The organism is Promicromonospora sp. NPDC050262 (assembly GCF_040655935.1).
GTDB lineage: Bacteria > Actinomycetota > Actinomycetes > Actinomycetales > Cellulomonadaceae > Promicromonospora.
Genome location: NZ_JBFAKX010000024.1, coordinates 1 through 55252 on the forward strand (window position 1 = coordinate 1; position 55252 = coordinate 55252).

55 protein-coding genes, 1 tRNA gene and 1 pseudogene (1 of these 57 cut by a window edge) are annotated in these 55252 nt (G+C 70.3%); 29 read left to right on the top strand and 28 right to left on the bottom strand.

Annotated elements, in window-relative coordinates; translation table 11 throughout:
- Positions 1 to 110: 110 nt before the first annotated feature.
- The 8 genes from AB0I29_RS24765 to kduI all read right to left on the bottom strand — a co-directional run bounded on the left by AB0I29_RS24765 (position 111) and on the right by kduI (position 13983).
- Positions 111 to 5867, bottom strand: a complete 5757-nt coding sequence (locus AB0I29_RS24765) for a LamG-like jellyroll fold domain-containing protein (RefSeq protein ID WP_357486631.1) — start codon at positions 5865 to 5867, stop codon at positions 111 to 113.
- Positions 5868 to 6078: 211 nt separating this feature from the next.
- Complete coding sequence (locus AB0I29_RS24770) at positions 6079 to 7569, bottom strand: aldehyde dehydrogenase family protein (RefSeq protein ID WP_285105577.1); 1491 nt, start codon at positions 7567 to 7569, stop codon at positions 6079 to 6081.
- A gap of 59 nt (positions 7570 to 7628) precedes the next feature.
- Positions 7629 to 8633: an ABC transporter permease gene (locus tag AB0I29_RS24775; protein ID WP_357486633.1), complete on the bottom strand. Its 1005-nt coding sequence runs from the start codon at positions 8631 to 8633 to the stop codon at positions 7629 to 7631.
- A 2-nt stretch (positions 8634 to 8635) separates the two neighbouring features.
- Positions 8636 to 10198 (bottom strand): sugar ABC transporter ATP-binding protein, encoded by a 1563-nt coding sequence (locus tag AB0I29_RS24780; protein ID WP_285105574.1) that lies wholly within the window; start codon positions 10196 to 10198, stop codon positions 8636 to 8638.
- The gene (locus AB0I29_RS24785; RefSeq protein WP_285105913.1) at positions 10195 to 11208 is read right to left on the bottom strand and encodes an ABC transporter permease; all 1014 of its coding nucleotides are present in this window, start codon (positions 11206 to 11208) and stop codon (positions 10195 to 10197) included. Before AB0I29_RS24785 ends, AB0I29_RS24780 begins: the two co-directional genes overlap by 4 nt.
- A 2-nt stretch (positions 11209 to 11210) precedes the next feature.
- Positions 11211 to 12311, bottom strand: coding sequence for a sugar ABC transporter substrate-binding protein (locus AB0I29_RS24790; RefSeq protein ID WP_357486635.1), 1101 nt, complete (start codon positions 12309 to 12311; stop codon positions 11211 to 11213).
- A gap of 65 nt (positions 12312 to 12376) precedes the next feature.
- A complete protein-coding gene (gene kduD / locus AB0I29_RS24795) occupies positions 12377 to 13168 on the bottom strand; it encodes a 2-dehydro-3-deoxy-D-gluconate 5-dehydrogenase KduD (protein ID WP_285105570.1) in 792 nt (263 codons plus the stop codon).
- A complete protein-coding gene (gene kduI, locus AB0I29_RS24800) occupies positions 13165 to 13983 on the bottom strand; it encodes a 5-dehydro-4-deoxy-D-glucuronate isomerase (RefSeq protein ID WP_357486637.1) in 819 nt (272 codons plus the stop codon). Before kduI ends, kduD begins: the two co-directional genes overlap by 4 nt.
- A 197-nt stretch (positions 13984 to 14180) precedes the next feature.
- Here kduI and AB0I29_RS24805 point away from each other — a divergent pair, with 197 nt between their 5' ends.
- Positions 14181 to 14984 (top strand): IclR family transcriptional regulator, encoded by an 804-nt coding sequence (locus tag AB0I29_RS24805; RefSeq protein ID WP_285105566.1) that lies wholly within the window; start codon positions 14181 to 14183, stop codon positions 14982 to 14984.
- A 76-nt stretch (positions 14985 to 15060) separates the two neighbouring features.
- Here AB0I29_RS24805 and AB0I29_RS24810 read toward each other — a convergent pair whose 3' ends face one another.
- Positions 15061 to 15999, bottom strand: a complete 939-nt coding sequence (locus tag AB0I29_RS24810; protein ID WP_357486640.1) for an NADP-dependent oxidoreductase — start codon at positions 15997 to 15999, stop codon at positions 15061 to 15063.
- A gap of 124 nt (positions 16000 to 16123) precedes the next feature.
- Here AB0I29_RS24810 and AB0I29_RS24815 point away from each other — a divergent pair, with 124 nt between their 5' ends.
- Positions 16124 to 16636 carry a MarR family transcriptional regulator gene (locus AB0I29_RS24815; protein WP_285105562.1) on the top strand — a complete coding sequence of 171 codons (513 nt, stop codon included), beginning with the start codon at positions 16124 to 16126 and terminating at the stop codon, positions 16634 to 16636.
- Between the two features lie 33 nt (positions 16637 to 16669).
- On the opposite strand, the gene AB0I29_RS24820 is transcribed toward AB0I29_RS24815, so the two are convergent.
- The 3 genes from AB0I29_RS24820 to AB0I29_RS24830 all read right to left on the bottom strand — a co-directional run bounded on the left by AB0I29_RS24820 (position 16670) and on the right by AB0I29_RS24830 (position 18933).
- On the bottom strand, positions 16670 to 17479 hold the full coding sequence (locus AB0I29_RS24820; protein WP_285105560.1) for a M15 family metallopeptidase: 810 nt from the start codon (positions 17477 to 17479) through the stop codon (positions 16670 to 16672).
- 82 nt (positions 17480 to 17561) lie between these two features.
- Positions 17562 to 18392 (bottom strand): C40 family peptidase, encoded by an 831-nt coding sequence (locus AB0I29_RS24825; protein WP_285105558.1) that lies wholly within the window; start codon positions 18390 to 18392, stop codon positions 17562 to 17564.
- Positions 18393 to 18501: 109 nt separating this feature from the next.
- Complete coding sequence (locus tag AB0I29_RS24830; protein ID WP_357486643.1) at positions 18502 to 18933, bottom strand: hypothetical protein; 432 nt, start codon at positions 18931 to 18933, stop codon at positions 18502 to 18504.
- Positions 18934 to 19017: 84 nt separating this feature from the next.
- On the opposite strand from AB0I29_RS24830, the gene AB0I29_RS24835 reads away from it, so the two are divergent.
- The 3 genes from AB0I29_RS24835 to AB0I29_RS24845 all read left to right on the top strand — a co-directional run bounded on the left by AB0I29_RS24835 (position 19018) and on the right by AB0I29_RS24845 (position 21127).
- On the top strand, positions 19018 to 19392 hold the full coding sequence (locus AB0I29_RS24835) for a hypothetical protein (protein ID WP_357486645.1): 375 nt from the start codon (positions 19018 to 19020) through the stop codon (positions 19390 to 19392).
- A 376-nt stretch (positions 19393 to 19768) separates the two neighbouring features.
- Positions 19769 to 20239: a VOC family protein gene (locus tag AB0I29_RS24840; RefSeq protein WP_285105554.1), complete on the top strand. Its 471-nt coding sequence runs from the start codon at positions 19769 to 19771 to the stop codon at positions 20237 to 20239.
- Positions 20240 to 20254: 15 nt separating this feature from the next.
- Positions 20255 to 21127 carry an oxidoreductase gene (locus AB0I29_RS24845; protein WP_357486647.1) on the top strand — a complete coding sequence of 291 codons (873 nt, stop codon included), beginning with the start codon at positions 20255 to 20257 and terminating at the stop codon, positions 21125 to 21127.
- Between the two features lie 64 nt (positions 21128 to 21191).
- Here AB0I29_RS24845 and AB0I29_RS24850 read toward each other — a convergent pair whose 3' ends face one another.
- From AB0I29_RS24850 to AB0I29_RS24875, 6 genes are all read right to left on the bottom strand, one after another.
- Positions 21192 to 22058, bottom strand: coding sequence for a helix-turn-helix transcriptional regulator (locus AB0I29_RS24850; protein ID WP_357486649.1), 867 nt, complete (start codon positions 22056 to 22058; stop codon positions 21192 to 21194).
- Positions 22059 to 22134: 76 nt separating this feature from the next.
- Positions 22135 to 22836 carry a hypothetical protein gene (locus tag AB0I29_RS24855; RefSeq protein WP_285105549.1) on the bottom strand — a complete coding sequence of 234 codons (702 nt, stop codon included), beginning with the start codon at positions 22834 to 22836 and terminating at the stop codon, positions 22135 to 22137.
- Positions 22833 to 23426, bottom strand: a complete 594-nt coding sequence (locus AB0I29_RS24860) for a SigE family RNA polymerase sigma factor (protein WP_357486652.1) — start codon at positions 23424 to 23426, stop codon at positions 22833 to 22835. Before AB0I29_RS24860 ends, AB0I29_RS24855 begins: the two co-directional genes overlap by 4 nt.
- Positions 23423 to 24529, bottom strand: coding sequence for an amidoligase family protein (locus tag AB0I29_RS24865; RefSeq protein ID WP_357486654.1), 1107 nt, complete (start codon positions 24527 to 24529; stop codon positions 23423 to 23425). The genes AB0I29_RS24860 and AB0I29_RS24865 overlap by 4 nt, the downstream gene beginning before the upstream one ends.
- Positions 24530 to 24532: 3 nt before the next feature.
- The gene (locus AB0I29_RS24870; RefSeq protein ID WP_357486656.1) at positions 24533 to 25078 is read right to left on the bottom strand and encodes a hypothetical protein; all 546 of its coding nucleotides are present in this window, start codon (positions 25076 to 25078) and stop codon (positions 24533 to 24535) included.
- 119 nt (positions 25079 to 25197) lie between these two features.
- A complete protein-coding gene (locus tag AB0I29_RS24875) occupies positions 25198 to 25848 on the bottom strand; it encodes a TetR/AcrR family transcriptional regulator (protein WP_357486658.1) in 651 nt (216 codons plus the stop codon).
- 116 nt (positions 25849 to 25964) lie between these two features.
- Here AB0I29_RS24875 and AB0I29_RS24880 point away from each other — a divergent pair, with 116 nt between their 5' ends.
- Together AB0I29_RS24880 and AB0I29_RS24885 are read left to right on the top strand one after the other, a co-directional pair.
- Positions 25965 to 26942, top strand: a complete 978-nt coding sequence (locus tag AB0I29_RS24880) for a chlorophyllase (RefSeq protein WP_357486660.1) — start codon at positions 25965 to 25967, stop codon at positions 26940 to 26942.
- A 119-nt stretch (positions 26943 to 27061) separates the two neighbouring features.
- Positions 27062 to 28009 carry a helix-turn-helix domain-containing protein gene (locus AB0I29_RS24885; protein ID WP_357486661.1) on the top strand — a complete coding sequence of 316 codons (948 nt, stop codon included), beginning with the start codon at positions 27062 to 27064 and terminating at the stop codon, positions 28007 to 28009.
- Between the two features lie 33 nt (positions 28010 to 28042).
- Here the strand turns inward: AB0I29_RS24885 and AB0I29_RS24890 are convergent, their stop codons facing one another.
- Complete coding sequence (locus AB0I29_RS24890) at positions 28043 to 29050, bottom strand: zinc-dependent alcohol dehydrogenase family protein (RefSeq protein ID WP_357486662.1); 1008 nt, start codon at positions 29048 to 29050, stop codon at positions 28043 to 28045.
- 484 nt (positions 29051 to 29534) lie between these two features.
- Here AB0I29_RS24890 and AB0I29_RS24895 point away from each other — a divergent pair, with 484 nt between their 5' ends.
- From AB0I29_RS24895 to AB0I29_RS24930, 8 genes are all read left to right on the top strand, one after another.
- On the top strand, positions 29535 to 29753 hold the full coding sequence (locus tag AB0I29_RS24895; protein ID WP_357486663.1) for a hypothetical protein: 219 nt from the start codon (positions 29535 to 29537) through the stop codon (positions 29751 to 29753).
- 297 nt (positions 29754 to 30050) lie between these two features.
- Positions 30051 to 31064 carry a type II CAAX endopeptidase family protein gene (locus AB0I29_RS24900; RefSeq protein WP_357486664.1) on the top strand — a complete coding sequence of 338 codons (1014 nt, stop codon included), beginning with the start codon at positions 30051 to 30053 and terminating at the stop codon, positions 31062 to 31064.
- 258 nt (positions 31065 to 31322) lie between these two features.
- Entirely contained in the window at positions 31323 to 32192 is an 870-nt protein-coding gene (locus tag AB0I29_RS24905) for a type II CAAX endopeptidase family protein (RefSeq protein WP_285105531.1), read from the top strand.
- Positions 32193 to 32245: 53 nt separating this feature from the next.
- Complete coding sequence (locus AB0I29_RS24910) at positions 32246 to 32962, top strand: nuclear transport factor 2 family protein (RefSeq protein WP_357486665.1); 717 nt, start codon at positions 32246 to 32248, stop codon at positions 32960 to 32962.
- A gap of 40 nt (positions 32963 to 33002) precedes the next feature.
- Positions 33003 to 33335 (top strand): GNAT family N-acetyltransferase, encoded by a 333-nt coding sequence (locus AB0I29_RS24915; RefSeq protein ID WP_357486666.1) that lies wholly within the window; start codon positions 33003 to 33005, stop codon positions 33333 to 33335.
- A gap of 103 nt (positions 33336 to 33438) precedes the next feature.
- Positions 33439 to 34662, top strand: a complete 1224-nt coding sequence (locus AB0I29_RS24920) for a low temperature requirement protein A (protein WP_357486668.1) — start codon at positions 33439 to 33441, stop codon at positions 34660 to 34662.
- Between the two features lie 205 nt (positions 34663 to 34867).
- Entirely contained in the window at positions 34868 to 35536 is a 669-nt protein-coding gene (locus AB0I29_RS24925; protein WP_357486670.1) for a hypothetical protein, read from the top strand.
- 72 nt (positions 35537 to 35608) lie between these two features.
- Positions 35609 to 35830, top strand: coding sequence for an NmrA family NAD(P)-binding protein (locus tag AB0I29_RS24930; protein ID WP_357486727.1), 222 nt, complete (start codon positions 35609 to 35611; stop codon positions 35828 to 35830).
- Here the strand turns inward: AB0I29_RS24930 and AB0I29_RS24935 are convergent.
- A pseudogene (locus AB0I29_RS24935) lies at positions 35791 to 36075 on the bottom strand (NmrA family NAD(P)-binding protein); the annotation flags it as partial. The gene AB0I29_RS24930 and the pseudogene AB0I29_RS24935 overlap by 40 nt on opposite strands.
- On the opposite strand from AB0I29_RS24935, the gene AB0I29_RS24940 reads away from it, so the two are divergent.
- Entirely contained in the window at positions 36037 to 36180 is a 144-nt protein-coding gene (locus AB0I29_RS24940) for a TetR family transcriptional regulator (RefSeq protein ID WP_357486672.1), read from the top strand. The pseudogene AB0I29_RS24935 and the gene AB0I29_RS24940 overlap by 39 nt on opposite strands.
- Positions 36181 to 37464: 1284 nt before the next feature.
- Here AB0I29_RS24940 and AB0I29_RS24945 read toward each other — a convergent pair.
- The 4 genes from AB0I29_RS24945 to AB0I29_RS24960 all read right to left on the bottom strand — a co-directional run bounded on the left by AB0I29_RS24945 (position 37465) and on the right by AB0I29_RS24960 (position 40634).
- Positions 37465 to 38454, bottom strand: a complete 990-nt coding sequence (locus tag AB0I29_RS24945) for a caspase family protein (protein WP_357486674.1) — start codon at positions 38452 to 38454, stop codon at positions 37465 to 37467.
- A 2-nt stretch (positions 38455 to 38456) separates the two neighbouring features.
- On the bottom strand, positions 38457 to 38828 hold the full coding sequence (locus AB0I29_RS24950; protein ID WP_357486676.1) for a TIR domain-containing protein: 372 nt from the start codon (positions 38826 to 38828) through the stop codon (positions 38457 to 38459).
- 283 nt (positions 38829 to 39111) lie between these two features.
- On the bottom strand, positions 39112 to 39792 hold the full coding sequence (locus tag AB0I29_RS24955; protein WP_357486678.1) for an HAD family hydrolase: 681 nt from the start codon (positions 39790 to 39792) through the stop codon (positions 39112 to 39114).
- The gene (locus AB0I29_RS24960; protein ID WP_357486680.1) at positions 39789 to 40634 is read right to left on the bottom strand and encodes a winged helix-turn-helix domain-containing protein; all 846 of its coding nucleotides are present in this window, start codon (positions 40632 to 40634) and stop codon (positions 39789 to 39791) included. The genes AB0I29_RS24955 and AB0I29_RS24960 overlap by 4 nt, the downstream gene beginning before the upstream one ends.
- A 139-nt stretch (positions 40635 to 40773) precedes the next feature.
- On the opposite strand from AB0I29_RS24960, the gene AB0I29_RS24965 reads away from it, so the two are divergent.
- From AB0I29_RS24965 to AB0I29_RS25005, 9 genes are all read left to right on the top strand, one after another.
- Positions 40774 to 41211 (top strand): plasmid replication, integration and excision activator, encoded by a 438-nt coding sequence (locus AB0I29_RS24965; RefSeq protein WP_357486682.1) that lies wholly within the window; start codon positions 40774 to 40776, stop codon positions 41209 to 41211.
- A gap of 108 nt (positions 41212 to 41319) precedes the next feature.
- Positions 41320 to 41574, top strand: a complete 255-nt coding sequence (locus tag AB0I29_RS24970) for a hypothetical protein (protein ID WP_357486684.1) — start codon at positions 41320 to 41322, stop codon at positions 41572 to 41574.
- On the top strand, positions 41571 to 43220 hold the full coding sequence (locus AB0I29_RS24975) for an FtsK/SpoIIIE domain-containing protein (protein WP_357486686.1): 1650 nt from the start codon (positions 41571 to 41573) through the stop codon (positions 43218 to 43220). The genes AB0I29_RS24970 and AB0I29_RS24975 overlap by 4 nt, the downstream gene beginning before the upstream one ends.
- Entirely contained in the window at positions 43217 to 43897 is a 681-nt protein-coding gene (locus AB0I29_RS24980; protein WP_357486688.1) for a DUF2637 domain-containing protein, read from the top strand. Before AB0I29_RS24975 ends, AB0I29_RS24980 begins: the two co-directional genes overlap by 4 nt.
- Positions 43894 to 44178 carry a WhiB family transcriptional regulator gene (locus AB0I29_RS24985; protein WP_357486690.1) on the top strand — a complete coding sequence of 95 codons (285 nt, stop codon included), beginning with the start codon at positions 43894 to 43896 and terminating at the stop codon, positions 44176 to 44178. The genes AB0I29_RS24980 and AB0I29_RS24985 overlap by 4 nt, the downstream gene beginning before the upstream one ends.
- Positions 44175 to 44840: a hypothetical protein gene (locus AB0I29_RS24990; RefSeq protein ID WP_357486692.1), complete on the top strand. Its 666-nt coding sequence runs from the start codon at positions 44175 to 44177 to the stop codon at positions 44838 to 44840. Before AB0I29_RS24985 ends, AB0I29_RS24990 begins: the two co-directional genes overlap by 4 nt.
- Entirely contained in the window at positions 44837 to 46408 is a 1572-nt protein-coding gene (locus AB0I29_RS24995) for a replication initiator (RefSeq protein ID WP_357486694.1), read from the top strand. The genes AB0I29_RS24990 and AB0I29_RS24995 overlap by 4 nt, the downstream gene beginning before the upstream one ends.
- A gap of 30 nt (positions 46409 to 46438) precedes the next feature.
- A complete protein-coding gene (locus AB0I29_RS25000) occupies positions 46439 to 46612 on the top strand; it encodes a helix-turn-helix domain-containing protein (RefSeq protein ID WP_357486696.1) in 174 nt (57 codons plus the stop codon).
- A complete protein-coding gene (locus tag AB0I29_RS25005) occupies positions 46609 to 47691 on the top strand; it encodes a tyrosine-type recombinase/integrase (RefSeq protein WP_357486697.1) in 1083 nt (360 codons plus the stop codon). Before AB0I29_RS25000 ends, AB0I29_RS25005 begins: the two co-directional genes overlap by 4 nt.
- 60 nt (positions 47692 to 47751) lie before the next feature.
- On the opposite strand, the gene AB0I29_RS25010 is transcribed toward AB0I29_RS25005, so the two are convergent.
- From AB0I29_RS25010 to AB0I29_RS25020, 3 genes are all read right to left on the bottom strand, one after another.
- Positions 47752 to 47824: transfer RNA gene (locus AB0I29_RS25010), tRNA-Ala, on the bottom strand.
- Positions 47825 to 47950: 126 nt separating this feature from the next.
- Entirely contained in the window at positions 47951 to 49099 is a 1149-nt protein-coding gene (locus tag AB0I29_RS25015) for a hypothetical protein (RefSeq protein WP_357486699.1), read from the bottom strand.
- Between the two features lie 60 nt (positions 49100 to 49159).
- Positions 49160 to 49717: a GNAT family protein gene (locus tag AB0I29_RS25020; protein ID WP_285105911.1), complete on the bottom strand. Its 558-nt coding sequence runs from the start codon at positions 49715 to 49717 to the stop codon at positions 49160 to 49162.
- A gap of 281 nt (positions 49718 to 49998) precedes the next feature.
- On the opposite strand from AB0I29_RS25020, the gene AB0I29_RS25025 reads away from it, so the two are divergent.
- Positions 49999 to 50643 (top strand): 5-formyltetrahydrofolate cyclo-ligase, encoded by a 645-nt coding sequence (locus AB0I29_RS25025; protein ID WP_285105520.1) that lies wholly within the window; start codon positions 49999 to 50001, stop codon positions 50641 to 50643.
- Between the two features lie 68 nt (positions 50644 to 50711).
- Here AB0I29_RS25025 and AB0I29_RS25030 read toward each other — a convergent pair whose 3' ends face one another.
- Entirely contained in the window at positions 50712 to 53246 is a 2535-nt protein-coding gene (locus AB0I29_RS25030) for a penicillin acylase family protein (protein WP_357486730.1), read from the bottom strand.
- A 320-nt stretch (positions 53247 to 53566) separates the two neighbouring features.
- Between AB0I29_RS25030 and AB0I29_RS25035 the strand changes: the two genes are divergently transcribed.
- The 3 genes from AB0I29_RS25035 to mscL all read left to right on the top strand — a co-directional run.
- Positions 53567 to 53917: an FmdB family zinc ribbon protein gene (locus AB0I29_RS25035; protein ID WP_357486701.1), complete on the top strand. Its 351-nt coding sequence runs from the start codon at positions 53567 to 53569 to the stop codon at positions 53915 to 53917.
- A gap of 132 nt (positions 53918 to 54049) precedes the next feature.
- Positions 54050 to 54808 (top strand): RcpC/CpaB family pilus assembly protein, encoded by a 759-nt coding sequence (locus AB0I29_RS25040; protein ID WP_285105516.1) that lies wholly within the window; start codon positions 54050 to 54052, stop codon positions 54806 to 54808.
- A gap of 161 nt (positions 54809 to 54969) precedes the next feature.
- Positions 54970 to 55252, top strand: partial view of a large conductance mechanosensitive channel protein MscL gene (mscL, locus tag AB0I29_RS25045; protein ID WP_285105515.1) — the 5' portion only. Its footprint extends 158 nt past the window's final position; the window shows 283 of its 441 coding nt (coding positions 1-283); the start codon lies at positions 54970 to 54972; its stop codon lies beyond the right edge, outside the window.

The following is a 55252-nucleotide window of genomic DNA, read 5'->3' on the forward strand; positions in this document are numbered from 1 at the left end:
GTCCCTGATCCGGATCACGGACCGAGGTTAGACATCCGAAGCGATCAGAGTGGTATTTCAACAATGACTCCACCCGAGCTGGCGCCCGAGCCTCCGGGCCCGGCCCTCTTCTACCTCACTCTGACGGTCACCCTGGTCTCCGCCGCGAGCGCCAGCTCGCTGCCGAGGTAGGACGCCGTGAGCGTCAGGTCCTTCCCCTTGGGCTGGGCCACCTCGAAGCGGGCGAGCCCGTTCTGGATGGTCCCGAGGAGCGTCTGGCCGTCCTTCACCGCGATGCGCACCTGCCCCGTCACCGGGACCTCGTTCGCGGCGGTGAAGGAGACCTCGACGGCCACCTTCTTGCCCGACTTCTTCGCGGTGATCTCCATGGTGGGCACCACCTTGTCGACCACGACCCGGACCTTCGACGTCGCGGCCTTGTGGTCGGCGTCGCCCGCATAGCGCAGGGTCAGGTCGTACACCCCTGGCTTCAGCGAGGTGGCCGGCAGGACGAGGGTTCCTCGCCCGTCCGCGATCGTGGTCGTCGCGAGGGTGGTGTCACCGTCGCGCAGCTCGACCGCACCCGTGGCCGTGTCCGGTGAGACCGCCACCGAGACCGTGCCCGCCGTGCCGTAGGTGATGGGCAGGGCCACGCCGGCCACCGCCGTCACCGTCGGCGACTTCACCGTGACGGTCACCGTGGCCGCGGCGGACAGGTCTTCCCCGTCGTCGGCCTTGTAGGTGAACACGTCCTTGCCGGAGAACCCGTCGTCGGAGGTGTAGGTGAAGGACCCGTCCGCCTCCAGCGTGACCCGGCCGTTGGCCGGCTGGGTCACCGCGGTCGCGGTCAGGACGTTGCCGTCGGCGTCGGTGTCGTTGGCCAGCACACCCGGCGCCGGGAGGGTCAGCGGCTGACCGCCCACGGCCGAGTAGGCGTCGTTGCCCGCCACCGGAGCCGTGTTGACGGGCGGCTGCTCGCCCTCCTCCACCGTGATGGTCACCGTCGTCGCCGCGGACGTCGCCGCGCCGTCGGAGGCCTTGTAGGTGAACGTGTCCGTCCCGAAGTACCCGCTTTCGGGCGTGTACGTGAAGGACCCGTCCGCCTGCAGGGCGACGTCGCCGTGCGCCGGCTGGGTGAGCCCGGTCGCGGTCAGGTCGTCGCCGTCGATGTCGGTGTCGTTCGCCAGGAGCCCCGGCGCCGCCACCTCCAGCGGCTCGTCCTCGACGGTGCCGTAGGCGTCGGCGGCACCCACCGGGGCCGTGTTCGACGCCGTCCCGGCGTGGAGGTCGCCCACCTGCTCGGCGGTCAGCTCGTAACCGAACATCCGGAAGTCGTCGACCAGGCCGTCCCAGCGGCCGTCGGGCCAGCTGGTCCCGCCGATGAGGTTGGTCGTCGTCTGGCCGCCCACCCCGACGTCACCGATGGTGACGGTGAAGTCGTCGCGCGTGGCCTGGAGCTCGCCGTCGAAGTAGATCTTCCCGACCGAGCCGCTCTGGGTGAACACCACGTGCGTCCACTCGTTGAGCGGCAGGTCATTGCCCTGGCCCAGGACCAGACGCTCCTGGGCGCTGCCCGGGGTGCCCGGCGCCTTGAACGTCGCCGCGAAGCCGGTGGCCCCGCTGGTCTGGGTGTTGGACTGCAGCAGGAAGAACGTGTCGGTGCTGCTGCCGATCTGCAGCAGCGGCACCCACGTGGGCAGGGCGTCGGGGCGAGCCCAGATCGAGACGCTGAACTCGTCCTCCATCCCGGCCTCGATGTTGTCCGGCAGCTCGACCTGGTTGCCCGTGCCCGACGCACCGCCGGGCAGGTTGACCGCCCCGCCGAACTTCCCGGCACCGGACCAGCCGGTCGACCCGGTGAGCGTCGCCGCCCCGACCGAGCTGTCCAGCCCGGTGTTGGCCGCCGTCGATCCCTGACCCTCGTCGAAGGTGTAGTGGATCGGCGTGCCCTCGCCGGGCGGTGGCCGCTCGACCGTGTGCTCCACGGTCTGCGCGGAGTCGCGCCACCCGTCGTCGGCGAGGAAGCGGATCTGCACCTCGTGGTCGCCCGGCGAGAGCGCCACGTCCGTGAACCGCACCGCGCCGGCGGCGACGTCGACCTGCCCGCCCACGCGGGACCCGTCGACCCACAGCTCGGCGACGCCCGTGGGGGCCCCGCCGCTCGCGGCCGCGACGGCACCCGAGACGGTGACCGGCTCGCCGAACGGCGACGGGGAGCCCGGCTCGACCGTGACCGTGGTGGTCGTGGCGAGCGCGCTGCCGTCGGCGTACAGGGCCGCCACGGCGTCGTCACCGAGCGCCGAGGTGTAGACCCGGACGTCGTCCATGAGGCCGTCGTAGGCAGGGTCCGGGAAACCGTTGCGCCCCAGCCAGTTGTTGGCCGTCGGCCCGACGTCGGACATGTCGATCGTCAGGTCGTCGCGGGACGCGATGGGCTCGCCGTCCAGGTAGAGCGTGCCGGTCGCACCCTGGCGGGTGAACGCGACGTGGTTCCACTCGCCGGCCACGACGTCACGGGTCGGCGTCGCGTAGACCCGTTCCTGCAGCGCGTTCCCCTTGGCCTTGAACGTGGCCGCGAGACCGGTGGCACCGGCGGCGTTGGTCTGCATCTGGACCTGGAAGAAGCTGCCGGCTCCCTCGAGCCCGTCCCCGATGTGGAACAGGCCGGTCCAGCCCGTCTTCGTGTCGGGCCGCACCCAGAACGAGGTGGTGAAGCTCTCCTCGCCCTGGAGCAGGTTGTCCGGCAGGTCCACCGCGTTGGCGTTGCTGCCGCCGCTGAGGTCGAGGGCGTCGCCGAACACGCCGTCCTCGCTCCAACCGGTGGTCCCCGTGAGCGTGGCAGCGCCAACGGACCCGTCCGTGCCGGTGTTGGCGGCCCGGGTGCCGGATCCCTCCTCGAAGGCGTAGTGCACGGGGACGTCGGAGGCGCCCGCGTCGGAGCCCACGATCACCAGGTCGTCGATCATGACGCCCGCGCCCGAGTCCCCGGCGGAGATGGTCAGGTCCTGCGACCGTGCCCCGGCCACGAAGGTCCCGACGTACGTGCCGAACGCCGTCTGCGACGACAGGTTGGCCCCCGCCGACAGGGTCGTCGACAGGTCACCGACCGAGAGGTCGGCGGTGCCGGGTGCCGTGCCGGCGGACCGGCTGTCGCGGGCGTAGCGCAGCGAGACCCGGTACTCACGGCCCGGGTCGAGACCCTTGACCGTGCGGGTCAGGCTGCCCTCGCTGCCCACGGCGAGGTGATAGCCGGTCAGGCCGAGGCCGCCCTGGCTGGGCGCCGCGGCACGGACGAGCTGGACCTCGCTGTCGACCTCCCACGGGGACATCCGGCCGTTGCCCGGCGCGACGTCGACGACGGCCGGCGGGTTGGCGGAACGCCACTCCGCGGGCAGGCGGGGGTACTCGATCTGGTCGACCAGGTGCGGGGCCGGGGCGTCCATCTCGACCTCGGGGTCGATCTGGAAGATGTCGGCCACCGACGGCGTGCCGTCCTCGTCGAAGACGAAGAGCATGTACGCACCGGGCGGGGCGTACGTGCCGTCGACCGGGCTCTCGACGGTGAGGGTGTCACCGTTCTGGGCGAACGCCAGGTCCTGGAAGTTCTGGTCGTTGTTGAACCCGTGCGTCACCGAGCCGTTGCGGACCAGGGTGACCCGGGAGACGTCGACGTCGGCCTGCACGTCGAACGTGCCGTCGTAACCGACCTTCTCCGGCACGCCCGTGACCTCCGGACGCACCGCCGGCTCGTCGCCGTCGAAGAGGTACGACGGGGAGTAGAACTCGACGTCCGTGTAGTTGCGCGGGCCCGGCGTACCGCCGCCGCCCACCATCAGACGGCCGTCGGGCAGGAGCAGCGCGGTCGAGTGGTACAGGCGGGCGTGCTCGTAGGGCACGTCCACCGTGGTCCACTCGCCGGTGTCGGGGTCCCAGATCTCGGCGCTGGTGACGTAGCCGCCGTTGCCGTTGTTGTCGCGCGAGCCGCCGGTGACGATCACGTCGCCGTCGGGCAGCACCGTGGACGTGGCCCAGTGCCGGGCGTACTGCATCGGCTCGGTCGCCTCGACCACGGGCGCGTCGGTGCCGCCGGTGATGTCGACGGTGAAGCCGGCGCGGGCGCCGTCCGGACCGCCGCCGTTGGCCCACCAGCCGCCGCCGACCTGCAGGATCTTGCCGGGGCGGTACATCGTGGCGGTGGACGTGGCGCCGACCGGGTTGCCGAGGCCGCCCTGGTTCGCGACGTCCGCGGGCAGGGTGCCCCGGAGCGTCACCTCACCGTCGCCCGAGGGGTCGAGCTCGTACATCTGGGTGCCGGTGATGTTGAAGATGTTGCCGTTGCCCGGCGCGACGAACGCACGCGGGTACCACCAGCGGTTCTCGTCGGGCCCGTTGCCGCCTCCGCCGTCGCCGTACGCGGCCGCGCTGGTGGCGCCCTCCAGCAGCTTCCAGGAGCTGCCCTCGTCCGGCGTGTAGATCTCCGGCGTCAGCACGCCGGGACCGCCCGGGCCGCCCTTGAGGCTGCCGCCCTGCACCACGACGGAGCCGTCGGGCAGGGTGGTGCCCGTGGGGTACCAGCGCGGGTAGTTCATCGGGGCCTCGTTGCGCAGGCCCTGGTTGGTCGTGTAGCTGGTGACGCCGATGGCGGCGTCGTTGGGCGCGTTGCCGCCCAGGCCGTCGTCACCGCCGACCGTCATGGTGGCCCGCCGGTGCGGCATCTGGACCTGCATCGAGCAGAACAGGTCGGTGTACGTGGAGTTCGTGACGATGCCGTCGTTCACGTTGGCGGTCGTGCGCTCCTCGTCCGGGTCCCAGACGTCGATCTCCATCTGGCCGCCCTGCGTGACGCACGAGTTGCCGTAGAAGTCGTAGGGCGTGTTGTCGGTGCAGCCCGACGAGACGCTGCCGAACGACTGGACCTTGCCGTCGGACGTCAGCGCCGCGTTGATCGGCACCAGCGGCCAGGGCGTGACGCCGCTCCAGGCGCCCTGCTCGGCCTTGTTCGGCGCCGAGCAGTCGGCCGGGAGCAGGCCCGCGGTGTAGGCCAGGCCGTTCTTGATCTGCGTGCGGATCGGGGCCTCGGCGTACGCCGTGCCCTCGTGCCCCATCCCCGAGTACCACGACCGGCCGGAGTCGATCTCCTGGCACCACGTGATCGGGTGGTTCGTGCCGTTGTTGCCCCCGCCGTAGGACGACTCGTCGGCGTTCAGGAGGGTGCGCACGTTGGGCGCCGGGTTGACCAGCCAGTCGTACCACTCGTCGCTGCGGGTGAACTCGGCCGGCAGGCCCTGGGTCAGCGGGTGCGAGGTGTCCTTGACCACCACGCGGCCCGGGCGCACCGCGGGGTTCTCGGGGTGGCCCTCGGACGCCGCGCCCACGAGCCGGGCGTAGAACGGGTTCACGTCGTGCTCGCTCTGGCCGACCGACCAGCCCGCGTAGTGCAGGCCCAGGTAGCCGCCGCCACCGCGGATGTAGGCCTCCAGCGCGGCGCGCTGGTCCACGTTGAACAGCACGCCACCGGTCTGGGCGAACGCGATCGTGTCCTTGGTCGCGAGGTTCGCCGTGGTGAAGGCGGCGGGGTCGTCGGTCTCCTGGATCTCGACCGGCTGGCCGTACTCGACGCCCAGGTCCGCGACCAGGTCACGGATGGCCTGGCGGGCCTGGACGTGCGAGGCGTGGAAGTTGGACTTGTAGAACAGCAGCACGCGCAGCACGCCGTCGTCGACGGACCCGGGCGCGGCCTGCGCGGAGGCCGCTGCTGCGGGTGCGGCCTGGGCGACGCCGCCCAGGAAGGGTACGACCGCCAGGGAGGCGGCGAGCACGGCCGCCAGGCGTGCCCGGCGGGAGCGACGCGCGTGGTGGCGCCGGTCAGGTCTGCGTAACAGGTTCATCGTTGATCCCTTTTCGCACGGTTCTCATGGACATGAAGGCAGCCCGGACGGCCGATCCCCCGCCCCGGGGTCGGCCGCCCAGACCTGTCACTGGGTGTTGCTGTGTTCCTGTGTGGTTCCTGCTGGTTGTCGGGTGGGTGGGTTCGGTCCTCGTGGGACGTTCCCGGTGGTGCTGCTCGGTCCGCGCGGCGTCAGCGCCCGCGGCGCGGGCTCACCGGAGCTCGGCGATGACGGTCTTGAGCTCCGTGTAGTCGTCCAGCCCGAACGAGCCCAGCTCGCGACCCCAGCCGGACTGCTTGAAGCCGCCCCGCGGGAGGGTGACGTCGTCCGCGTGCCAGGTGTTGAGCCAGACCGTGCCGGCCCGGAGCTTGCTGCCGACCCGGTGGGCCGTGCTCAGGTCGCGCGACCACACGCCCGCGGCCAGGCCGTAGACCGTGTTGTTGGCCGCCGCGACCACCTCGTCCTCGCTGTCGAACGGGATGGCGGTGATGACGGGCCCGAAGATCTCGTCGGTCTGGACCGCCATCTGCTCGGTGACGTCGGTGATGAGGGTCGGGGAGAAGAAGTAGCCGCGGTCGGCGGCCGGACCGGCGCTGCCCGCGGCGATCGTGGCGCCGTCGGCGACCGCGCCCCGCACGTAGCCCATGACCTTCTCGTGCTGCTCCTGCGAGACCAGCGGCCCCATCGTGGTCGCCGGGTCGAACGCGTCGCCGACCCGGATGGCCTTGGCCGCCGCGGCCACACCCTCGATGACCTGGTCGAACACCTCGCGCTGCACGTAGAGGCGCGAGCCGTTGACGCAGCACTGGCCCTCGTTGAAGTAGCCCGCCAGGGCGGCGCCGGCGATCGCGGCGTCGAGGTCGGCGTCGGCGAAGATGATGTTGGGCGCCTTGCCGCCCAGCTCCAGCGAGACCTTCTTGAGGTTCTTCGAGGCACCCGCGGCGATCTTCTTGCCCACCTCGGTGCTGCCGGTGAAGGCGACCTTGTCGACGCCGGCGTGGTCCACCAGGGCGGCGCCCGCGTCGCCGAACCCGGGCAGCACGTTGACCACACCGGCCGGGAGGCCGGCCTCCAGCAGCAGCTCGCCGAGCCGGAGCGCGGTGAGCGGGGTCTGCTCGGCCGGCTTGAGCACCACGGTGTTGCCCGCCGTGATGGACGGGATGATCTTGAAGGCGGCCATCGTGAGCGGGAAGTTCCAGGGCACGATGCCGGCGACGACGCCGATGGCCTCACGCCGGGTGTAGGCGTGGAAGTCCCGGCCGGGCACCGACATGGGGATCGTCGTGCCCTCCAGCTTGGTGGCCCAGCCGGCGAAGTAGCGGAACAGCTCGGCGGCCACGCCGACGTCGCCCCGGGCGGACGCGAGGCTCTTTCCGTTGTCGAGCGACTCCAGCTGGGCGAACTCCTCGGTGCGCTCGTCGATCATGTCGCCGATGCGCCACAACAGGTGCGAGCGGTCGCGCGGGGTCATCTTCGACCACGGTGAGCCCGACTCGAACGCGTTGCGGGCGGCGGTGACCGCCCGGTCGGCGTCGACCGCGGACGCCTGGGCCACCTGGACCAGGACCTCCTCGGTCGCCGGATTCACCGTCGCGAAGGTCTTGCCGTCCTTGGAGTCCACCCACTCGCCGTCGATCAGCAGCTGCTTGGGCGAGGACAGGAACGAGGAGACGGCGGGCAGGAGAAGGGAGTTCTCGGACATGGGGAGCCTTCCGGGGTGTCGGGGTTCTCAGGAGTGGTTCGGGGCGAGGTGGGCCGCGGCTACTTGATGATCAGCACCTTCGACCGGTCGAGGGTGAGCGCGACGGCGACGACGATGATCGCGCCGTAGAGGATCTGCTCGTACGCCGACGGCACGCCGACGATCGGCAGCCCCACGCGCAGCAGGGTCACCACGAGCGCCCCCGCGAGGCTGCGCCACAGCGAGCCGTGGCCGCCGGTGATGGCGGTACCGCCCACCACGATGGCAGCCACCGCGGGCAGCAGCAGGTTGTCGGCCATGGTCGGGCTGCCGCTGAAATTGCGGGACACCAGCATGACGGCGGCCAGCCCGGCGCAGGCGCCGGAGACGGTGAACGCGGCGACCTTGACCAGGTCGACCGGGGCGCCGCCCAGGCGGGCCGCCGACTCGGAGTAGCCGGTGGCGCGGATCCAGGCGTCGAGCGGGGTGAACCGGACCACCAGGGAGACCGCCACCACGACGAGCAGGGCGACGAAGAACGACATCGGCACCACGCCGGCCACGTAGAGCGTGAGCCAGTGGGTGGCGTCGCGGTCGACCACCCGGATCGGCCCGGCGTCGGAGATCACCAGCGCGATCGCGGTGAAGATGCTCATGCCGCCGAGCGTGACGATGAACGACGGGATGCGCAGCAGCACGTGGGCGACGCCCTGCAGCGCCCCGATCGCGCCGGTGGCCGCGATGATCGCCAGGGTGGTGAGCCCCCCGAGGTCGGGCAGCCACAGCGCGAAGAACACCGTCGCCAGGGAGCACAGCGCGGCGATCGACAGGTCGATGCCGCCGCACAGGACCACCAGGGTGGCGCCGGCCGCGAGCACGACGAGCGGCGCCGACGTGCGGACCGCGGCCGTGAGGCTGCTGGCGGTCAGGAAGCTCGGGTCTGCGATGGTGAGCGCCGCCAGCAGCACGACGAGCGCGATGACCGGCATGAACGACGTCAGCCGCTGGGCCGTGGTCGGCCGGCCCTTGACGGCGGGCTCGGAGGCAGGCCCGGGGGCCGGCTGGGTGAGGACGGGCGTGGACATGCTCAGACCATCTCCTTGACGAGGTCGAGCGGAGTCGGCTTGCTCCCCGTGGGAGCGGCGACCTCCGTGGTCGCGCGGCCATCGCTCATCACGATGATCCGGTCGGACATGCCGATCGCCTCCTCGAGGCTGTCGGCCAGCAGCACCGTGGCCACGCCGCTGTTGGCGAGCTCACGCATGAGCCGGTACACCTCCGAGCGCGCCCCGACGTCGAGGCCGCGGGTGGGGTGGTCGAGCAGCAGCAGCCGGACGTCGCCGGCCACCAGCCAGCGGGCCAGCACCACCTTCTGCTGGTTGCCGCCCGACAGTCGCTGGATCGCGGTGCCCCGGTGCGGGGTGCGGATCGAGAGCCGGTCGATCCACGTGTCCACCAGCGTCGCCTGCTTGCGCGGCCGGACCACGGGTCCGGTGCAGCGGGCCTGCTGCTTGGTGAGCGTCATGTTGTCGGCCACCGACATGGGGCCCACCATGCCCTCGGTCTTGCGCTCGGCCGGGACGTACCCGATGCCCGCGGCGCAGGCCGCGCGGGTGCCGGACAGGTCGAGCCGCTTGCCGTCGAGCTCCACCTCGCCTGCCGTGGTGGGCTCGGCGCCGAAGAGCGCCCGGCACACGTCCTCGCGGCCGGAGCCGTGCACGCCGACGATGCCGACGATCTCGCCGGCGTGGACGTCCAGGTCGACGCCCTGGAACGTCCTGCCGGACAGGCCGCGCACCACGAGGCGGGGCCTGCGGGGCTCGTCGGACCGCTCGGCGGCGCCGTCGTGGTAGTGGTCGTCGGACCCGGTCGAGCCGATCATCATGCGGTGCAGCTCGGCCGGTGCCGCGCCCTCGGCGGGCACCTCGCCCACCGACTGGCCGCCGCGCAGCACGGCGACCCGGTCGCAGACGTCGAGCACCTCGTCGAGCCGGTGCGAGACGAAGACGACGGACGCGAACTCGCGCAGCCGCCGCACCTGGGTGAAGAGGGTCTCGATCTCCTTGGACTCCAGCACGGAGGTGGGCTCGTCGAGGATGATCACCGGCGGGTGCGAGGTGCGCTCCTCGATGCGGAGCACCTTGGCGATCTCGACCATCTGCCGGTCGGCGAAGCTCAGGGTGTCGGTGCGCGCGAGGGGGTCGATGTGCGACCCGATCTTGTCCAGCTGCTCCTGCGCGAGCCGGCGCATCGTGCCCCAGCGGTAGATGCCGCGGCGCACGCCCGGCCCCTCGCTGCCGAGCACGATGTTCTCGGCGGCGGTGAGGTTGGGCACGAGCGACTGCTCCTGGAACACCATGCCGATGCCGTGGTCGGCGGCGTCGACGACGCTCCGCAGCCGCACCTTCTCGCCGCGCACCCAGATCTCGCCGGCGTCCGGCCGCACGAGCCCGACCAGCGCCTTGAGCAGCGTGGACTTGCCGGCGCCGTTCTCGCCGGCCAGGCCCAGCACCTCGTTCCGGCGCACCACGAGGTCCACGCCGTCGAGCGCCTTGACGCCCGGGTAGTGCTTGACGAGTCCGCGCACCTCGAGGGCGTGCCGGGGTTCCGGCACGCGGGGTGCGGTCTCTGTCCGCAGGTTCGTTGTCACTTGGTCACCTGGTTCCTACGACGCTGTGGGATGACGGCGGCCGCGACGGCCGCGACGACGATGAGGCCCTGTACACCGCCCTGCCAGTACGGGCTCACCCCGACCTGGACGAGGCCGTTGGTCAGGACGGTCACCAGCAGCACGCCGACCGTGGAGTGGAGGATGCCTCCGCGGCCGCCGGTGAGCAGGGTTCCGCCGACGACGGCGGCCGTGATGGCCGAGAAGTCGTAGCCCTTGCCGGCCTGGACCAGACCCGCGCTGAGCTGGCTGGTGACCAGCACGCCGGCCAGGCCGTAGAACGCGCCCGCCATGGTGAAGACCGCCACCTTGAAGGGCGCGACCCGCACGCCGGAGAGCGACAGCACCTCCTCGGCGCCGCCGATCGCGAAGGCGTACCGGCCCAGGCGCGAGTAGCGCTGGACCAGGGCGCCCAGGACCACGCAGGCCAGCGCGATCCAGGTCAGGTGGGCCAGGCCGAGGAACCGGTCCACGGCCCAGCCCTCCAGCATCGGGTCGGAGACGTTGGGCTGGACGCCCGCGAACAGGAGAGTGGCCACACCCAGGCCCACGGCGGAGACACCGAGGGTGGCCATGAACGACGGCACCTTGAGCACGACCAGGGCGAGCCCGCTGAGGCAGCCGAGCGCGGCGGCCAGCAGGACCGCCACGGCGACCCCGAGCAGACCCCAGTCGTTGTCGTTGCGGTTGTTGGCGACCAGGAGGGCGACCGTGATGGCGGACGCACCCATGATCCCGGGGGCGGACAGGTCGATCGAACCCATCATCAGCACGAAGCTGATGCCGATGGTCACGACGGCGAGGACCGCCGCTGCGTCCAGTACGTTCTGCACGTTGGAGAGCGTGCGGAACCCGGGGCTGAGGATCGCGAAGATCCCGAAGATGACGACGAGCGCGATCGGCGGTCCCGCGTCCCGCAGGGACACCCCCCGCCGAGGCCGGGGGCGTTGCGCGTGCACGACGTCGGTGTCGGCTTCGGCGGGGGGTGCCATGGTCACGAGATCGCGCCCTGCGAACGGCTGAAGAGGTTGTCGCAGGCGAAGTCGGCCTCGTCGGTCTGCGGGGAGACGAAGTCGGCGACGTTGTCCTGCTCGATGAGGAACTGCTCGGCGAACCAGGCGCGGTCCTCGTCGGCGATGTCCTCGACGGCGAGCTCGCCGGTGGCCACGCAGTAGCCGATGGCCAGGCCGATGCCGCCCTGCCAGGGGCCGTCGCTGGAGACGGTCGCCGTCATGGTGCCGTCCTCGATCGCCGTCAGCGCGTCCGGCACGGCGTCGATGCCGACCACGGCCACGTCGTCCCGGCCGGCCTGCTGCAGCGCCTCGAGCGCGCCGAGCGCCATGTCGTCGTTGGCGGCCCAGATGCCCTTGACGTCCTCGCCGTGCTTGGTGAGGAGCGTCTTGGTGACCTCCAGCGCCTCGGCGCGGGAGAAGTTGGCGGTCTGGTCGTCGAGCAGCTCGACGTCCGGGTTGGCCGCCAGCGACTCCTCGAGCCCGGCGAACCGGTCCTTGGCGGCACCGGTGTCCAGGATGCCCTGGAGGGCGACGATGCCCCCCGAGCCGCCGATGGCCTCGGCCAGCGCGTCGCCGATCTGCTTGCCGGACTCCACGCCGTTGTAGGTGATGTGCGAGAGCCAGTGGTCGTAGTCGGTGACGTTCAGGTCGGCCGGCTTGTTCCACTGGGTGACCAGGTAGGCGCCGGCCTCCTCGGCACCCTCGACGATGGGCGGGGTGTCGGAGTCGCCGTTGGGCAGGATGTTCATGACGAGGCACTCGGTGTCGCCGGCGAGGAGCTGGCTGATCTGCTCCTGCTGACGCGTCGAGTCGCCGTCGTAGGTGAGCCGCTCCTGGGTGAGGCCGACCTGCTCGGCGAAGGCGTCGCCGCCGTCGAGCCACGAGGCCTCGTACGGGTTGGACTCGTTGCGCACCTGGCCCACCAGGGTGACGTCGGCGGGGTCGCAGGCGGCGCCGCCCTCGGCGCTGCCACCGCCCCCGGCGGCCGTCTCGGTGCAGCCCGTGAGTGCGGCGGCCGCCAGCGCGACGCCGAGGACGGCGGCCGTGCCTCGAGCGGCAGTGTGTCGAGAGGTGAACTTCATTGTCGTTTCCTCGATTTCGTTCGGTGCCGGTGTCCGGCGGTGGAACTGATGTGGGAGGGACGGGCTCAGCGGGCCAGCCAGCCTCCGTCGACGGCCAGGACGTGACCGTTGACGTAGTCGGCGGCAGGTGAGCTGAGGAAGACGGCCGCTCCGGCGACGTCCTCGGCGGTGCCCCAGCGGCCGGCCGGGATGCGTTCGAGGATGGAGCGTGAGCGGTCCGCGTCGTCGCGGAGCGCGGTGGTGTTGTCGGTGACCATGTAGCCCGGGGCGATCGCGTTGACCTGGACGCCGTGCGGCCCCCACTCGTTGGCCAGCGCCTTGGTCACCCCGGCCACCCCGTGCTTGCTCGCGGCGTACGACACCACCCGCAGGCCGCCCTGGAAGGACAGCAGGCTGGCGATGCTGACGACCTTGCCGTGGCCGCGTTCGACCATCGGCCGGCCGAGCTGCTGGGTGAGGAAGAAGAGCCCGTTGAGGTTGACGTCGAGCACGCGCTGCCAGGAGTCGCGGCTGACGTCGACGGAGTCCTCGCGGTCGATGATCCCGGCGTTGTTGACCACGATGTCGATCTGCCGCGAGCCGGTCAGCTCGGCGCAGACCCGCTCGACCGCGTCGAGGTCGCTCACGTCGAGGTCCACGACGTCGGCCTTCGCACCGAGCGCGACGACCTGGTCGCGGGTCTCGTCCTGGTTGCCCGGGCGGCCCAGCAGCACGACGTCGGCCCCCGCGCGGGCGAGGCCGAGCGCGACCGCCCGGCCGAGGCCGCGCCCCGCACCGGTCACCGCGGCGCACCTGCCGTGCAGGTCGAAGGGTGAGCGCGCCTCGCCGGCGGGTGTGGCGGCCGGGTCGGTGGTCACAGGTCCTCCAGCGCCACGGGGCTCAGGTCCGTGTAGACGTTGTTCTCGCCGGCCATCGCCCAGATGAAGGCGTACGACCCGGTGCCGGCCCCGGCGTGGACCGACCAGGGCGGGGAGATGACGGCCTCGCGGTTGCGGAGCACGAGGTGGCGGGTGGCGCCGGGCTGGCCCATGAAGTGGAAGACGCGGTCCTGCTCGTCGAGGTCCACGTAGCAGTAGATCTCCGTGCGGCGGTCGTGCAGGTGCGGCGGGAACGTGTTCCAGACCGAGCCGCTGGCGATCACGGTCACCCCGAACTGGAGCACGGAGGTCTTGAGCTCCTGGCCCCAGGCGTAGCGGAAGAGGTTGCGCTCGTTGGCCGCCTCGGCCGTGCCCAGCGGGACCGGCTCGATCTCGCTGTGGCTGAGCGCCTGGGTCGGGTAGGTCGCGTGCGCCGGGGCGGACACGAAGTAGAAGGCGGCGTCGGCGCCGCCGAAGGACACCTCGCTCCCCCGCCCCACGAAGAGGCCGTCGAGGTGCTCCAGCTCGTACTTCTCGTCGTCGACCACGACGTGCCCGGCGGCCCCGACGTTGATGATGCCGAGCTCGCGGCCCTCGAGGTGGGACTCGGTGCCCAGCACGTCGGACCAGGCCGGCAGGGCGACCTCGGTGGTGTCGGGAACCGCCCCGCCGATCACCATCCGGTCGTCGTGGGTGTAGGTGCCCCGGACCTCGCCGCTCTCGAAGAGGTCTGCGACGAGGAAGCTCTCTCGCAGGTCCGCAGTGGTGGCCGTCTCCGCGCTGGACGGAGATGTCGAGTATCGAACCTGGATCACGTAGCTGCCCCTCGGTCGGTCTGCGAATCGCGTTCGTCTGTGAACTGCGTTCGTCTATGTGAACTGGTCTGAAGATAGACGTGATCCGGCTCACGGGTCAAGGGGCGGAAACCTGTCCATGTATGCGAACTCGCGGTAGTGTCGTATTCACCCCCGGGGAGGGCCCGGTGCACCGTGGTAGGACCAGAGGAGAGTTCATGCAGCTTCAGAAGGAGTTCAAGAGGGAGACGAACGGCGCCGCCGACGCGGGGCCGGTCAAGTCCGCCGCCCGCGCCCTGGACCTGCTGGACGACATCGCCGCCCGCGGCCCCGGAACTCAGCTGCAGCTCTCGAACCGGCTCAACATCCCCAAGAGCAGCCTCCACGCGCTGCTGCGGACCATGACCGAGCGCGGCTGGCTGCAGACGGACCCCACGGGCAGCGTCTACCAGCTCGGCATCCACTCCCTGGTGGTGAGCTCGGCCTACCTCGACGGCGACCCCGTGCTGGCCCGCGCCCAGTCCGTGCTGGACGAGGTGGCCGCCGCCACCCAGGAGACGGTCCACCTGGGCCGGCTCGACGGCGCCGACGTCATCTACACCGCCAAGCGCGAGTCGGTGCACCCGCTGCGCATGCACTCCGCCGTCGGGCGCCGGCTCCCGGCGTACGCGACCTCGCTGGGGCGCGCCCTGCTCGCCGAGATGCCGGCCGAGTCCCGCCGCGACCTGGTGCCCGAGTCGATCGCCGCGATCACCCCGCACACGACCACAGAGAAGGAGGCCGTGCTCGAGATCATCGACCAGGCGGCCTACCAGGGGTACGCCACCGAGAGCGAGGAGTCGTGCATGGGCGTGCGCTGCTTCGGTGTGGCGCTCCCCTTCGGCCACCACGCGGTGGACGCGATGAGCGTCGCGGTGCCGATCAGCCGGCTCGGCGACGGGCGCGAGGACCTCATCATCGAGACCCTGCTCAGCGTGCGGTCGCGGCTGGCGGCCGTGCACGACAACAGCATGGTGCGCTGAGGACCCGTCCACAGGCACGCACGGACCCCGCCGGGCCCGGAGCTTCCGCTCCGGGCCCGGCGGGGTCCCCGTTCTCTCAGACGGCGGGCGGGACCACCACGACCTTGCCGTGGACCTGCCCCGCGTCGGCCTGCCGGTGGATCGCGGGCAGCTCGCTCAGCGGCACGCGCCGCGCGATCTCCACGTGCAGGTCACCGCTGTCGACGAGGGTGACCAGGCCCGAGAGCACGTCGGCGTCGGGGTGCAGGAAGACGGTGACCGCGCGCACGCCGCGCGCCTCGTCACCGGGTGTGGTCACGGTCGGCGTCGTGGAGACGACGACGCCGCCGTCGCGGACCCGGGCGACCAGGGCCGCGAAGCCCTCGGCGGTGATCGGAGCCAGGTTGAGCAGCACGTCGACCGGCTCGGTCACCGCGTCGAGCACCGAGGTGGTCGTGTGGTCGATCACCTCGTCCGCGCCGGCCGCCTTGACGGCCTGCTCGCTGCGCGGGCTCGCGGTGGCGACGACGTACGCGCCGGCGCGCCTGGCGAGCTGCACGGCGTACCCGCCCACCGGGCCGCCGGCACCGTTGATCAGCACCCGCTGACCGGCCTGGAGCCCGCCGGCCTCGAACAGCGCCTGCGAGGCGGTGAGGCCCACGGACGGGAGCCCGGCGGCGTCGGCCAGCGGGATGCGCGTCGGGGCCGCCACCAGGTCGGCCGCCGGGGCGACGACGTACTGCGCCGCCGAGCCGTCGGCGATCATCGGGATGAAGCCGACGACGTCCTGGCCCACGGCGAGGCCCTCCACGCCGTCACCGAGCGCGTCGACCGTGCCGGAGACGTCGTAGCCCGGCACGTGCGGCAGCGCGACGGGGAACGGCAGGAACCCGCCGCGGATGCCGCCGTCGGCCGGGTTGAACGCCGACCCGGCGACCCGGAGGCGCACCTCGCCGGCGCCGGGGACCGGCTGGTCGGCGTCCTCGTAGCGCAGAACCTCGGCGGTGCCCGTCTCGTGGAACCGAACTGCCTTCATGATGTCGTTCCCTTCGGTCAAATGCTTCGGATTCGAAGCAACTGATGAGCACGCTAGCACCGCTTCCAATTCGAAGCAAGTGCTTCGAGTTGGAAGTATCGGCGGGTCTGGCTAGGCTGGAGACGTGACCTCGACCCCGCCGCCCCTGGACGCCACGCAGCTGGGCGCCTACTTCGCCCTCATCGAGGCGAGCAGCCTGCTGAAGCACTCCGTCGAGCAACAGCTGCGGGACGCCGGGGACCTGAGCTACGTGCAGTTCCAGCTCCTGGCGACCCTCGGGGACTCCCCGACGGGCAGCCGGCGGATGACCGACCTGGCCGACGGCGTGGTCTACAGCCGCAGCGGGCTGACCTACCAGGCCCAGACGCTGGAGAAGCGGGGCCTCGTGACCCGGTCGCAGTCGTCGGACGACGAGCGCGGCGTCACCGTGACCATCACGGAGGAGGGGCGCGCCGTGCTCGCGGAGGTCTTCCCGGGGCACGTCGCCGTGCTCGACGACCTGCTGTTCGCCCCGCTGACCCGCGCCGACGTCGAGACGCTCGCGGACATCCTCGCCCGCGCGCGGGACCACATGCGGCAGACGCCACCGCGGTCGGCGGGGGCGCGGCGGCGGAAGAAGGCGGCCGCGGCGGACTAGGGGCAGGCGGCGTGCGGCGTCACCCGCTCGGCATCACGCCGCCGTGAACTCCCAGTGCCACGGTTCGTACGGTCCGGAGCCGCCGGCCCGCGCCCACGCCGGGTTGTCCCAGCCGTGCTCCGGGCCGTGCGCCTTGAGCCAGTCCCAGCGCTCGCCCGCGTAGCCGTCGGCGCAGATGTCCACCGCGAGGCCCCAGCCGTGGTTGGACCGACCCGGCGTCGCCGTCAGCGTGGGCTTCTGCGCCTTCGCGGTGACCTGCTGCGCATAGCTGCGGTAGCCGTCCGTGAGACACAGCGCCTCGCCGAACCGCTCGGTGTAGGCCTGGTTCAGACGGGCCAGGGCGACGGCGGCATCGGCCCGGATCGGCGGGTAGCCGTTCCACAGGTCGCACAGCTCGTCGTCGGGCAGGTTGCCGTTGACCCCAGCACCGGTTGCCTCGCCGTCGCAGCCCGGGAGGACGGGCGGAGCCTCGACCTCTACGGGCGCGCGCTCCCCGCCGGACATCGTCGCGTCCTGAGGAACGGTGATGCCGGCGTCGGCCGTTCCACGTGGTGCACGCTCCTGGCTGCGCGAGGCGCCACCTTCGCGGTCGCGCGCTGCCTGCTCCGCGTCGGACGACGGGTCGGTGAGCGCGACGGCGGCTCCGGGCCGGTCGTGCACCTCGCCTCCCGGCCCGCCCGCGGTCGCCACCGCGACCGAGGTGGTGGCGACGAGAGCGATCCCCACCCCGAGCGTCAACGGCCACCGCCCCGTGACCGCGGACAGCGGTCCGCTCGTCGGGGCGGAGTGCCTGCCCTTGCGGTGCCGGCCCCGCCTGGACCGTGCTCGCGTCGGTGTTGCCATGGGTGTTTCTCCTGGGGATCGGCAGGGTCGAAGGCGGGGGGCGTGAGGGGCGGGCCGGAGCCCGCCCCTCACGCGGAGCGCGTCAGAGAACGCGGATGAACGTCGGGTTGGACTGCCAGATCTGCGTGTAGCGCACCGTCTGGCCCGGCACCGGCGCCTCGATCTGCATGCCGTCGCCGGCGTAGATCGCGATGTGCCCGGGCGACCAGATCAGGTCACCGGGCTGCGCCTCGGACCACGAGACCTCCGGCCCGGCGTACCGCTGCTCGGACGAGGTGCGGGGCAGGTTGACCCCGACCTGGGCGTACACGTAGGACGTGAACCCGGAACAGTCCATCCCGGCCGGGGTCGACCCGCCCCACAGGTAGGGCACCCCGAGGTACCGCATCCCGATGGACACCACGGCGGAGCCGGACGCCGAGGCCGGGACGTCGAGCGCGGCCTCGGCAGCCTCCGCGGCGGCGGCCTCCGCTTCCGCGGCAGCCTCTGCCTCTGCCTCGGCGGCGAGCTGTGCCTGGTACTCGTCGTTCTCCGCCGCGGAGACGACCGAGACGGCGGCCTTCTCGACCCTCAGCTCGGCGTCGTTGGCCACGGTCACGACCGGCGCGGCGGCGACGGACTCCTTGGCCTGTGCCGCGAGGGCGTTGAGGTCTGCCGTGTTGAGGGCGCCCTGGACGGACTTGCCGGCCAGGGACGTGGTGACCGATGCGGGTGCCGGGGCCGCTTGGGCGGGGGTCGCGACCAGGGACAGCAGCACGCCGGAACCGGCCGCGGCCGCGACGGCGGTTCTCCCGGCGAGCGTCGTGACCTGTTCGGTGGCGGCTCGGGCGACGTCGGCCAGGACGGGACGGCTGACCGCCCGGTGACGACCACGACCGCGGACGGTCGGGTCAGGGTTGTAGCTGGGCTCCATGAAAGCTGGGACCTTTCGGATCGGAGTAGAACCACACACACGTCCCCGGGTTCGGGGCGCGCGAAACCGGTCGACACCCCGGTGGGGTGGTGTCGAGGGGTGTGGTGGTCTACGTCCGGGAGATCCCCAGGGCATGCAGCGACGGTGCGGCTGCGACGGCCACGCCGGAGGCTGCCCCGCGCTGGGTGTGCGCGATGTCGGGCACCAGCCACCGCAGGGCGAGGTCCGGCTCTCCGGCCAGGTCTGCGGAGGGCGACACGGTCCGGTCGTACCGGGCCGTCACCGTGCGGTTCTCCGAGCAGTGGTTCGGGTCGTCACCGTGGTGACCGGAGGGCCCTCCGGCCTCGGCGGGCGCTACGCCAGATGCCGCGAGCTGCCCGACGGCGCTCTCCCGGTGGGCGTGTCCGGCCTCGTCCAGGTGGACGCCGCACAGCAGCTGCACACCCACGACGGTGAGCACGAGGAACATGACGGCCAGGACGCTCGTGACCCCACGCCGAGGTTCGGCGAGCAGCGCGCGAGCGGGACGTGTCAGGTTCATGGCGAGCCCAAGAGTAACGGTATGGACACGGAATGGGGCAACAGGACGCATGGGGTCCATACCCGATGGGGGTATCCTCCTCCGGTGACCACGACCCCCGCACCGGCAGAACGTCTCGCCGAATCGCCAGGTCTCACCGCTTGCAGCCTCTGCGCCGGAGAGACCCTCGGCGATCTCGACCCCCTGCCCGGCGGGCAGCTCGCGCGCTTGCGGATCCTTCAGGCCAAGGGTGTCGCGCGGCTGACCCTGTCGGAGTGCCTGGACGAGTGCAACCGCGGCGATGTCGTCGTCGCGCGCCCCACAGCCGCCGGGCGCGCGAGCGGCGCGCGGCCGGTCTGGTTCCAACGTCTCGCCGGAGACCGGGTGACCGATGCACTGGGGGCGTGGCTCGGCGGCGGCGGGCCGGGCCTCGCTCAGCTGCCCGCCGAGCTCGACGCCCATGTCATCGATCGCTCGTAGCCTGGGCGCGTGAACGGGCCCTGACGCCGGGAGCGACCCACACCGGGCAGGGCCGGGAGATCACCGGGTCCATCGAGCCGGGCTGACCGGACGGGTCGTTCCACGCTGCCGGGGCCTGGCGTTCCTCGTGCGAGCGGCCACCGGAAAGCGGGCGGCACTAGTCCCCTGACTCAGGGGACTCGCCCCGCGCGAGCCGGAGCGCCTTCTCCGTGAAGTAGTTCACCTCTCCGTGGCCCCTGAGGGGCGACATCCAAGGTGGTACCGCCAAAGCCAGGATCACGGGTACCAGCGAAGGACTCCCGCCGGGTCCGGGTGCGGGCTTGCAATGGTCGTGGGTCCAGACCATGAGCCCACTCAGCACGGAAAGGAAAGATCAATGCCTCTGCCCGCCGCGCCCGCGCGCAACACCAGCTCACCCTTCTCGTCGATGCACGGCCACCACACCGCGATCCGGTACCCCGACTTCGAGGCCGCTCGCGCGTTCTGGGTCGACACCATGGACTGGCGGGTCCTGCAGACCTGGCCCTACGGCGACCTCACCCTCGCCTACGTGATGCCGCCCGATCAGGACGAGTTCCACCTCGAGATCCTCGCCGGACCGGGGGCTGCCGCCCAGACGGTCTACGAGGATGTGGACGCCAGCCTGGCGGCCAGCGGCTACAACCACGTGTGCCTGTCCGTCGACAGCGTCGATGACACGCTCGCCGCGCTGCGCGAGCGCGGTGTCGACATCGTGAACCCGCCGTTCGAGATCGAGGACATCAGCGCACGGCTGGCGTTCTTCCGGGACCCGTGGGGCAACATGTTCGAGCTCACGGAGCGAACCGGCGACGGTCTCGCCCACTGAGAGAAGGTGGTTTGCATGGCTGTCTGGTTCATCACGGGTGCCTCCCGTGGCCTGGGTATCGAGATCGTCCGCGCCGCTCTGGCGAGCGGCCACAGCGTGGTCGCCACCGCCCGTGACCCGCACGGAGTCGAGGCTGCCTTCCCGGATGCGGGCGAACGACTCCTCGCGGTGGCTCTGGACGTCACCGACCTGGCCCAGGTCCAGGCTGCGGTCGAGGTCGCCGTCGCGACCTTCGGCCGCGTCGACGTGCTGGTCAACAACGCCGGCCGGGGGCTGCTGGGCGCTGTCGAGGAGGCTGACGACGTCGAGGTGCGTGCCGTGTACGACACCAACGTGTTCGGCGTCCTGACGGTGACGCGTGCGGTGCTACCCGTGCTGCGCGCGCAGCGGTCGGGCCACGTCGTCAACCTGTCGTCCGTCGGTGGATTCGTGGGCTCGGCGGGGTGGGGGATCTACGCCTCGACGAAGTTCGCCGTGGAGGGCTTCTCCGAGGCGATGAGTCTGGAGCTCGCACCGCTCGGGATCGCCGTCACGCTGGTCGAGCCCGGCTACTTCCGCACCGACTTCCTGGACTCCTCCAGCCTCCACCGCGTCACGGCCACGATCGCCGACTACGCAGAGGGCCCGGCCGGAGCGATGCGGCTGACCGCGGAGCGGGTCAACCACGGTCAGCCCGGTGACCCGGTCAAGGCCGGCACCGCGATCGTGTCCGCGATCGACTCCGGCCGAGCACCGCTGCGGCTGCAGCTCGGCTCGGACTGTGTCGCCTCGGTCGAGGCGAAGCTCACGGCCGTGGCGGCAGACCTGGACGCGTGGCGTGAGGTCGCTCTCTCCACGGACCACGACGACGTCGCGGTCTCGCCGTCGGGAGCAGGAGACGCCTCATGATCTGGCGGTGAGTGAAGTTGAACGGGGCATCGGGCGGGCGAGGCACCTGCCCGCTCGGTGCCGTTCACACTCGGAGCGCGGTCGAAACGGCTGGCTCAGCCGTCCTGGCGCGGGACATGAGACGCAGCTTCTCCGCCGACGGAGACCCGCGGTCCGCGCTGTACACGATGACGGTCTGCCCGTTGTCCGCGGGCAGGGGGAGCGCCTCGTAGTTGAGGCGCAGCTCTCCGACGTCCTCGTTGAAGAAGAGCTTGACGCCGTGCGTGTGCTCGAAGAGCCGGTAGTCGCCCCAGTACCGGGCGAACTCGTCCGACGCCACGGTGAGGTGGTCGACCAGAGCAGCGAGGTAGTCGTTGGAGCCGGCGGCAGCCGCGTTGCGCAGGATCGCAACCATCTGCGGGGCGATCTCGTCCCAGTTCCGGTAGACCACCCGGGCTCGCGGACTCAGGAACATCCAGCGGGCCATGTTGCGCTCGCCGGACGGCATGGCATCAAAATCGTCCAGCAGGAGTGCGCCGGCCCGGTTGATGCCCAGCACCTCCAGGTGCGGCCCATGAATGACGGCCGGTACCGGGTCGAGTGCCTCGATCATCGAGAGCAGAGCTGGCCTGGCGCGCATCGTGATGGGCGGAATCCGCCGGGTATGGATGCTGTCGGGGTTGAGGAGCGCGCGCAGGTGCAGTCGCTCCAGCCGGTCCAGCCGTAGCGCGCGCTCAACCGCCTCCAGCACCTGTTCGGAGACGTTCCCGACACGCCCCTGCTCCAGCTTGACGTAGTAGTCGACGCTGACCCCGGCCAGGATCGCGACCTCCTCGCGGCGCAGTCCCGGGACCCGTCTGCTCGCGGTGGCCGGGGGCAGCCCGACGTCCTCGGGCTCAAGCGCGGCACGACGCGACGTCAGGAAGTCGCGTAGCGGGTGATCGGTCCTCATCGCCTCAGTATCCGCCCACAGGGCCAGATCTGGCGGCCGGGGTGTGCTGGGACGACGTGCGGGTGGGGGCGCGAGGTCAGGGCAGCGGGAGCGGCTTCCCAGCGAGCAAGATCTCCCCGGCGCGGACCTTGGCCTCCATCTCGTCGACGTTCCACAGGGCGCTCAACGCAGCGAGGTCCTCAGACGTGTAGCCGGAGTCGATGAACGCCTGACTCGACGCGATCTCCTCCGCCGACGGCTGGGACGTGGTGTGCGTACCCGGCTTGAACGGGAGCCGCTCGCCGTCCAGGACCATCTGGCCGGCGCGGGCCTTGACCTCGATGATGTCGACTGACCAGAGCTCCGCCAGCTCCACCTGGTCCTCCGCGCTGTACCCGGCATCCCAGAACGCGTCGTGCTGCTCGCGCGTGTAGCCGTCGGGCATCGAGGACCAGTCGACGCCGACGGCGTGCGCGACGCCGTCGACCGCGGCGGCGAAGTCCGTGTACGGGTTGGCCGCAGCGGTGGCGCCCGCTCCGACCATGCCCAAGGCCGACGCGACCACGCCGGTGACCGCGATGGTTCCCGCGCGCCGGGCGAACGGGGTGACGAGGCCGCTCCGGGCGTCGGCCGCCTCGATCCGCGCGGCGATCCGCAGCGCGACGGCCGCGGTGTCGGCGGCATCGGGCTCACGGGAGCGCAGGGCTGCCGCGATGCGCTCGGCGAGGTCGTCGTGCCGGTCGTCGCCCCCCGGCCGGGGTCCGGGCACCGGCGTACCGGTGCGGCGGTCCTGGGTCATCGCGTCTCCATGAAGGTCGGGTCGGTGTGCCGCAGGGTGGCCAGAGCCCGCGCGGCGTGGGAGCGGACGGTGGCCGGCGAGGTGCCGAGCACCGTCGCGATCTCGGCGTCGGCCAGCCCTTCGTAGTACCGCAGCACCAGCACTGCACGCTGGCGCGCCGGGAGCCGGGCCAGACGCTGCCACATGGCGTCCTGCTGGGCGAGGTTCTCCGCGGGGTCGCCGCTGGCACCGGCGTGGTCGACCAGGGCGTCGTCGGCGGTGGGCCGGATCATGCGCACGTGCCAGTGCCGCCGCCACGACAGGTGCTCGTTGGTGACCATGCGCCGCAGGTACAGGTCGGGCCGGTCGGTCAGGGTGATGCGGTGCCACCGCTGGTGGGCCCGCAGCAGCACCTCCTGGACGAGGTCCGCGGCGGTGTGCTGGTCACCGACCAGCACCGTCGCGTAGCGAACCAGGCCAGGCAGGTGCGTCCGCACCAGCTCCTCCAGCGATCGGGCCGGGGCGGGGTGGGCGCCGTCCTGCGCAGGCGCGGGCGCCGCCCGCGGCGTGGGCGCGCTGTCCGTGCCGGCGGTCTCGAGCCAGATGGTCATCGGTCGGCACCCGTCGTCGTCAGCGCCAGCAGCGCCCCTGCCGGATCGTGGGCCGCCGCGCCGCCGGGCCGTGGTACCGGGGCGTCGTCGAGGCATCTGCGCACCAGGTGCTCCACGAGCGCGGTACGTCTCACGATGTCGGAGGCCTCCAGCGCCCCGGGCAGGATCCTGACCTCGACCGTGTCCCGGACGGGGTGCGGGGTGACGAGCTGGGTGAGGTTCACGTCGGCGTACTTGGTCAGGCCGATCCCGCGTGCGGCCGCGGCCAGCTCGCCCCAGGACTGGTCGCCTCGCTCCACGAGCCGGAGCAGCTCCGCGGGCAGCGGCGCCAGACGGCGGCACGCCTCGTTGGTGCCCAGCACCTCCCACAGCGGTTCGCGCCAGTACCCGAACAGGCGGACCAGGTTGGCGAACGGCGCGGACCGCCGGAACGACGCACCGTCCAGGTGCAGGTGGACGGCCGCCTCGGCGGGCACCGTGAAGCCGAGGCCCCGCGCGGTGCCCAGCAGCTCGTCGAGCACCTCGCCGTGGTTCTCGACGATCGGCGGGGTGACGACCTCGCAGGGCCGCTCGCGCCCGGCCGGCAGCGGCATGGCGACAGCGACGGTGGCCCCCGCGCTGTCGTTCACCCGCGCCGCTCCGCCCATCACTTCCACGCGGGTGCCGAACAGCTCGGCGACCGGTGCCAGCACGTCGGGCAGGGTGGCGTCCGGATCGGTGGACCGCTCGACCAGGCGCAGCAGGCGGGGCTCGTCGCACAGCACCCGGTACCACCCGCGGTGCCCGGGCCGGGTGGTCGTGCCGGCCAGGTCGGACACGAGGGTGATGTCGTCCACGAGGCGCACGACGTGGGCGCCGGCGCCGTCGACCACGTCGAACGCGGGCGACAGGTGCCGGAACACGCCCACGCCCGGCACCGCCGACGGCTCGCTGTCGGTATGGAAGGACCGGCGCACCCGGCCGCCGCGGCGGCTCGCGAGAGCGTCCGCGAGCACCTGCCGGTCGGAACCGGCGGGCGCGAGCAGCTCCACCTCGAAGCCGATACGCAGCGTGAGGGTGTTGATGGTCGCCTCCTGGCGAGTCGTCGGCGGTGCCGGGCGCAAGGGTCAGCTACCGGACGTCGTGGCGGCGTCCAGGGGCAGCTCCTCGCCGTCGAGCACCATCTGGCCGGCGCGTGCCTTGGTCTCCACGAACTCGGTGTCCCACAGCGCGCTCAGCGTGTCGACGTCCTCGGACGTGTAGCCGGCGTCGAGAAACGCGACGATCGCCGCCTGCTCGCCCGCCGTCGGCTCCGGCGTCGTGTGCGTGCCGGGCCCGAATGGCAACTGCTCGCCGTCGAGGATCATCTGGCCGGCGCGGGACTTGGTCTCGGTCTCGTCGAGCGACCAGAGCGCCTGCAGCTCGACCAGGTCCTCACCGCTGTACTCGGCGCCCCAGAAGGCCTCGTACTGCGCCTGGGTGTAGCCGTCGGGCATGTCGGACCAGTCGACGCCGGCGGCGTGCACCGCGGTGCCGACCGCCTGACCGAAGGCCGAGGCCGGGTTGGCCGCGGCGACGAAGCCGGCACTGCCGACGCACAGGGTGGTGGCCGCGACGCCGATGGCGGTGAGGCGGAAGGTCGTGGAGCGAACGGTGCTGGGGATGCTGGTCACGTGGATCTCCAGGAGAGTCGGATGTGCTTGCCCCCTTAAGACGCCGCTCACCGCCGAGATGTGGAGTCCGGCCGGCCACTACTTTCGAGATCGACCTGTGCCGCAGCCCCATGGTGGGGTCACATCTTGTCGCGCGGCGGTTTGCGGTCGCCTTCCGGAGCGATGGTGCCCGGGTCGCGGTCGTGTCGTGCCCCGGTGAGCACCCCGGTCACCAGAAGGGTGGCCAGGCGGGCGGCGTCGTAGCGGGGGTCGTTACCGGCGCCGATGCAGAGGTTGCCGATGCCGCGCATGAGCATGTACCCGGACAGCCGCCCGGACGCCTCCGGCTCGAGTGCGGCGTCGAGCAGGGCGTCGCAGACCGGGACGAGCCGGTCGACGAAGTAGTGGTGCAGGGTGTTCACGCCCTCCGTGTCGGACCCGAGAGCACCGGCGAGCCCGTGCTTGGTCACGAGGAAGTCGACGAAGCCGGCCACCCATCGCTGGAGAGCGACCCCGGGGTCGCCGGACTCGCGCAGGAGTGCAGGGCCTGCTTCGGCCAGCGCTTCCACCTGGTGCTGATACACCGCCGCCACCAGGGCGGGGCGGGTGGGGAAGTGCCGGTAGATCGTCCCCATGCCCACCCCCGCGCGTTCAGCGATCAGCCGCACGGGCGCATCGACGCCGGACGTCACGAAGACAGCGGCGGCGGCCTCCAGCAGGGCCTGTTCGTTGCGCTGGGCATCGACGCGCTTGGCGCGGGGTGTCGAGCCAGCAGGACCGGCAGTCGTCATGGGGACCCTTCGTCGAGACTTGCAAACCGGAGCGCTGCTCCGTATCCTTTCGGAGCGGCGCTCCGCTTAGATTGTGCTCGGCGGAGGCCTCGAACGCAAAGGACGTGTGATCTCCCGTGACTGCTGCTCCAGCGACGACCGACACCCCGGTCGTCCGCGCCCTCGACGCCGTCGTCGGCGCCGGTGATCCGGTCGTCTCGGTCGCCCCGGTGCGCCTCGACGCGCCGGGCAGAGCGCTCCCCCTCGACGTGCGCGTCTCTGCCCCTGTGACCGGGCAGCGCCTGCCGGTGCTGCTGTTCTCCCACGGCAACGGGTGGTCGCTCGACGGATACGCACCCCTGACGGCCTTCTGGGCGTCTCGTGGGTTCGTCGTCGTCCAGCCGACGCACCTGGACTCCCGTCGTGACGGCATCGGGTTCGACGACCCCCGGTTCGGCGAGGTCTGGACCGAGCGGCGCGCCGACCTCGTGCGGGCCATGGACCAGCTCGAGACGATCGAACGTGCGGTGCCAGGCCTTGCCGGGCGGGTCGACCGGCGCCGGGTGGTCGCTGCCGGACACTCCTGGGGCGCCCAGACCGTGCAGATGCTGCTCGGCGCCCGCGTGCTCGACGCCGCGGGCCAGGCCGCCCAGGACTACGCGGACCGGCGTGTGCAGGCAGGCGTGCTGCTGGCCGCGACCGGGATCGGGGGCGAGGAGCTGCACCCGTTCGCCCAGGAGCACTTCCCGTTCATGAACCCGTCGTTCAGCGAGCTGACCACGCCCACACTCGTGGTGGCCGGTGACCACGACCAGTCGAAGATGTCCAGCCGCGGCCCGGACTGGTTCACCGACGCCTACACCCACAGCCCGGGCGCCACCGACCTGCTGACCCTGTTCGACGCCGAGCACTCCCTGGGCGGCATCCCGAGCTGGGAGGCTGCCGAGACCACCGACGAGAACCCGGAACGCGTCGCGGTCCTGCAGCGACTGACGACCACCTACCTGCGCAGCGTTCTGGACCCCGCCGATACCGGATGGGCGAAAGCCGCCGCAGCACTGGCCGAGACCGGCGCGACACTCGGCCACATCGACAGCAAGCGGCCCGTGATCTGAGCCGCATCATCCCTGCTGCGCTGCGCCGCCCCGAGGCGGGTAGGCGCGGCTGACAATAATGCGCCTGGGTGCGAGGGTAATGACAAGGTCGGTACGCGTCGACCAGATCGGAGTCGGCTGTGCAGCGACCGCATCAGGTGGTGGTCCTCGTGCTCGACGGGGCGCGCCCTCTGGACGTCGGGATCCCGGCGGAGGTGTTCCATCCGGAGTCCGGGTTCCCCTACGAGGTATCAGCCTGCGGCGTCACCGCCGGAACGGTGACAACCCACGGAGACTTCGGTTTCACGGTCCCGCGGGGCCTGGAGGCACTGGCCGACGCGGACACGATCATCGTCCCGGGGTACGTCCCGGCCGGTCGGCCGATACCGGTGGAGGTGCACGAAGCGCTTCGGACCGCCGCGTCCCGCGGGGCGCGCATCGCGTCGATCTGCTACGGCGCGTTCGCCCTCGCGGATGCCGGCCTGCTCGACGGCTTGCGCGCGACGACGCACTGGGACGCCGCGGAGAAGCTCGCGGAGCAGCACCCGCAGATCACGGTCGAGCCGAACGTGCTCTTCGTCGACGAGGGATCCATCCTCACCTCAGCGGGTGCCGCCGCCGGACTCGACCTGTGCCTGCACATCGTCCGGCGCGACCTCGGCGTGAGCCAGGCGACAGAGATCGCACGAGGACTCGTCACCGCGCCCTACCGGAACGGGGGCCAGGCCCAGTACCTGCCGAAGACCAGCCCGGCGGTCCATGGCGAGACCCTCGCGGCGACGCGCGAATGGGCCATGGCGCGGCTCGACCAGCAGCTCACGGTCGCCGAGCTCGCCGCACACGCACGGCTTTCGCCCCGCACGTTCCTGCGCCGCTTCGCCGAAGAGACCGGCAACACGCCGATGCAGTGGATCCTCCGGGCGCGGGTCGACACCGCCCGCGAGCTCCTGGAGAGCACCAGGCTGTCGATCGACCGCATCGCGGACCAGGTCGGCCTGGGAACCGGATCGAACCTCCGGCTGCACTTCCGCCGGCTCCTGGACGTGTCCCCCTCGGAGTACCGCGCCACCTTCGCCGGGCGGAGCTGACCACCGCGATCGGCGCCCAGGCTGCTCGTTCTGCTACGAGATCCGAGGGGGAAGCGCGACCGTCTCGCCCGCCACATCGATCGCGACCTTGCCGTGCAGTGCGTACGACCGCCTGTTCTCCAGGAGCTCGTGAGCCTCGCCGATCCGGGCGAGCGGAAGAGTCGCACCGATGACCGGCCTGACCAGGCCACGCTCGACCAGCGTGGTGAGCGCGTCCAGCTTTCCTCGGTTCTGTCGCGTGAAGACGAAGTGATAGGCGGCGTTCCTGCCCCACGCCTCGATGAGGTTCTGCGGCTGCGCGAGGTCGACGATGCTCACGACGCGTCCGGCATCAGCGAGCGTCAGTGGGCTCCTGGTGAGCGTGTCGCCACCGATCGTGTCCAGGACGACATCGACCCCCTTGCCTCGCGCCAGCTCGGCCACCGCACCCACGTAGTCCGTCGAGGTGTAGTCGATCACCGTGTCCGCTCCGAGAGAGCGCACGAACTCGTGCTCGCTGGCTCTGGCGGTCGTGATCACCCGTGCGCCCATCGCCTTCGCGACCTGGATCGCGATCGTGCCGACACCGCCCGCGCCCCCATGGACGAGGACCGTCTCCCCCACGGTGAGCTGAGCTCGCGTCACCAGGGCCTCCCAGACCGTCCCGCCGACGAGAGTCAGGCTCGCCGCCTCCAGGTGACTGATGTTCTGCGGCTTGTGGCCGACGAGGTCGACGTCGGCGACGTGCTGCTCGGCGTAGGAGCCGGGACCGCCGAAGATCCTGGGGGTGTAGTAGACCTCGTCGCCTGCACGGAACTCTGTCACGTGGGAGCCGACCTCCTCGATCACGCCGGAGATGTCGTGCCCGATGACCGCCGGGAGCGGCACATGGTCCGCGTAGTCTCCGCGACGGATCTGAAAGTCGAGCGGGTTGACGGCAGTCGCATGGACGCGCACCCGCACCTGGCGGGGTCCGACCTCCGGCACGGAGACATCGCGCAGCTCGAAGGCATCGACCCCTCCGAATCGGGTGAGCACAACGGCCTTCATCAGATCAGTCATGTGGGTGTTCCTCATCGTGGTCCTGAGTTCGCGACGCGCGCGGATGAGCAGTTCTCATTCAGGGTCGCGTGCACGATCAACGGACGCCAGAGGCGGCTCTGCCACTATCCGCGAGGATAGTGACACGCCTGCCGTGCGGTGCCTCGTAGCGGACCTCCTCATGCCAGCGGGTCCGATCGCGTAGCGATCGGGTACGTCACCTCGCGCCCGGTCGGGCTCGTCGAGGCGACATCCCGCACAGGTCGCGTTGATGCGTCGGGACAGCCGTAGCGTGGTGCGGCCTTCCGCTGCCGGCGACGAGGCGGTGGCACGCTCGGGCGGGCTGCTCATCCTCTCGGGTGAGGGGCATGACCCATGTCATGGGTGGGGTGTGCAATGCACCGGGAAGGCGATGACAGGCCGACACTTCTGGGCGGAGCTCGCGAGCGGTGGACTGGAGTCAGGACCGGGGACCACCCGACGGCCGCAACCGCAGGAGCACATCATGGACCTCGTCGAAACCCTCCAGAACCTCCTCGGGCAGGTGCCCGAGCTCGTCCAGCCGCTCATCGTCGCGATCGCCGGCAACTTCCTCGTCGTGACCGTCCTGGTGCTGCTCAGCTCCGGCGCGCGCCGCGCGAAGTTCCAGCGCGCCTACGAACGCTACGGCGTGCCCGGTCGGGAACCCTTGGGCGGAGAGGTATCGACGCGGGGCGCCTGCTGATCGATAGACAGTTCTTATCGTCCGGCGTCGGGACAAGTCTTGGACGTCTGCCGGACGCCCGCCATAGCGTCGTGCCACGCCGCGGGAAGGGCTCCGGCCCACTCCGTCGACGCCGGTTCGTCGTGCCTGGAACAGGTCCCGGCCGGCGTGACCACACGGCCTCCGGCAGCCTGCCAAGGAGATCCATCATGAACAACACCGTGATCGGGCGCGTCACTATCCTCGCGAATATTGGCAGTGCCACCTCTGGAATGTGTGGAACGAGCGCACAACGCTTAGCGGAACTGGTCTCAGAGCGTGTGCTCCACCTCAGATGCAACTGGCTCCTCGACGGCATCGGCGTCTGACGACTTACGCCATACCGACCTCGCGTCCACCCATGAAGAACAGAGAGAGAACATGATGGAACACCCCATCACGCCTGTGGAGTATCACCGCGGGCTCGTCAGCGACAAACGCCGTATCGGACGAGGCGTCCTCGCAATCGCCCTCCTTGTCGGAGGCATGCAGTTCTTCATTCTTGCGCTCGCGATCATCGCCACCCTCATTGACACGGCAATCGGCACGGAGGCCAGGCCGGGGTACACGCCGCTCGTCAACGCTGTCGGTGCGTTCTCCGTGGCACTGCTGATCCCGTGGAGCATGCTGATCCAGCGCTGGCTCTACGGCGTGCGGGGCGGGTCGCTGTCGTCGGTGCTGTCGCACTTCCGCTTCGACATCTTCGGCCGCGCCCTCGTGATCCTCCTTCCGGTGACCGTCCTGTTCCAGATCGTGTACTACCAGACGCCGTTGCCGCAGACGACCTGGACATGGGACGACACGCTCCTTCTCACCGCCACGGCACTCGCCCTGACGCCGTTCCAGGCCGCCGGCGAGGAATACGGCTTCCGCGGTCTCATCCTCCGCGTCGTCGGCAGCTGGACGCACAGTGCGCGCCTCGGACTCGTGCTCGCCATCATCATCTCGAGCGTGCTCTTCGCGCTGGTCCACGTCTCCACGAGCGGGTTGCTGAACCTCTGGTACATCGTCTTCGCGGCCGGCACCGCGTGGATCACCTGGCGTACCGGCGGGCTCGAGATCGCCGTCGTGCTCCATGCGGTGTACAACACCACCCAGTTCGTCATCGACGCCGCGCTCCAGGTGGACCCCACCGTGGCCACCGACCGCTCCGCCGCCGCGATCGACCTGACCGCCCTCATCCCTGTTCCGCTCATCATCGGCGCCGTCATCGTCGTGGCGATCCGTACGCGACACACGGGGACGGTCCTGACGCCGGCGTCGGCAGAGGCTCCGCAGACCTCGATGGTCTAGCACCGTCGAACGTTTGTGTTTGCCCCCACGGCAGATTGTCTACTCACGAGCGGATCACTCGACCCGTCCTCAGGAAAGGTTGTTCATCGTGCGCACACCAGAGGCCGTCACAGGCGGCGACAAGGGGTCGCTCTCGTCGGGAGCCGGACAGTGACGGGGCCCGCAGACCAGGGCTACGCACGTCCCGTTCGCGCCGGTGATGCAGAGGTCGCGCTGCCTGGGACATCGCCCGACCGGCCGTTCGGTGTCCACTTCCGGATGTCGCGCTGGAAGTCCCTGGTCGTCCTGGTCGCGGTACCGGTGATATTGCTCCTGGTCCAGATCATCGTGTTCCAACCGGTCGTCCTGATCGAGGGGCCGGCAGATCCGAACAAGCCTGCACTCACACCGCTCACGATCGTCGCGACGGGACTGAGCACCGCCATCACCGCGTTGCTCGCGACGGTGCTGGTCGCGAGGATGGCGAAGGTGCCGTGGCGTGCGGTGTTCCGGCACACCCGTACCTTCGACTGGCGACGCGTCGGGGTCTATCTCCTGGGATCCGCGGTCCTGGTCGGTCTCGCCGGCATCGTGACAACACTCGTCGCGCCGGGGTCTACCGGACGGGGGGCGTTCGAGATCGGAGCGACTACCATCGCCACTCTCGTCGCCACTCTTCTCTTCACTCCTCTGCAGTCCGCAGGTGAGGAAATTGCCTTCCGAGGAGCGGTGATCCCCGCCGCCGGCTCCTGGTTCCGCAGCGTCCGGCTTGCCATGGTGTTCGGCATCGTCGTCTCTGGGGCGCTCTTCGCAGCGGTTCACGTGTCCCTGGACCCGTGGCTCGTCAGCTATCTGTTCGTCTTCTCCGCGTGCACGGCGATCATGGGTCTGATCAGCGGCGGGCTGGAAGCCGCGATTGCCTTCCACGTCTCCAACAACGTTGTCGCCGGGATCGTGAATGCCCTCTTCGCAGGCGGCGGCTCGTCGGTGATCGACCGCGGCGTCGGATCCGGGCCGGGCCCCTCCCTCATCATCCTCATGGTGATGAACGTCCTGGTCGTCGTCATGGTCTGGCTCGTGGAGCGCGCCAAGCGTTCGAGCTCGGTTCGGACCGGGGGAGAGCCTGCAAGGCGCTCCGGGTCGCTCTGACGTGAGCAGTCAACTCAGTACCGGAGCTGCCGGTATCGAGAGGAAGGATCGTCATGACCGTGCCGATGGTCGGCAAGACCTACCGGTTTGACATGGGGTGGCTGAGGATGCGGTTCACCTTCAGCTCATCGTCGCAGGGCAGGTTCGTCGTGGAGGAAGGCGGTGGGCTCACACCGAACGGCCACGCCGAGACCGTCGCCCTCGATCTGAAGGAGATCCGCGACGATCTCTACCTGAACTCGTGGGCCGAGGCGTGCGGCACGACAGTGACCCACGTGGTGGATCTCGCGAACGCGACGGTGTACTCCAACGTCACCGTCGACGGCACGCTGTACAACTTCGTCGGAACCATCACCGAGGTGACCGACGTCCCCGTCGCCGACCGCAGCGCCGTCGGTAGTGGCAAGACCGAGCGCACCACCGAGATCGTGCTCACCGCGCTGCGAGAACTCTTCGCCGAGAGGGACCTCACCGGGGTGTATCGCTACGGGGCAGAGCCGTATGCACGGCACAGCCCTCAGGCGTCCGATGGTCTGGAGATGCTGCGCCCCGCCGCGCCCGGTCTGCGGGGATCCACCTGGGACCTACAACGCATCGCGGCCCAGGATGATCTCGTCTTCACCCACAGCATCGTCCACGGATGGGCGCCCGGCCCGGTGGTGATCGTCGACATCTTCCGCCTGGAGAACGGTCGCATCGTCGAGCACTGGGACGTCGTGCAGGACCTCGTCTCGACCGGGTTCACGGCCAGCGGGCACCCCGTGGCGTGAACCTGTGCACGCCACTGCCCACAACGAGAGGACCACAGCGATGAACGATCAGAGCCAGTACGAAGCGACCGTCCGCGACAACCCCGACGAGACCCGCTTCGACGTCTTCGTCGACGACACCCACGCCGGGTTCTCCGTCTACAAGGACATCGGCGAGACGCAGCGCATCTTCTACCACACGGTCGTCTTCGAAGAGTTCGGCGGCCGAGGCCTGGCCGGCACCCTCACCCGCACCGCACTGAGCACCAGCGTCCAGGCCGGGCACCGCATCGTCGCCGTCTGCCCCTACGTGAAGAAATGGCTCGCCACGCACCACGACTTCGACGACGCCACCGACCCCGTGGGCCGGGAGCACGTCCGCGCCCTGCGCTGAACCACGCACCATCTGAACCACGCACCACCCGAACCGGGCACAAGAACGCGCCAGGCTGCCCGCCACGACACCTGTCGAGCTTGCGACATGAAGGACCGCGACGATGACCAGACCCTCTCCCCCGGCGAGCAGGTTCCGCCTCGTCCCGATGGCACCGCGCGACCCGCGCGAACCGGGCCGGTCGGCCAGCGTGCTCGAGCTGTTCTTCGACCTCGTCTTCGTCGTCGCGGTCAGCATCGCCTCGGTCCAGCTCCACCACGCCCTGACCGAGGGACACGTGCTCGACGGCCTGGCCACCTACGGTCTGGTGTTCTTCGGGATCTGGTGGGCCTGGATGAACTTCACCTGGTTCGCCACCTCGTTCGACACCGACGACTGGCTCTACCGCGTGCTGACCATCGTGCAGATGGCCGGCGTGCTCGTGCTCGCCACGGGAATCGAGCCCGCCTTCACCGACCAGGACTACACCCTGCCGGTCATCGGCTACGTGGTCATGCGCCTGGCCATGGTCGCCCAGTGGCTGCGGGCCGCCCGCTCGCACCCGTCCGTGCGCCGCACCGCGCAGGTCTACGCGGCGGGTATCGCCGCCGTCCAGGTCCTCTGGCTGGCCCAGCTCGCCCTGCCCGAAGCACCGGGCATGATCATGCTGGTGCTGCTCATCGGCGCCGAGGTCACGGTCCCCGTGATCGCTCAACGGCGTGGCAGCGCCCCGTGGCACCCGCACCACATCACCGAGCGCTACGGCCTGTTCACGCTCATCCTGCTCGGCGAGAGCCTGCTCGCCTCCGCCAACGCGATCATCGAGGCCGTCCATGACACCGACACCCTCGGACCGCTGATCTCGATCGCCGCGCTCACGTTCGTCGCAACCGGTGCCCTGTGGTGGATCTACTTCTGGCCGCCGCACCACCGGGCCATCACCGGTGCCGGCGGATCACTGCGCTACGCCTACGTCCACTACCTCGTGTTCGCCGCCGCCGGCGCGCTCTCCGCAGGCATCGAGGTCGAGATCGACGCCCTGACCGGACACAGTGAACTCAGCAGCCTGGCGGCCTCCTTCACCGTGACCGTTCCCATCGCGGTCTTCCTTGCCGGGACGTGGTGGATCGCGATCCGTGACCACGCGGACCCGCTCGTCAACACCGTCGTCCCGGTGGCCGCGGTCCTGGTCCTGTGCGACCCGGTGATCCCCGTCCCGGTCAGCCTGACCGCCGCCATCCTCGTGGTCGTCGTCATCGTCCTGGTCCTCCACCCGCCGGTGAGCTCGACGGCTCCACCGCCTTCAGATGCGGCACGCACGTGGCGCCGTGGTCCGGCGCGCACGTGACGCCCCCTCCCAGGATCACGAGCCGACCAGCAAGTGGACGTTGCTTCTCCGGAGCTGGCCGTGCTGTCCCAGCCGGGCGCACAGCTCGACGTGCTGCACCGCGCACGCCAGATCGTCACGGGACCCGAATGAAACACGTGAGCGCGGGTATGGGGAACGCGCCGCGGTGAGTCGCCGCTGCAGAAGCATGAAGGAGACCGGAGCCATGACCGCACGCTGGAACGACCGCCGCCTCGTCAAGCGCGTGAAGCCGGGCGACGGGCGGCAGCTGGCCCCGTTCCGTTGGTGGCAGATGACGCGGCGGTCGGTGCTGTCGATCGCCCTGCCCACTGACCCGGCGACGCCTGGAGGCGAGACGTCGGTGTACACGATCGAGGTCAAGCACGGCGGCGATCCTGAGACGTGGGAGGTGTTGGCAGGCCTCTACCGCGACGGCCGGCACGTAGCCGAATCGAAAGTGCCGGCGCTCTTCCCCGTCCCGGGCGGGCACATCGACGTGCGCACGAGCGAGGCGGGGATGCGTCGAGCGCACTTCGTCGCCGACGACGGCACGGAGCATCGACTGGAGCCAGACCCGAAGTCCGCAGAGGGGCGCCGTATGCGTTTCGCGCGCGAGCATCCTGCCGCGAGCGGGCTCATGGGCGCCGTCTCTATCATCTTGCTGCTCATCGGCATCGGCCTGAACCTCTTGCAGCTCGCGGAGCCGCTCTCCGAGATTCCACCCATCGCGGACACGATCGGCACGTTCGTGTCTCCCGTGCATCTGCCGCTGTGGCTCAACGTCGCGCTCGGCTTCGGCGCTGCCGTAGGCGCCACCGAACGCGCTCTGCGGATGCGATACCACTGGCTGCTCGACAGCGGTGCCGGCATCTGAACCAGGGACACGCTCTTCGAGCCCTGCCACCTGTCGAACGGGCATGGAGGAGCACCCATGCCCACCGCACCAATGCCCCAAGACACCGCACCCGTGCTGGTCACTGGCGCCACCAGCAAGCAGGGCGGCGCGACCACTCGCGCACTCCTCGCCGCCGGAGTTCCAGTGCGCGCCCTGGTGCGTGACGTAGCCACCGACCGGGCCCGAGCGCTCGAGGCACTGGGCGTCGAGCTGGTCACCGGACGGACGATGGTGCTGGCGATGCCCAGACGCCGGACACGGTCCTCGACATGACTCTTGACTTCGAAGTGGCGCACGCCTGTCGGTGTCGGTCCGGCGGCGATCATCGAACAGTAGAATAGATGGTTCACACCGCTGGGCTCGGCGGCTTCGGCCGCGGTGGTGCCGTAGCGGATCTCGCCGTCATGGCTCAGTCCGGCTCCCACGTGGCCCGAGCTTGACTGGACGCTGAAGACGCCGTGGACGCCGTGGAAAGCCGCATGCAGCGACGCCGGGTCTGCGAGGTCTCCGAGGACGATCTCGGCGCCGGCGGCCTGGACGTGCCTCTCCGGGAGATCGCCCGGCGTGCCGAGGTCGGTGCGGCCACGGTCTACCGGCACTTCGCGACCAAGGGGCTCGCCTGAATGACGGGACGGGGTACCCCGGGAGTACCCGAGACGCGGAGAACGCCCTCCTAGGCAACAAAGAAACCCCGCTCGGCCGGAGCATCTGCCCTGGTCAAGCGGGGTTTCCGTCTGTGGAGCTAGGGGGATTCGAACCCCCGACCTTCTCATTGCGAAGGATGGCGGGGCCTGCCTTAACGACTGCTGGAGCCATTTCCCGGGTGCATGTCGTGCATCCGAAACACCGTGGTCGCCAGTCGGGGGTGCGCGGGGGGTGCACGAAAATCGGCGCTGTTATCGCGGGTTTGTGGCTCGACTTCTGCCCATAGGCGGTCTTCGTGGGGTCCCTGTCCCTCCGGCATCCGGCGGCGCGGGGCACGTCTCGGACATCGGTTCTGCTGGCAGTGCAACAGGTCCCGCCCGTCCAGCTCGTGGTGCGGTGGTGCTCCTGGTCGGCGGGACCTGTTGCACTACCGGCGGGTTCGGTGTCAGGGTCCCGGTCAAGCCGATGGATGCCGGAGGGACAGGGGCACCACGGGCGTTTCCCTGCCCCTCTGGTGTTCGGTTGGTGCCCGCCGGAGGCACTGCCTGTGGGTCGGACGCTGTCCGGGTCCTTACCCTCGGATCAGGCTGCTGAGCCCGACGAGCAGTAGCACGACTGCGGTGAGGCCCGACCAGAACAGCAGGTTGCGACGGATGCGCCTGTCCTGCTTCTGGTCCTCGGTTTCCATGCGGCCGATGGTGCCACCCGTGCGTGCACGTGCCCATGTAAGCAAGGGGTGATCTATCGAGGGACGGTCTCGACTACTGAGTCGGGACCGTCTCTTGTCATGTCTGGGGCCGGTAGGCCGTCGGGGTGCGGTGGGGTCGCGCGTAGGGCGCGGAGCGCCCGGAGCGCGGGGGTCCCCATCGCGGGCCCCCGCCGGCCGGACGGCCCCGCGCGCCGGAGCCGCGCCTTGAGCCAGTAAAGAAAGTCCTCACAGGCCAGTCACGCGGGTAGATCAACGAGGCCTCTTCGCGTCGCTCCCTGTAAGCCGTTTCTCAAGGACCGGCAGATAACGCTGGACCTGCTCTCGATCACTCTCCTTCTCAGACTCCGACAATTCTGCGTAGGGAGTTCTCAGCTGGATCGTCCACTTGCGGACGAGCTCTGCGGGAATCGTCAGCGATCCATCCGCACCAGGCGTGCATCTCTCATGCAAATACTGCTGCCAGTGAGCCCATCGCTCGTGCTCTATCTCTGCCAATTCCTCGACGAGCCGCTTGTCACGAAGCGATCGAAGCAGTTTGTCATTCGACGACATATCAGATGAGCCCCTCCGAAACAAGCTTCCAGTAGTGCTGTCCGAGCACAGTCAGTTCGCATGACTTACTGCCCATAGCAGCATGCCACATGTGCGGAGCATCGACTGGCCGAACGAGGTTTACCCGCACATACTTCTGCAGAACCTGAAAAATCGCGTTCTTCTCAGGGTCGGGAGGCGGAATCGACGGATCATTCTCCTGGCCCGGAGATCGCTCAGGCTCGTAAGCCGGATCGAGCAAGAAATCGTGATCGGCAGTCGGAAAGTGCGTAGTCAGCGCCTGTAGATCTGCGAGGGCTATCGGCGGATCGACCTTGCGGAGCGAGACAAACTTCTTGACGTTTGTCTTGAACACTGGTCGCTGAGCCCATGTACCAAGCGACTGGTCGATGTGCGCGTAGACACTGCCGGGCGTGATATCCCCCACGAGGTTTGCTGCGGCGCCGTTTAGGGCATCGACGAACAACCTTGTAAAGACGCCCGATCCGTCACCTGTTTCTAGCGCATATTGCGTTGCGGTCGAGGCAGTAAGAATGGTCACACCGTCCGATATTTCGGTCATCGTACGGGCTATCGCATTACTGCCGGCACTTCCCCCGTGACAACTGTCGAGAATAATCACCTTGTTCTTGGCGCTCGACTGGTTCGCGAAGGTCATCACTTCGCTCAGCGCTAACCCATCATCACCATCGACAGAGTCGCTCGTGCACAGGTACCCTCCCGTGTCCTCCAGGTAGCCATGTCCGGCGAAGTAGAAGAGCGCGACATCAGAATCGTCAACGAAGAGCTCCCTTACAGCGCTCTTGAGTTCTGTCTTGGTGACCGGCTGGGTATCATTGGTGCCGATCAGAACGTTTGGCGTGGGAAAGTTGAGCGTACCGTCAGCATTGCGCTCCAGCACGCCTCGAACGGCGAGAGCGTCGTTGACACAGCCGCCTAGATTTGTGATGTGGGAATAGTAGTCGATCCCAACGATCAGGGCTTTGCGCATGTTTAGAGGGAGTCGATAAAAGCGGCGATGTTGGTGTCGCTCCACACAACGGTGGAGACACCACTGATAGAGGTGCGGTCGTCCGTGTATGCCCAGACTCCAAGGATCGGCTTCTCCTCCTCCTTCGCGCATTCGATCTCCCACTTCTGCCCGCTTGAAGTAAGAGAGTTCTTGCTGACGAGCACGATAACTCCGTGCGACCGCCGAATGCGCGTCCGGACTCGGTCCTTCCAGTTGGAGTCGTACGGTTCCTTGACTGACATGTCGATGAACTCATACGGCGCACGAGCATTGAGCGACTGCCCCTTAAGAAAGTCGCGCTGACGCTCATCCTCAATTGCGAACGCGATGAATACGACCTTGCTTTGCGTCATGGCATCTCCCTTGATGGCTCAGGACTATTAATGCGGTCACGGCCGCGCAATGAGGCTACGCCGCGCAGATCGCCCGACCAAGGGTCCATCGACTAGTTCACCCTCTGGGTATGGGGTGAACTAGGAGTCGACCCCTGCCACGTCCTAGTGCTGAATCACCGAACTGGGTAGACGATTATGCGCATGCATCGGAATTGCACACTGGAGAACCGTGACCGTCCGACGATTCTTTGCGACCGGGTCCGGCTCGGACCGGCCACGCCGCTGACGCCTGAAGTCCTAGCTAGATCGTGGGGATCGTGGCACCAATCTCCGCGACATCGGCGGTCACAGCGTCCGCGCCAGCTTCCCGCAGCTCATCGCCTCGGCGCGGTGTCTTGGCGTAGCCGATGCAGGGCATGCCGACCGCTCGTGAGACCTCAACGTCAGAGACGGAGTCGCCGATGAACACGGCTCGGTTGGGCTCGGTGCGGAGGAGTCGGAGCGCCTCGTCCACGGTGTACGTGTTGGGCTTCATGAGGTCGGGCCTGCCCGTTGGCCGGCCGATCACTGCGACGACATGGGAGGCCAGCGACCAACGTTCGAGGTAGGCGCGGATCGCGACCTCGGCATTGTTGCTCACGATGAGCACGGGCTTGCCACTCCGGCGGCATTTGGCGAGGAGGTCGTGCGCGCCGTGGGTCGGCTCAGCGGTGGATGCCGCGGCGGTCTCGGCGCCGTCGCATAGGGCCTCGACCTCGGCCAAGACGTGGGGCGCGTTGGCGGCAGCCCATCGGAGAACGGCGAGGTGGTCGCTGGTGGTGCCGATGCGCTCGTCTAGGGTGATGCCGTGCGCGAGCAGCGGTGCCCGTGCCGCGTCCGCCACTTCGAGGTTTGCGGGTGCGGGGATCAGCGGCGTGACAGGTCCGTCGAAGTCCAGCAAGACCGCATCGGCTGCGGCGAGCAGCTCGGCCGCGTGGCTCACGAGGTGGCCTTGGTCGCGATGGTCTCCCACACACTGTCGAACCAGAGGCGTGCCTGCGCGACGAACTGGGTACCGAGCGACTCAGCGTCGCCGTCGTCGGCGTAGTGGAACAGCTCGGCGTCCTTGCCGAGCGAGTCGTAGGTGGCGAGTCGGTCGTCTCCGTCTCTGACCTCGTGCTCGCGGACGGGGTAGAAGCCGAAGAACACGTCGGTGTTGCTGAGAATGTAGGCCTTGAACAGCGGGGCGGATCCGTGGACTCGGGCCTCGACGGTGGCACTCCGGACGAGGCCGAGGTCTTGCAGTTCCTCGACGCTGTCGCGGATCGCTCCGAGGTGGCGGGTGCTGATCGCGGCCATGCGTGCGCGGGCTCGTGCACTGTCGGCCTCGTCACCGGATACGGCGACGGGCAGCGCGAGGGGGCGCGTCATGTCCGGCAGGAGGACGCGTAACCGGATTTCGCGAGGCGTTAAGCGTCCGCTTCGGATCTTGTCGAGCGGTTCGGTGATCGCGCCGTGCAGCGTCTCTGAGGTGTACCCGACGAAGTCGATGGTGACCGTCTCTGCCTCGAAAATGCGCTCGATGTGCGGGCGCAGTCCGGCAGGCCGTGCGGCTCGTTCGCGTACGAAGACGCCGCTCCCCTGGCGGGAGACGGTCAGGCCTTCATCGCGGACGATGCGCAGGGCTTGCTGCACGGTCATCCGCGCGACGCCGAACATCGTCGCCAGGTCGTTCTGGGACGGCAACTGCTCACCGGGCTGGAACTCGCGCCGGAGGATCGCTGCACGAAGTGCCGCCGCCACCTGCTGGTAGGGCGGGCGCGGGTCGTCCGGGTCCAGTTCCATACCTCCAATCGTAGCGACATGGCCAACCCGGCTAACCAAGTTCGTCTCCGCCTCTTGACATGGCTAGCCAGGCTGGTGCAATCTCTTGCTGTACAGCCTGGCTAGCCAAGCTAGTCACGACGACCAAGGAGATGCAGACATGGCGATGCAGCGACGGTTTGCGGTGGCTCACGAGGACGTCTTCCCCAAGGGCGCGTTCTTGAAGGGTGAGGTCGAGCCGGTGGCCGACTTCAACGGCCCCAAGCGGGAGGACGGTTCGCGTCCCCAGCAGCTCGACAAGGACACGGGTCTGCCGCTGTGGCAGGTGGTGGTCCTGGACGCTGACGAGGAGGCCGGGAAGAAGGACACGGCCGTGACGGTGAAGATCGCGGCGAAGTACCAGCCGGTTCCCCCTGCGAACAAGACGCCGTTCCCGTGGACGCCGATCGAGTTCGTGGGCCTGACGGCGCTGCCGTACGTGGACGACAACGGCACCCGGCCGCGCCTGGCGTGGTCGTACAAGGCCGACGACCTGTGCGAGCCCGGCAAGGCCGACGTCGCCACGCCTGCCCGCCCGGACGCCGGTAAGGCTGCCTGACCTTCCACGGCTAGCACCCCGGGGGGCGGGCGTACTGATTCCCGCCCCCCAGCTCGGCCCGGCACGGGCCACCACCCGCACCACCGATACGGGAACGGAGAAGAGCTGATGGCACGCACGACGCGCACCACACGACGGATCAACCGCCGTGTCGTGGAAGCACTGGAGAACGCCACCCGCGCCGCTGAGCGCGGCACCGACGAACTGCGCAAGGCCGCGAAGGCCATGGATGCAGTCCAGGCAGAGACCCGGCTGCACAACGACCTGGCCGACGACGTCAACCACGCCTGGGTCCGGGCTGCTGATGCCGGGTTCGAGCTGCGCGCCCGCCTGGCCGCCGAGCAGGACGGAGAGGGCCGATGAACCCCCGCGCCACCTTCCGCGACTACGACGCCAAGGCACGTGCCCGGATCATCGCCGCCACGACCGGCCGTCCCGGTAAGGCTGGTGCGGCCTGGCGGGTCCTCGTCCGCGTCGCCAGCTTCACGGCTCGCCGGTTGTGGCTGTTCACCCGGGCGTCCGGCACCTGGGCGGTGAAGCACCCGGTCCTGCCCGTGGTCGGCCTCGTGCTCGCGCTCCTCTGGCACGGCACCCTGACCCTGGCGGAGTGGCCCGGCGACCGCACCACCGGGCCCCTCGTGCTCCTGGTCGCGTTCATGGTCCCCGGCTTGTTCCTCGGCCTGTGGGCTGCCGTTGCGCCGGCGCACTACCGGCGTAAGAAGAACGCCCGGGACATCCGCCGTGCGTGGCCCGAGGTCGCCAAGGCGTGCGGCATCTACCGCCGGCAGGAAGACGGCACGGTGTTCGTCTCCCGGCTGCGCAAGGTCACCCACACGCCCGGGACGGTGACGCTGCGGGTGGAGACGTTCGCGGGTCAGACGATGGACACGATCCGGCGCGCCGCTCCCGCGCTGGCGACCGCGTACAGCGCCCACGGGTACGACACCGTGCAGATCAAGCCCCGTGTCCTCGACCTGGTCCTGTTCACCACCGCGCGCCTCGCCCCGCGTGCCGCGGTCCTGCCGCACCCCGACGCGATCACGACCGACGTCGTCCCGGTCGGTCGCACCCGTGGTGGGGACGCCTGCACGATGCAGATCATCGGGCGGCACACCCTCGTCGTCGGTGCCTCCGGCGCGGGCAAGGGCTCGGTCCTGTGGTCCGTCGTCGGCGGGCTCGCTCCGGCCGTGCACGCTGGTGTCGTCCGGCTGTGGGGTGTGGACCTCAAGAAGGGTCTGGAGGTCGCCACCGGGCGGGGCCTGTTCGGGCACGCCGCCTACTCCGCCGAGGATGCCCTGGACGTCCTGCGCGCCCTGCTGCGCGTGATCGACGAGCGCGGCGCCAAGATGCGCGGCGTCTCCCGGCTGCACGTCCCCGCTTCGGGTGATCCGCTGCACGTCCTGATCATCGACGAGCTGGCCGACCTCATGGCGTACTCCGACTCGGAGATCCGTCGTGAGGCCGAGCGGCTGGTCTCCAAGATCCTGACCCAGGGCCGCGCCCTCGGGGTCGTCGTCCTGTCCTGCGTGCAGAACCCCCGGCAGGACTCCCTCGGCGGCACCCGTTCCCTCTACACCCAGAAGATCGCACTGCGTCTGGACTCCGACTCCGAGACCGAAATGGTGCTCGGTGGGCTCGCGCCGCTTGCTCCGGCGCACACGATCAACAAGAACGACCCCGGCACCGCCTACCTCGTCACCGAGGACGGCACACCCCAGCTCGTCCGCTTCGACTACTGGCCTGACGAACTGATCCGCACCACCGCGGTGCACTACGCCGCACCGGCCGAGCACGCCGCACCGCTGCCACGGAGTGGCGACGACGCCGTCAACGCCTGGGCAACCGCATCGGCCAAGGCAGCCGGACGCCTGTCCGACGACGACAACGCGGCCCCGGTCGCCGCCCCGGCACCCCGGCAGCGCAAGCCCAGGGCACCCCGCAAGCCTCGTGCGCCCCGCGCACCCCGGCCGGCCGCTTCGGCCGCATCCTCTGAGGAGGTCCAGTCATGAACCGCCCCACCGCCCGGCCCGCCGTCCGCATTGCCGCCGACTCCCGGCCCGTCCTGGTGTTCACCGTTGTCCTGACCGTGGCCGTCGCCCTGGCGTCGTTCGCCCTCTCGTTCGCGTCCCTGCGGGACGCTGCGCTGTGGGGTCGGGTGCCCGAGTCCCTCGCCTTCCTCGTCCCGGTTGTCATCGACGCCTCCGTCCTCGTCTACGGCCTGGTTGCCCTCGTCCTGCGGGCCCGGGGTTCCTCGTCGGTGTGGGCCTGGACCCTGATGCTCGGCTTCACGGTCGTGTCCATCGGCGCCAACGCTGCACACGCCTACGACGTCGGCCCCGAGCTGCGCACCATCGTCGGCGTCGTCCTGGTCGCCCTCGCACCGCTCTCGGTGCTGACCTCGACGCACGCCCTGGCGTCCCTCGTGGTTGCTCACACGCCCGCCGTCGACCCGGTACCGGTCCCGGTTGTTGAGCCCGTCGACGCCGCGGTCCCGGCCGCCATCGAGTCGGCCGCTCCCGTCGGCGTGAACCCCGCGCCGGCTCCGGACCCTGTCCCCGTTCCGGCCGAGCCGGAGCGCTCCCCGGTCGCTGCTCCGGCTGCTCGCCGGCCTCGTCTGGGCCGTGTCCGTCCGGTCACTCAGGACGCTCTGGACCTGCCCGGTCTGATGGTGAGGGCCGACGCATGATCGCCTCGGCCGACCAGATGCGCCCCGCCGCCTGTGCCCGCCCTGAGAACCAGCACCTGTCCTGGATCAGCGAGACCGCCGTCTTCACTGAGCGTGCCGCCATGGCCGCGGTGTGTGCCGCCTGCCCGGTCCTGGCCCTGTGCGCCCGCGAGGTCGCCACCACGAAGACCACGGCCGGGTTCTGGGCCGGCGCCGACTACACCATCCCCGACCCGCCCGAGCAGGACACCCTGCCCGGCCTCGAACTGCCCGGCACTGCTGCGGTGGGGATGGCGGCATGAGGCGCCCCAAGATGCTGGACCTGTTCTGCTGCCAGGGCGGGGCCGGCATGGGCTACCACCGGGCCGGGTTCGACGTCGTGGGCGTCGACATCGACCCGCAGCCGAACTACCCGTTCGAGTTCGTCCAGGCCGATGCGCTGGACTTCGCAGCCCGGTACGCGGGGGACTTCGACGCCGTACACGCCTCACCCCCGTGCCACGACCACACCTCGCTCAAGTCCCGTGCGGGCACCAACGGCACCGGCTGGCTACTGGGCGCCACGCTGGAGCTGCTGCCGACCCTGTTCGAGACGTACGTGGTCGAGAACGTCATGGGCGCGCCCATGCACACCGACATGGTGCTGTGCGGGTCGATGTTCGGCCTGCGCGTCTACCGCCACCGCAAGTTCCTCGTCGCCGGCCCGACGCTCCTCGCCCTGCCGCCCCACCCCAGGCACCGCGTCAAGACGTCCACGAAGAAGCGCCGCACCGACTGGGACGCGGGCCTGAACATCTCCGTGACCGGAGACATCGGCACCAGCATCGGTGGTCCTGCGATGGGGATCGACTGGATGACCGGACGTGGACTGTCCCAGGCCATCCCGCCGGCCTACACACAGTTCATCGGCGCCCAGCTCCTGGACCACCTCACCGACACCGCCCCGACCCTGGCGGCGGCATGAACACCGCACCACCGAGCACGTTCCCGGGGTTCGGGGAGCACGCACCGCTGGAGGTCGGTCCCGGCGCCCTGGGCTTCGCCACCCAGAGTGTTCGGGGCCGGTCCGTGCGCGGTGCCCTCGAAGCGTTCTCCGAGACTGCCGCCGCGGTCGGGTACTGCTCCCACCCCGTACGGCTCTCCGGCTCCTCGATGACCGTCGACACCACCACTGGCGAGGTCGTGGGCCAGTACTCCTCCGACGACGCACCCATGGGCCTCCTGTACCGCCCGTGCGGGAACCGGCGTGAGGACGTCTGCCCGGCCTGCTCCCGCGTCTACGCCCGCGACACGTTCGCGATGATCCGCTCCGGCCTCCTGGGCGGCAAGACCGTGCCCGAGACCGTGGCCGACAACCCCCTCGTCTTCGCGACCCTGACCGCCCCCTCGTTCGGGCACGTCCACGGCATCCGGGCCAAGAACGGGCACAAGGCCGGCGGGACCTGCCGCCCCTACGACCGCGCCAAGGTCTGCGAGCACGGCCGCTCCGAGTCGTGCATGCGCGCCCACACCGAGACCGACCCCGCCGTCGGTTCGCCGCTGTGCTGGGACTGCTACGACTGGACCTCCGCCGTGGTGTGGCAGTGGCACGCCCCGGAGCTGTGGCGCCGCTTCACCATCGCGCTGCGCCGTGCCCTGGCCGGCTACCTCGGGCTGACGGACTCCGAGCTGAAGCACGCGGCGTCGGTGCAGTACGCCAAGGTCGGGGAGTACCAGGCTCGTGGGCTGATCCACTTCCACGCCCTGGTCCGCCTCGACGGACCCACCGGCCCCGGCTCACCCGCTCCGGTCGACGGCGTCACGCTGGCCGGCCTGATCGAGTCGGCGGCGCGTGGTGTTCGGGTGGAGGCTCCTCCGGTCGATGGTGCAGACGTGCCGCGTGTGCTGGCCTTCGGGTCCCAGCTCGACGCGCGGACCGTCCGCACTGGCCTACCGGATGCTGCCGCTGACGACGCCCGCACCTCGGACACCCTCGTGCCCGAACAGGTCGCCGGCTATCTCGCGAAGTACGCCACAAAGAGCACCGACGTCGACCCGGCCTCACCCCGCCCGCACCTGGCCCGGATCACAAGGGAATGCCGCCGCCTGGCCGACCGCGCCGCCACGGCGTGCCGCCCGGACGGGTACGAGCCGGAAGAGGACGAGGACGGGTGCGTGTGCGGGACGTGCATCGAGTCGCCGTACCGGCTGCTGGCGAAGTGGGCGCACATGCTCGGCTTCCGGGGTCACTTCTCCACCAAGAGCCGGCGCTACTCCGTCACCCTCGGGCGCCTCCGCTCAGCTCGGGCACGGTTCGCCCGCCTCCAGGCCGAAGCACAGCGCGCCGGCGAACCGCTCGACGTGACCGACCTGGAACGCCGGCTGCTGGCCGACGACGAAGAAACGACCCTCGTAGTCGACGGGGCGTGGTCCTACGTCGGGACCGGCTGGCCGACCAACGGCGAGAAGGAACTCGCGGAGGCTGCCGCAGCTCGAGCCCGCGAATACGCCCAGTGGAAGGCAGCACAGAAGCACCCGGCCCGTGCGGCCTGACAACGACGTGTGAGTGTGGAAGGGGAAGTGATGGACGAGTACCTGACGACTGAGGAAGTCGCGGCCTGGCTGAAAGTCGCGCCGTCGACCGTGTGCCGCTGGCGGATGGCCGGGAAGGGCCCGCGCGTGACATGGCTCTCGCCGTCGCTCCCTCGCTACCGACGTGAGCACGTAAACGCCTGGCTGAAAGCGGTGGCGGCATGAGCATCACCAAGACGGCCAACGGTCGGTTCCGCGCCCAGTTGAAGAACGGCCGGCAGTTCGTGGGGTCGCGCACCTTCGACACCAAGACAGAAGCCAAGAACTGGCTGAACCGGGAACGGGCTGCGCTCGACGGCGGTATCGATCCCCGCGCGGGCAAGGAACGGGTGCGGCTCGTGCTGGATCGTTGGCTGACGATCCGGAAGACGACGGTCGCGAAGAAGACCTATGGCGCTGACGCGGACCTGCGGCGGCTCATGCCCACCAGCATGCAGAACGTGCACCTGTCGGCCATTTCGGAGCGGGAGGTCGCCCGGTCGTTCGAGGTCCTGCTTGCTCGGGGCCTGGTGGACTCGTCGGTGGTGCGGTATCGGGCGAGCCTGTCGTCCTTCTTCGCCTGGTGCGTGCGAGAGAAGCTGATCGTGCGGAACCCGGTGACCGGCGTCAAGGTTCCGAAGGGCTCGGGTGTGGTCGAGGAGATGGACCCGTTCACGGAGCACGGCCTCGAAGCGGCGTACCTGACTTGGAAGATGAAGGACGAACGGCTGGCGGACATCCTGCTCGTGATGGGCTGGACAGGCCTGCGCTGGGGAGAGGTCCGCGCGATGCAGGTCGCGAACTTCGTTGAGGTGCCGACGCCAGGTCTGATGGTGCGTCGCAGTCAGCCGGAGGGCTCCCCGATCAAGGCCACCAAGGGCCGGTCGATGCGCCGGGTCCCGCTCGCGGATCGCGTACTGCCGATAGTCCGTGAACTCGCCACGGGGCGGGCTGCGCACGAGCTGCTCTTCACAACGGCGACCGATGCTCAGCTCTGGCGGTCAAACACGCTCCGAACCCTGGGGTGGGAGAAGACCGGACAGGGTCGGCGGCTGCACGACCTGCGGCACACCGCCGCGTGCCTCTGGCTCTCCCGCAGCGTCGCGCCGGGAACGGTCCAGGCGTGGTGCGGCCACGAGTCGATCGCGACGACGAACCGGTACCTGCACTTCCTCGGCACGGACGCCGACAAGGCCGGTCTGAACAGGCTGAACAACGACTTGGGGAGCGCGGGGGGTGCGCGAGATGCTCGCAACCACGCCTGAGACGCAAGAAACCCCGCCTGACTCAGAGCGTTTGCCCTGGTCAGACGAGGTTTCTACCGGTGGAGCTAGGGGGATTCGAACCCCCGACCTTCTCATTGCGAACGAGACGCGCTACCAACTGCGCCATAGCCCCTCGGACTGCAGAAGACTAGCACTTCACAGCCGGGGCTCCGCAACTTGATCCGGTGTCGCGCGGGTCACGAACGCGTGACCCCCGCGACACCGACCAGCCACGACGCCGGCGGCGGGGTGCGGCAGGTCACCCCGCCGCGCGGCGTCGGGCCAGGATCTCCTCGAGCGGCTGTCCCAGCGTCTCCGACTTCATACGGGGCGGCTCGCCCCGGAGCAGCTCGTCCTCGGCGACCGCGTCGGCACCTGCCTCGGCGGCACCAGCCGCCGACGTCGCGCCAGAAGCCGCACCGGGCGAAGAGCCCGATCCCGAAGGCCCGGAACCGCCCGGACGCCCGGAGGTGCCCGCAGACGCCTTCCCGGACGCCGGCGCGGCCGTCCCAGGAGGCAGCGCCGCAGGCTGTCGCTGCGGCGCCCTGGGCTTGGTCACGTACGTGGGCAGCGGCACGGGGACCGGGTCCCAGGCACGCCCGCTCGGCGGCTCGTCGGCCGAGGCCGGCGCGTCCGCCGTCGACCCGGCACCAGAGGGCGCCTCGTCCACGACCTCCGCCGGGACCTCGATGACCCGGGGCTTCTCCGGGCCGTCGAGGATCTCGTCGAGCACGTTCTTGCCGCCCACCCGCGGGATCGCCTGCGTCTCCGTATCCGAGCCGCGTGTCGCCAGCCCGACGACCTGCGCGCGGTTGCGCGGCGCGTACGGGCCACCGTTCGCGAGGGCCCGGGCCTGCGTGGCGCGCTGCCGCGCCGCCCGGACCGTCGCGTGCCACCGCGCGTCCGCCCGGCGGGCGGCGCGGGCCGCGCGACGCCCCAGGAACAGGACGAACAGCAGCATGGCCGACGACGCGACGGCGGCGCCCCAGTGCAGCTGGTCGAAGCCGACGAGCGTCCACGCCACGACGCTGGACACCAGCAGGAAGATCGACACGATGAAGCGGCGGCGCGCCCGGGCGGCCCGGCGCGCGCGGCGCTCGACCCGGCGGATGCGCTCCGCCGTCAGGGGGCGGCCGCGCACCATGATCTGGAGCGGGAGGCCCTGCTTCGGGGTCGGGTGGGCGACGCGCGGCACGCCCTGGCTCGTACCTCGCCGGTTGCCGTCGTTGACCATCGCCCCTCCTCTCCTACCCGAGCCGCTCATGGCGACGATGCGCAGTCCGCCCGAGAACCGGTCCGGCACCCGGGCGTCGGCCAGCTCCGCCCGTCGACGCACCATGCTCGGCAGCCAGTAGCCCAGCCACAGGACGAACAGCGCTACGGCTGTGAGTCCCGCGGTCGATTCCACGACACGACGGTAGGCGAGCATCACCGCGCCCCGCCGCACCACGCACGGCGTGTCCTGCCGTCACAGCGCCTCGCGCAGACGCTGCCAGCGCGCCAGCAGGCCCTCGGGAACCTCCTCGCGGGTCACCGCGAAGGTGCGGTGGTCGCGCCACTGACCCTGGATGTGCAGGAACCGCTCGCGCACGCCCTCGTCCCGCAGGCCGAGCTTCTCGACGACGCGCAGGCTCGGCTTGTTCTCGGGCCGGATGTTGATCTCGATGCGGTGCAGCCCCAGGAAGAAGGCGTAGTCCGTGGCCATCGCGACCGCCGTCGGGATCACGCCGCGCCCGGCCACGGACTGGCTGACCCAGTAGCCGATGCTCGCGGAGCACATGGAGCCCCAGGTGATGGACGCGACCGTCAGCTGCCCCACGAGGGCGCCGTCGAGCTCCACGCCGAACGGGAGCGACGTGCCCGCGCGGGCCTGCGCCGAGAGGGATCGCACGTACTCGCCGAACGTCGAGGCGATGTACCGGTTCGCACCGGGCGACGTCGCCTCCCAGCGCTCGAGCCAGGCCGCGTTCTCGGCCCGCAGGCGCGACCAGTCGGTCGCGTCCCGGCGCCGCAGCGGGCGCAGCACGACAGTTCCCGCCGGCGTGTCCTCACGCAGCGTCACCGGCCATGGCTTGGCCACCGTCCACCCCTTCACAAACTTTCCCGTGGTGCCTTCCGGCACGTCCGACCTACTCGACGGCAACATCGTTCGCCCCTTGCCACGCCCCGTGAGGTTTCCCTCGCTGGAGGAGGGTCTACCACGCTCGGTGGCCTGTGACCCGTCGAGCAGCCGCTCGGTCATGTTCTCGCCTTCTTCGTGCGCCGTTCGTAACAATCCAGTCTCGGAGTCTTGGCACAATAGCGGTCATGAGCGGCATCTCTGTTCCGACGCCACAGCCCTACCCCGTCCATCCCGGGATGGAGACAGGTGACGCCAAGGAGGAGCTCCGCCGTGCGATCCGCGCCCAGCGCGGCCTGCGGTCCGCCCGGCGCCGGGCGGAGGCCGCAGCGATGTTCGCCGACGTCATCGAGTCCATCCCCGAGGTACGCGACGCCGGTTGCGTCGCGGCGTACGCGGCCCGCAGCGCCGAGCCCGGCATGCTGCCGCTCCTGGACCGCCTCGCGGACCGCGGCGTCCGCGCGCTGCTGCCGGTGCTCGGCGCAGGGCTCGCCCGCGACTGGGCCGACTACAGCGGCCCGGACGACCTGCTGGAACGCGCCCCCGGCCGCCCACCGGAGCCCGGCGGCCCCGCGCTGGGCACGGACGCCGTCAAGCTGGCCGACGTCGTCCTGGCGCCCGCTCTCGCCGTCGACACCCGCGGGGTGCGGCTCGGGCAGGGCGGTGGTTGGTACGACCGCGCCCTGACCCACCTGCGGCCGGGCGCGAAGGTGGTCGCCGTCGTCTTCCCTGAGGAGGTGTACGACGCCGCGGACCACCCGCTGCCGCGCGAGGAGCACGACATCCTGGTCCACGCCGTCGCCACCACGACCGACTGGCGCTGGCTGGGCTGAGGCGGGCGCAGACGCCGGACGCCGCCCGGCAGGGTGCCGGACGGCGTCAGGGCGGGCGCACGACGCCGCTAGGGCGTCAGGGTCTGCTCGTCCTCGCTGGCCCGCCCCACGGCCTCGGTGGTGAACGGCCACGGGAAGGTCTCCCCCGACGCCCACGCGCCGAGCTGGTCGTCGTAGTGCGGCGACGCCGGGTGCGCCGACGTGCCGGTCACGACCACCCACGTGGACGCGTCCAGGTCGGCGAGGTCCACGACCATGCGCATCGACGGGCCGCTGGTCACCTCGAAGCTGCCGCTGGCCGCGTCCCAGGACGTCGCGTTCACGATCGAGGAGCCGCCGCCGACCTTGACCGGGGCCGGGTTCATGTAGGTCGAGATCGGGGCCGGGACGCCCGAGCCGCCGAGCACCAGGTGCTCCAGCCGGAGCTGGTGCAGCGTGCCCCACTCCCAGTCGCTGGTGTCCTTGCCGAGCTCGACCGTGAGGTCCTGGCGGGCGCTGACCAGCGCCTCCGTCAGCACCTGGTCCCGGCTCTCGACGACCGCCACCGTGGACTGGTCGTCCCAGAAGGCGTCGTTCGGGTTGTCGAGCATGCCCTGGATGACGGCGAGCCAGCGGCTGCCGCCGTCGGGCCACATGGACTGGGGCAGCTCGTCGTTGAAGGTGGTGCGCAGCAGGTTGCGCCAGACCGCCGCGAAGTAGGCCGCCGCGGCGGAGTCCTCGTCCATGGAATAGTCCCAGTCGGCCAGGAGTGCCTGGCCGTCCGAGTCGTAGCCGGCCGGGAGCTCCACCGCGAGGAGCACGGGCACCAGGGTGTCGGCGAACACGCTCCACTGGTCCATCTGGAACTCGGACATGTCGGCGGCCGTCAGCTTGCGGCCCTCCGCGATCCGGTCGGTGAGCAGGGTGCGGATGCGCTCCGACCGGTACCCGTAGTCCCAATCACGACTGAGGAACGGCCCGTTGCCGCCGGGCAGCACCGCCTGGTTCGCCGCGACGACGAAGCCTTCCTTCGGGTCCACGACGCCGGGCATCTGCGCCGGGTCGACGTAGCCGGTCCAGTCGTAGCGGGCGTCCCAGCCGGGACGCGGCCAGGTGCCGTCCGACTCGACAGCGCCGGGCACGCTCGCGCGCACCGGGATCTTGCCCGGCGCCTGGTAGCCGATGTGCCCGTCCGTCGTGGCGAACACGATGTTCTGGGCGGGGACCTCGAACTTCGCGGCCGCCGCCTTCATGTCCGCGGGGGTCTTGGCGCGGTTCATCTCGAACACGGCGTCCGCGGTGTGTCCCGGCTGGAGCGCGGTCCACTGGAGCGAGATCTCGTACTGGCCCAGCTCGGTGCCGGTCTCCGTGGGCGAGCCGCGCACCGCGTCCATCTCCTTCTCGTCCATCACGGACGAGACGATCGGGCCGTGCACGGTGCGCCGGACCTCCAGGTCGACCGGGCTGCCGCCGTCGACCCGGATCACCTCCGTCTCCTTCTCCATCGGGACCCACTCGTCCGCGCCACGCAGGTACGTGTCGTTGCGGACGCGCTCGATGAAGAAGTCGGTGACGTCGGCGCCCATGTTGGTCAGGCCCCAGGAGATGTCGGCGTTGTGGCCGATGATCACGCCCGGGAAGCCGGAGAACGAGAAGCCGGCCACGTCGTACGGGCACTCCGGGCCCACCTGGTTGCAGTGCAGGCCGACCTGTGCCCAGATGCCGGGGGCGGCGAGGTCGAGGTGCGGGTCGTTGGCCAGCAGCGGCTTGCCCGACTCCGTGTACTGCCCCGAGACCACCCACGAGTTGGAGCCGGTGCCCTCGCCGCGCGCGATCTGCACGGGCACGGCGTCGAGCGCCTTCTGCGCCGACTCGAGGGCGTCGGCGAGGTTCGCGCTCTGGTAGACGTCCTTGGTGGCCGACGCCGTCTCGGTACCCGCCGGGACGTTCGCCTGCGCGCCCGCCTCGGCGGGGTCGAGGATCGGCGCGTTGCCGGTGCCGGAGTAGGCCGGGAACAGCTCGGCCACGCGCGAGGCGTCGTCGAGGGTGCTGAAGGCCAGGGCCCGGTCGAGCTCGTCGTCGTAGTTGCCGCGCAGGTCCCAGGCCATGGCCTTGAGCCAGGCCAGCGAGTCGATCGGGTCCCACGGCTCCGGCTCGTTCACCTCGACGCTGACGTCGAGCACCGTGTACTCCACGGCCGTCTCGCCGGGGCTGCGGTTCTCGAGGTAGGCGTTCACGCCGTCCGCGTAGGCCTGGAGGTACTGCCGGGTCTCGTCGTCGAGGATGTTGAACTCCTCCTCGGCGACGTGCCGCCAGCCGAAGGTGCGCGTGACCATGTCGGCCTGGATCGCGTCCTCGTTGTTGCCGACCAGCTCGGCCAGGCGGCCAGCGGTCACGTGGCGGCGGTAGTCCATCTCGAAGAAGCGGTCCTGCGCGTGCACGTAGCCCTGCGCGCGGAACAGGTCCTCGGCGGTGTCCGCGTAGATCTGCGGTACGCCCTGGGCGTCGCGGCTCACGCGCACGTCCGCGCTCAGCCCCTCGACCTGCACCTCCCCGGAGGTCTCCGGCAGCGGACGGCGGGCGGTGAGCCACCCGAAGGTCGTCACGGCGACCAGCGCCAGCAGGACGACGACCGTGGTTCCGACCAGGAACTGGCGGACACGGGTGGTGCGAGTCCGACGGCGCTTGGCGGGCCGTGCACCGGTGGACGGGGCTTTTTCGACGGGCTCTACAGGCTCTGCGGGAGTGGTCGCGGACACGCAGTGGAGACTACCGTCCGCCCCAGGGCTTGGGTGAACGCGCTTGGGTGAACAGCCTCGGGAGATCCTGGGACTATCCCCCGCCGCTCGACCGTTACTATTGGCACTCGGAAACCCCGAGTGCCAGGCGACGGTCCTGTGAGCGCGCGACGCCCCGGCCGCCCTGACGTCCCAGAGGAGTGCACGTGCCCACCTACGCGTACCGGTGTGCCGACTGCGGCCACGCGTTCGACATCCACCAGGAGTTCACCGACGAGTCGCTGACCGTCTGCCCGGAGTGCCAGGGCAACCTGCGCAAGGTGTTCAGCTCCGTGGGCGTCACGTTCAAGGGTTCCGGCTTCTACCGCACCGACTCGCGGAGCACGTCGACGAGCAGCACGGTGAAGGCGGGCAAGTCGGAGTCTTCGTCCTCGTCGGGCTCGTCGTCCTCGGGCTCGGGTGACTCCGGGTCCTCCTCGGGCTCGTCGGCGAGCTCGTCCAGCTCCTCGTCCACCGGGTCGAGCGGGTCGAGCACGTCGAAGGCCGCCTCGTCCTGAGGTGATCGACCGGCACGCCTGACGAGTTTGCAGGCGCACGAGCCCGACCACAGGCACGGTTTTCACGCCTTCGTGCACACGTTGCCCGACGGCGGCTCCGTGTCGCCGCGCCGCCTGTCTAACGTCGGCGGCATGGGACTTCTCGACACGCTCGCCGAGCCGGCCGCACGTCACGGCGCACCGCGCGGCTCCGGACCGCGCGGATCCGGACCGCGCACGCCCTGGAGCAGGCTCGGTTCGCCGGCGTCCCGTCGGGCACGGCGCATCCTGTGGCGCTGGCGGTTCGCCCTCGCCGCCGCCCTGTTCGGCCTCGCCGCCACTCTGGCGGTCCACCTGCTGCGCCCGCCGCCACCCCCGACGGTCGACGTCGCCGTCACCGCCCGCCCCGTCGCAGCCGGAACCCAGCTGACCAGGGAAGACGTCGCAGTGCGCGCCGTCGCGGCCGACCTCGCTCCGCCCGGCGTCCTGCACTCGGTGCGGGAGCTGCTGGGCCGCGCCGCCGTGGTCGGGCTGCCGGAGGGTGCTCCGCTGCACGCCACCCTCGTGTCCGACGACGGCGTCTCCGCCGCCGCCCCGCGCGGCACGGTGGTGGTGCCGGTCCGCCTGTCCGACGACGCCGTGGCCGCCCTGCTGCGTCCGGGCGACCGCGTGGACCTGCTCGCCGGGACGACGTCGGGCAGCGAGCCGGACGGCGAGCCCCGATACCTCGCCCGGGGCGCACGCGTGCTGCCCGTACCCGCCGGGCGCGAGCCGAAGGACACCGGCGGGCTGCTCGGCCCCGTGTCGGACGGCGAGGGGCCGGTCACGCTCGTCGCGGTGACACCGGAGGAGGCTCCGGAGCTGTCGGCGGTCTCCGGCTGGGGCTCGGTGACGGCGGTGCTGGTGCCGTAGACGAACCCGGTGATCGCCGCGGAAATACGTCCAAGAACGGCACCGCTCATACAGAACGAATGTCCAGTTCGACATGCGCCTAAACGGATTTTCCACCACAATCTCCGTCGAGGTTCCGGCCGACGCCGAACCACACCAACGTGAGACACCCAGGGGGATCCATGCGTGACCTGTTCAACGGCTTCAAGGAATTCATCACACGCGGCAACGTGCTAGATCTCGCGGTCGCGGTCGTCATCGGCGCTGCCTTCTCCGGGGTCATCAGCGGCCTCGTCGACGGTGTCATCATGCCGTTCATCGGGTGGCTCGTGGGTGCACCCGACTTCAGCGAGATCGCGTTCTACGTCCCGAACTGGCAGGGCGACGAGACCAAGTTCCAGATCGGCCTGTTCATCCAGGGCCTGATCATGTTCCTGCTGATCGCGGCGGCAATCTACTTCTTCG

Excerpts from the sequence above, each read along its gene's own strand:
- AB0I29_RS24810 (WP_357486640.1), bottom strand. The coding sequence starts at position 15,999 with ATGAAGGCAGTTCGGTTCCACGAGACGGGCACCGCCGAGGTTCTGCGC.
- AB0I29_RS24965 (WP_357486682.1), top strand. The coding sequence starts at position 40,774 with ATGGCGATGCAGCGACGGTTTGCGGTGGCTCACGAGGACGTCTTCCCC.
- AB0I29_RS24775 (WP_357486633.1), bottom strand. The coding sequence starts at position 8,633 with ATGTCCACGCCCGTCCTCACCCAGCCGGCCCCCGGGCCTGCCTCCGAG.
- AB0I29_RS24930 (WP_357486727.1), top strand. The coding sequence starts at position 35,609 with ATGCCCCAAGACACCGCACCCGTGCTGGTCACTGGCGCCACCAGCAAG.
- AB0I29_RS24975 (WP_357486686.1), top strand. The coding sequence starts at position 41,571 with ATGAACCCCCGCGCCACCTTCCGCGACTACGACGCCAAGGCACGTGCC.
- AB0I29_RS24960 (WP_357486680.1), bottom strand. The coding sequence starts at position 40,634 with ATGGAACTGGACCCGGACGACCCGCGCCCGCCCTACCAGCAGGTGGCG.
- AB0I29_RS24765 (WP_357486631.1), bottom strand. The coding sequence starts at position 5,867 with ATGAACCTGTTACGCAGACCTGACCGGCGCCACCACGCGCGTCGCTCC.
- AB0I29_RS24910 (WP_357486665.1), top strand. The coding sequence starts at position 32,246 with ATGACCGTGCCGATGGTCGGCAAGACCTACCGGTTTGACATGGGGTGG.
- AB0I29_RS25025 (WP_285105520.1), top strand. The coding sequence starts at position 49,999 with ATGAGCGGCATCTCTGTTCCGACGCCACAGCCCTACCCCGTCCATCCC.
- AB0I29_RS24875 (WP_357486658.1), bottom strand. The coding sequence starts at position 25,848 with ATGACGACTGCCGGTCCTGCTGGCTCGACACCCCGCGCCAAGCGCGTC.
- AB0I29_RS24925 (WP_357486670.1), top strand. The coding sequence starts at position 34,868 with ATGACCGCACGCTGGAACGACCGCCGCCTCGTCAAGCGCGTGAAGCCG.
- AB0I29_RS24820 (WP_285105560.1), bottom strand. The coding sequence starts at position 17,479 with ATGGCAACACCGACGCGAGCACGGTCCAGGCGGGGCCGGCACCGCAAG.
- AB0I29_RS24785 (WP_285105913.1), bottom strand. The coding sequence starts at position 11,208 with ATGGCACCCCCCGCCGAAGCCGACACCGACGTCGTGCACGCGCAACGC.
- AB0I29_RS24825 (WP_285105558.1), bottom strand. The coding sequence starts at position 18,392 with ATGGAGCCCAGCTACAACCCTGACCCGACCGTCCGCGGTCGTGGTCGT.
- AB0I29_RS25040 (WP_285105516.1), top strand. The coding sequence starts at position 54,050 with ATGGGACTTCTCGACACGCTCGCCGAGCCGGCCGCACGTCACGGCGCA.
- AB0I29_RS24980 (WP_357486688.1), top strand. The coding sequence starts at position 43,217 with ATGAACCGCCCCACCGCCCGGCCCGCCGTCCGCATTGCCGCCGACTCC.
- AB0I29_RS24845 (WP_357486647.1), top strand. The coding sequence starts at position 20,255 with ATGGCTGTCTGGTTCATCACGGGTGCCTCCCGTGGCCTGGGTATCGAG.
- AB0I29_RS24940 (WP_357486672.1), top strand. The coding sequence starts at position 36,037 with ATGCAGCGACGCCGGGTCTGCGAGGTCTCCGAGGACGATCTCGGCGCC.
- AB0I29_RS24830 (WP_357486643.1), bottom strand. The coding sequence starts at position 18,933 with ATGAACCTGACACGTCCCGCTCGCGCGCTGCTCGCCGAACCTCGGCGT.
- AB0I29_RS24850 (WP_357486649.1), bottom strand. The coding sequence starts at position 22,058 with ATGAGGACCGATCACCCGCTACGCGACTTCCTGACGTCGCGTCGTGCC.
- AB0I29_RS24920 (WP_357486668.1), top strand. The coding sequence starts at position 33,439 with ATGACCAGACCCTCTCCCCCGGCGAGCAGGTTCCGCCTCGTCCCGATG.
- AB0I29_RS24985 (WP_357486690.1), top strand. The coding sequence starts at position 43,894 with ATGATCGCCTCGGCCGACCAGATGCGCCCCGCCGCCTGTGCCCGCCCT.
- AB0I29_RS24945 (WP_357486674.1), bottom strand. The coding sequence starts at position 38,454 with ATGCGCAAAGCCCTGATCGTTGGGATCGACTACTATTCCCACATCACA.
- AB0I29_RS24890 (WP_357486662.1), bottom strand. The coding sequence starts at position 29,050 with ATGACTGATCTGATGAAGGCCGTTGTGCTCACCCGATTCGGAGGGGTC.
- AB0I29_RS24970 (WP_357486684.1), top strand. The coding sequence starts at position 41,320 with ATGGCACGCACGACGCGCACCACACGACGGATCAACCGCCGTGTCGTG.
- AB0I29_RS24915 (WP_357486666.1), top strand. The coding sequence starts at position 33,003 with ATGAACGATCAGAGCCAGTACGAAGCGACCGTCCGCGACAACCCCGAC.
- AB0I29_RS25005 (WP_357486697.1), top strand. The coding sequence starts at position 46,609 with ATGAGCATCACCAAGACGGCCAACGGTCGGTTCCGCGCCCAGTTGAAG.
- AB0I29_RS24995 (WP_357486694.1), top strand. The coding sequence starts at position 44,837 with ATGAACACCGCACCACCGAGCACGTTCCCGGGGTTCGGGGAGCACGCA.
- AB0I29_RS24860 (WP_357486652.1), bottom strand. The coding sequence starts at position 23,426 with ATGACCATCTGGCTCGAGACCGCCGGCACGGACAGCGCGCCCACGCCG.
- AB0I29_RS24840 (WP_285105554.1), top strand. The coding sequence starts at position 19,769 with ATGCCTCTGCCCGCCGCGCCCGCGCGCAACACCAGCTCACCCTTCTCG.
- AB0I29_RS24805 (WP_285105566.1), top strand. The coding sequence starts at position 14,181 with ATGCAGCTTCAGAAGGAGTTCAAGAGGGAGACGAACGGCGCCGCCGAC.
- AB0I29_RS24855 (WP_285105549.1), bottom strand. The coding sequence starts at position 22,836 with ATGACCCAGGACCGCCGCACCGGTACGCCGGTGCCCGGACCCCGGCCG.
- AB0I29_RS24950 (WP_357486676.1), bottom strand. The coding sequence starts at position 38,828 with ATGACGCAAAGCAAGGTCGTATTCATCGCGTTCGCAATTGAGGATGAG.
- AB0I29_RS24895 (WP_357486663.1), top strand. The coding sequence starts at position 29,535 with ATGGACCTCGTCGAAACCCTCCAGAACCTCCTCGGGCAGGTGCCCGAG.
- AB0I29_RS24770 (WP_285105577.1), bottom strand. The coding sequence starts at position 7,569 with ATGTCCGAGAACTCCCTTCTCCTGCCCGCCGTCTCCTCGTTCCTGTCC.
- AB0I29_RS24905 (WP_285105531.1), top strand. The coding sequence starts at position 31,323 with ATGTCGCGCTGGAAGTCCCTGGTCGTCCTGGTCGCGGTACCGGTGATA.
- AB0I29_RS25000 (WP_357486696.1), top strand. The coding sequence starts at position 46,439 with ATGGACGAGTACCTGACGACTGAGGAAGTCGCGGCCTGGCTGAAAGTC.
- AB0I29_RS24790 (WP_357486635.1), bottom strand. The coding sequence starts at position 12,311 with ATGAAGTTCACCTCTCGACACACTGCCGCTCGAGGCACGGCCGCCGTC.
- AB0I29_RS24990 (WP_357486692.1), top strand. The coding sequence starts at position 44,175 with ATGAGGCGCCCCAAGATGCTGGACCTGTTCTGCTGCCAGGGCGGGGCC.